The 56,789-nt window shown below is 75.6% G+C and carries 54 protein-coding genes and 1 tRNA gene (2 of these 55 only partly in view); 19 read left to right on the forward strand and 36 right to left on the reverse strand.

The window, feature by feature from the left end:
- The 5 genes from FHX36_RS21905 to FHX36_RS21925 form a co-directional block, all read right to left on the reverse strand.
- A protein-coding gene (locus tag FHX36_RS21905; protein ID WP_258372753.1) for an arsinothricin resistance N-acetyltransferase ArsN1 family B crosses the window boundary here: on the reverse strand, positions 1-220 show its start. 323 nt of this gene lie to the left of the window's left edge; only the first 220 of its 543 coding nucleotides appear in the window; the start codon lies at positions 218-220; its stop codon lies beyond the left edge, outside the window.
- A 39-nt stretch (positions 221-259) separates the two neighbouring features.
- Positions 260-2,386 carry a DEAD/DEAH box helicase gene (locus FHX36_RS21910; RefSeq protein WP_110552427.1) on the reverse strand — a complete coding sequence of 709 codons (2,127 nt, stop codon included), beginning with the start codon at positions 2,384-2,386 and terminating at the stop codon, positions 260-262.
- A gap of 256 nt (positions 2,387-2,642) precedes the next feature.
- Positions 2,643-2,719, reverse strand: a tRNA-Met gene (locus FHX36_RS21915).
- A 77-nt stretch (positions 2,720-2,796) separates the two neighbouring features.
- Positions 2,797-5,829 (reverse strand): UPF0182 family membrane protein, encoded by a 3,033-nt coding sequence (locus tag FHX36_RS21920; RefSeq protein WP_221204147.1) that lies wholly within the window; start codon positions 5,827-5,829, stop codon positions 2,797-2,799.
- Positions 5,830-6,028: 199 nt separating this feature from the next.
- Positions 6,029-7,051, reverse strand: a complete 1,023-nt coding sequence (locus tag FHX36_RS21925; protein WP_110552423.1) for a YlbL family protein — start codon at positions 7,049-7,051, stop codon at positions 6,029-6,031.
- 221 nt (positions 7,052-7,272) lie between these two features.
- On the opposite strand from FHX36_RS21925, the gene FHX36_RS21930 reads away from it, so the two are divergent.
- Complete coding sequence (locus FHX36_RS21930; RefSeq protein WP_110552422.1) at positions 7,273-8,652, forward strand: zinc-dependent metalloprotease; 1,380 nt, start codon at positions 7,273-7,275, stop codon at positions 8,650-8,652.
- 53 nt (positions 8,653-8,705) lie between these two features.
- Here the strand turns inward: FHX36_RS21930 and FHX36_RS21935 are convergent, their stop codons facing one another.
- Positions 8,706-9,329 carry a M48 metallopeptidase family protein gene (locus FHX36_RS21935; RefSeq protein ID WP_110552421.1) on the reverse strand — a complete coding sequence of 208 codons (624 nt, stop codon included), beginning with the start codon at positions 9,327-9,329 and terminating at the stop codon, positions 8,706-8,708.
- Between the two features lie 464 nt (positions 9,330-9,793).
- Here FHX36_RS21935 and FHX36_RS21940 point away from each other — a divergent pair, with 464 nt between their 5' ends.
- Together FHX36_RS21940 and FHX36_RS21945 are read left to right on the forward strand one after the other, a co-directional pair.
- The gene (locus tag FHX36_RS21940; protein WP_183514369.1) at positions 9,794-10,882 is read left to right on the forward strand and encodes a ThiF family adenylyltransferase; all 1,089 of its coding nucleotides are present in this window, start codon (positions 9,794-9,796) and stop codon (positions 10,880-10,882) included.
- A complete protein-coding gene (locus tag FHX36_RS21945) occupies positions 10,875-12,197 on the forward strand; it encodes an ABC1 kinase family protein (RefSeq protein ID WP_110553648.1) in 1,323 nt (440 codons plus the stop codon). The genes FHX36_RS21940 and FHX36_RS21945 overlap by 8 nt, the downstream gene beginning before the upstream one ends.
- 85 nt (positions 12,198-12,282) lie before the next feature.
- Here the strand turns inward: FHX36_RS21945 and FHX36_RS21950 are convergent, their stop codons facing one another.
- The 4 genes from FHX36_RS21950 to FHX36_RS21965 all read right to left on the reverse strand — a co-directional run bounded on the left by FHX36_RS21950 (position 12,283) and on the right by FHX36_RS21965 (position 15,610).
- On the reverse strand, positions 12,283-12,447 hold the full coding sequence (locus FHX36_RS21950) for a hypothetical protein (RefSeq protein ID WP_181428892.1): 165 nt from the start codon (positions 12,445-12,447) through the stop codon (positions 12,283-12,285).
- 118 nt (positions 12,448-12,565) lie between these two features.
- Positions 12,566-12,913 (reverse strand): WhiB family transcriptional regulator, encoded by a 348-nt coding sequence (locus FHX36_RS21955; RefSeq protein ID WP_425487831.1) that lies wholly within the window; start codon positions 12,911-12,913, stop codon positions 12,566-12,568.
- A 159-nt stretch (positions 12,914-13,072) separates the two neighbouring features.
- Positions 13,073-13,396 carry a hypothetical protein gene (locus FHX36_RS21960; RefSeq protein WP_110553649.1) on the reverse strand — a complete coding sequence of 108 codons (324 nt, stop codon included), beginning with the start codon at positions 13,394-13,396 and terminating at the stop codon, positions 13,073-13,075.
- A 195-nt stretch (positions 13,397-13,591) separates the two neighbouring features.
- Positions 13,592-15,610 carry an ATP-dependent DNA helicase UvrD2 gene (locus FHX36_RS21965; RefSeq protein ID WP_110553651.1) on the reverse strand — a complete coding sequence of 673 codons (2,019 nt, stop codon included), beginning with the start codon at positions 15,608-15,610 and terminating at the stop codon, positions 13,592-13,594.
- Positions 15,611-15,757: 147 nt separating this feature from the next.
- Between FHX36_RS21965 and FHX36_RS21970 the strand changes: the two genes are divergently transcribed.
- From FHX36_RS21970 to FHX36_RS21980, 3 genes are all read left to right on the forward strand, one after another.
- Complete coding sequence (locus FHX36_RS21970; RefSeq protein ID WP_110553652.1) at positions 15,758-16,021, forward strand: mycoredoxin; 264 nt, start codon at positions 15,758-15,760, stop codon at positions 16,019-16,021.
- A 95-nt stretch (positions 16,022-16,116) separates the two neighbouring features.
- Positions 16,117-16,833: an ANTAR domain-containing protein gene (locus FHX36_RS21975; protein WP_183514371.1), complete on the forward strand. Its 717-nt coding sequence runs from the start codon at positions 16,117-16,119 to the stop codon at positions 16,831-16,833.
- A gap of 95 nt (positions 16,834-16,928) precedes the next feature.
- On the forward strand, positions 16,929-17,498 hold the full coding sequence (locus FHX36_RS21980) for a nucleoside/nucleotide kinase family protein (RefSeq protein WP_343056701.1): 570 nt from the start codon (positions 16,929-16,931) through the stop codon (positions 17,496-17,498).
- Here the strand turns inward: FHX36_RS21980 and nudC are convergent.
- From nudC to FHX36_RS22010, 6 genes are all read right to left on the reverse strand, one after another.
- Positions 17,491-18,453 (reverse strand): NAD(+) diphosphatase, encoded by a 963-nt coding sequence (gene nudC, locus FHX36_RS21985; RefSeq protein ID WP_110553659.1) that lies wholly within the window; start codon positions 18,451-18,453, stop codon positions 17,491-17,493. The genes FHX36_RS21980 and nudC overlap by 8 nt on opposite strands.
- The gene (locus FHX36_RS21990) at positions 18,450-19,820 is read right to left on the reverse strand and encodes a M16 family metallopeptidase (RefSeq protein WP_110553660.1); all 1,371 of its coding nucleotides are present in this window, start codon (positions 19,818-19,820) and stop codon (positions 18,450-18,452) included. The genes nudC and FHX36_RS21990 overlap by 4 nt, the downstream gene beginning before the upstream one ends.
- A complete protein-coding gene (locus tag FHX36_RS21995; protein ID WP_110553662.1) occupies positions 19,817-21,130 on the reverse strand; it encodes a M16 family metallopeptidase in 1,314 nt (437 codons plus the stop codon). Before FHX36_RS21995 ends, FHX36_RS21990 begins: the two co-directional genes overlap by 4 nt.
- A 70-nt stretch (positions 21,131-21,200) precedes the next feature.
- Complete coding sequence (locus FHX36_RS22000) at positions 21,201-22,124, reverse strand: DUF2510 domain-containing protein (protein WP_258372978.1); 924 nt, start codon at positions 22,122-22,124, stop codon at positions 21,201-21,203.
- 19 nt (positions 22,125-22,143) lie between these two features.
- Positions 22,144-23,880 carry a protein kinase domain-containing protein gene (locus FHX36_RS22005; RefSeq protein WP_221204035.1) on the reverse strand — a complete coding sequence of 579 codons (1,737 nt, stop codon included), beginning with the start codon at positions 23,878-23,880 and terminating at the stop codon, positions 22,144-22,146.
- Positions 23,881-23,899: 19 nt separating this feature from the next.
- Positions 23,900-25,321, reverse strand: a complete 1,422-nt coding sequence (locus tag FHX36_RS22010; protein ID WP_110553742.1) for a dipeptidase — start codon at positions 25,319-25,321, stop codon at positions 23,900-23,902.
- Between the two features lie 60 nt (positions 25,322-25,381).
- On the opposite strand from FHX36_RS22010, the gene FHX36_RS22015 reads away from it, so the two are divergent.
- Positions 25,382-26,263 (forward strand): alpha/beta fold hydrolase, encoded by an 882-nt coding sequence (locus FHX36_RS22015; RefSeq protein ID WP_110553740.1) that lies wholly within the window; start codon positions 25,382-25,384, stop codon positions 26,261-26,263.
- 23 nt (positions 26,264-26,286) lie between these two features.
- Here FHX36_RS22015 and FHX36_RS22020 read toward each other — a convergent pair whose 3' ends face one another.
- The gene (locus FHX36_RS22020) at positions 26,287-26,880 is read right to left on the reverse strand and encodes a TetR/AcrR family transcriptional regulator (RefSeq protein WP_110553738.1); all 594 of its coding nucleotides are present in this window, start codon (positions 26,878-26,880) and stop codon (positions 26,287-26,289) included.
- 76 nt (positions 26,881-26,956) lie between these two features.
- Here FHX36_RS22020 and FHX36_RS22025 point away from each other — a divergent pair, with 76 nt between their 5' ends.
- A complete protein-coding gene (locus FHX36_RS22025) occupies positions 26,957-27,682 on the forward strand; it encodes an SDR family oxidoreductase (RefSeq protein WP_110553737.1) in 726 nt (241 codons plus the stop codon).
- 42 nt (positions 27,683-27,724) lie between these two features.
- Here FHX36_RS22025 and FHX36_RS22030 read toward each other — a convergent pair whose 3' ends face one another.
- The 9 genes from FHX36_RS22030 to FHX36_RS22070 form a co-directional block, all read right to left on the reverse strand.
- Positions 27,725-28,177 (reverse strand): GNAT family N-acetyltransferase, encoded by a 453-nt coding sequence (locus tag FHX36_RS22030; RefSeq protein ID WP_110553735.1) that lies wholly within the window; start codon positions 28,175-28,177, stop codon positions 27,725-27,727.
- Entirely contained in the window at positions 28,174-31,503 is a 3,330-nt protein-coding gene (locus tag FHX36_RS22035) for an ATP-dependent helicase (RefSeq protein ID WP_343056703.1), read from the reverse strand. Before FHX36_RS22035 ends, FHX36_RS22030 begins: the two co-directional genes overlap by 4 nt.
- Entirely contained in the window at positions 31,500-34,772 is a 3,273-nt protein-coding gene (locus tag FHX36_RS24095; RefSeq protein WP_343056704.1) for an ATP-dependent helicase, read from the reverse strand. Before FHX36_RS24095 ends, FHX36_RS22035 begins: the two co-directional genes overlap by 4 nt.
- A gap of 58 nt (positions 34,773-34,830) precedes the next feature.
- Positions 34,831-35,157 (reverse strand): MGMT family protein, encoded by a 327-nt coding sequence (locus FHX36_RS22045; protein WP_110554329.1) that lies wholly within the window; start codon positions 35,155-35,157, stop codon positions 34,831-34,833.
- 17 nt (positions 35,158-35,174) lie between these two features.
- On the reverse strand, positions 35,175-36,362 hold the full coding sequence (locus FHX36_RS22050) for a hypothetical protein (RefSeq protein WP_183514373.1): 1,188 nt from the start codon (positions 36,360-36,362) through the stop codon (positions 35,175-35,177).
- Between the two features lie 116 nt (positions 36,363-36,478).
- Entirely contained in the window at positions 36,479-37,066 is a 588-nt protein-coding gene (locus tag FHX36_RS22055; RefSeq protein WP_110554238.1) for a TIGR03086 family metal-binding protein, read from the reverse strand.
- Positions 37,067-37,197: 131 nt separating this feature from the next.
- Positions 37,198-38,358, reverse strand: coding sequence for an adenylyltransferase/sulfurtransferase MoeZ (moeZ, locus tag FHX36_RS22060; RefSeq protein WP_110554239.1), 1,161 nt, complete (start codon positions 38,356-38,358; stop codon positions 37,198-37,200).
- Between the two features lie 130 nt (positions 38,359-38,488).
- Positions 38,489-39,541 (reverse strand): DUF3152 domain-containing protein, encoded by a 1,053-nt coding sequence (locus FHX36_RS22065; RefSeq protein WP_343056705.1) that lies wholly within the window; start codon positions 39,539-39,541, stop codon positions 38,489-38,491.
- A gap of 74 nt (positions 39,542-39,615) precedes the next feature.
- The gene (locus tag FHX36_RS22070; RefSeq protein ID WP_183514375.1) at positions 39,616-40,644 is read right to left on the reverse strand and encodes an alpha/beta fold hydrolase; all 1,029 of its coding nucleotides are present in this window, start codon (positions 40,642-40,644) and stop codon (positions 39,616-39,618) included.
- A gap of 83 nt (positions 40,645-40,727) precedes the next feature.
- Between FHX36_RS22070 and FHX36_RS22075 the strand changes: the two genes are divergently transcribed.
- Together FHX36_RS22075 and FHX36_RS22080 are read left to right on the forward strand one after the other, a co-directional pair.
- Entirely contained in the window at positions 40,728-41,372 is a 645-nt protein-coding gene (locus tag FHX36_RS22075) for a TetR/AcrR family transcriptional regulator (RefSeq protein ID WP_110551620.1), read from the forward strand.
- Positions 41,373-41,493: 121 nt separating this feature from the next.
- Positions 41,494-41,724 carry a DUF3107 domain-containing protein gene (locus FHX36_RS22080; protein ID WP_110551621.1) on the forward strand — a complete coding sequence of 77 codons (231 nt, stop codon included), beginning with the start codon at positions 41,494-41,496 and terminating at the stop codon, positions 41,722-41,724.
- A 61-nt stretch (positions 41,725-41,785) separates the two neighbouring features.
- On the opposite strand, the gene FHX36_RS22085 is transcribed toward FHX36_RS22080, so the two are convergent.
- Entirely contained in the window at positions 41,786-42,448 is a 663-nt protein-coding gene (locus tag FHX36_RS22085) for a ferritin-like fold-containing protein (RefSeq protein ID WP_110551622.1), read from the reverse strand.
- A 538-nt stretch (positions 42,449-42,986) separates the two neighbouring features.
- Here FHX36_RS22085 and FHX36_RS22090 point away from each other — a divergent pair.
- The 4 genes from FHX36_RS22090 (at position 42,987) to FHX36_RS22105 (ending at position 47,641) form a co-directional block, all read left to right on the forward strand.
- Positions 42,987-44,555 carry a DEAD/DEAH box helicase gene (locus FHX36_RS22090; protein WP_258372646.1) on the forward strand — a complete coding sequence of 523 codons (1,569 nt, stop codon included), beginning with the start codon at positions 42,987-42,989 and terminating at the stop codon, positions 44,553-44,555.
- A gap of 125 nt (positions 44,556-44,680) precedes the next feature.
- Positions 44,681-45,790, forward strand: coding sequence for an outer membrane protein assembly factor BamB family protein (locus FHX36_RS22095; RefSeq protein WP_343056706.1), 1,110 nt, complete (start codon positions 44,681-44,683; stop codon positions 45,788-45,790).
- Positions 45,791-45,836: 46 nt separating this feature from the next.
- On the forward strand, positions 45,837-46,769 hold the full coding sequence (locus FHX36_RS22100) for an alpha/beta fold hydrolase (RefSeq protein WP_110551625.1): 933 nt from the start codon (positions 45,837-45,839) through the stop codon (positions 46,767-46,769).
- The gene (locus FHX36_RS22105) at positions 46,766-47,641 is read left to right on the forward strand and encodes an oxygenase MpaB family protein (protein WP_110551626.1); all 876 of its coding nucleotides are present in this window, start codon (positions 46,766-46,768) and stop codon (positions 47,639-47,641) included. Before FHX36_RS22100 ends, FHX36_RS22105 begins: the two co-directional genes overlap by 4 nt.
- Positions 47,642-47,701: 60 nt before the next feature.
- On the opposite strand, the gene FHX36_RS22110 is transcribed toward FHX36_RS22105, so the two are convergent.
- Positions 47,702-48,577, reverse strand: coding sequence for a LysR family transcriptional regulator ArgP (locus FHX36_RS22110; RefSeq protein WP_110551638.1), 876 nt, complete (start codon positions 48,575-48,577; stop codon positions 47,702-47,704).
- Positions 48,578-48,655: 78 nt separating this feature from the next.
- Here FHX36_RS22110 and FHX36_RS22115 point away from each other — a divergent pair, with 78 nt between their 5' ends.
- Both FHX36_RS22115 and FHX36_RS22120 read left to right on the forward strand, forming a co-directional pair.
- The gene (locus FHX36_RS22115) at positions 48,656-49,282 is read left to right on the forward strand and encodes a LysE/ArgO family amino acid transporter (RefSeq protein ID WP_110551627.1); all 627 of its coding nucleotides are present in this window, start codon (positions 48,656-48,658) and stop codon (positions 49,280-49,282) included.
- A gap of 171 nt (positions 49,283-49,453) precedes the next feature.
- Positions 49,454-49,858: a VOC family protein gene (locus FHX36_RS22120; protein ID WP_110551628.1), complete on the forward strand. Its 405-nt coding sequence runs from the start codon at positions 49,454-49,456 to the stop codon at positions 49,856-49,858.
- A gap of 4 nt (positions 49,859-49,862) precedes the next feature.
- Here the strand turns inward: FHX36_RS22120 and FHX36_RS22125 are convergent, their stop codons facing one another.
- From FHX36_RS22125 to FHX36_RS22155, 7 genes are all read right to left on the reverse strand, one after another.
- Positions 49,863-50,843 carry an aldo/keto reductase gene (locus FHX36_RS22125; protein ID WP_110551629.1) on the reverse strand — a complete coding sequence of 327 codons (981 nt, stop codon included), beginning with the start codon at positions 50,841-50,843 and terminating at the stop codon, positions 49,863-49,865.
- Entirely contained in the window at positions 50,830-51,267 is a 438-nt protein-coding gene (locus FHX36_RS22130; RefSeq protein WP_110551630.1) for a MerR family transcriptional regulator, read from the reverse strand. The genes FHX36_RS22125 and FHX36_RS22130 overlap by 14 nt, the downstream gene beginning before the upstream one ends.
- Before the next feature lie 50 nt (positions 51,268-51,317).
- Positions 51,318-52,169 carry a RecB family exonuclease gene (locus FHX36_RS22135; protein WP_258372647.1) on the reverse strand — a complete coding sequence of 284 codons (852 nt, stop codon included), beginning with the start codon at positions 52,167-52,169 and terminating at the stop codon, positions 51,318-51,320.
- Between the two features lie 80 nt (positions 52,170-52,249).
- Positions 52,250-53,107 (reverse strand): PHP domain-containing protein, encoded by an 858-nt coding sequence (locus FHX36_RS22140; protein WP_110551631.1) that lies wholly within the window; start codon positions 53,105-53,107, stop codon positions 52,250-52,252.
- A 52-nt stretch (positions 53,108-53,159) separates the two neighbouring features.
- Complete coding sequence (locus tag FHX36_RS22145) at positions 53,160-53,825, reverse strand: PH domain-containing protein (protein ID WP_110551632.1); 666 nt, start codon at positions 53,823-53,825, stop codon at positions 53,160-53,162.
- Between the two features lie 8 nt (positions 53,826-53,833).
- Positions 53,834-53,989, reverse strand: a complete 156-nt coding sequence (locus tag FHX36_RS22150) for a hypothetical protein (protein WP_014742606.1) — start codon at positions 53,987-53,989, stop codon at positions 53,834-53,836.
- 153 nt (positions 53,990-54,142) lie between these two features.
- On the reverse strand, positions 54,143-54,766 hold the full coding sequence (locus FHX36_RS22155) for a DUF6758 family protein (protein WP_110551633.1): 624 nt from the start codon (positions 54,764-54,766) through the stop codon (positions 54,143-54,145).
- Positions 54,767-54,876: 110 nt separating this feature from the next.
- Between FHX36_RS22155 and FHX36_RS22160 the strand changes: the two genes are divergently transcribed.
- Positions 54,877-55,290, forward strand: a complete 414-nt coding sequence (locus FHX36_RS22160; RefSeq protein WP_110551634.1) for an NUDIX hydrolase — start codon at positions 54,877-54,879, stop codon at positions 55,288-55,290.
- Positions 55,291-55,328: 38 nt separating this feature from the next.
- On the opposite strand, the gene FHX36_RS22165 is transcribed toward FHX36_RS22160, so the two are convergent.
- Positions 55,329-55,859, reverse strand: a complete 531-nt coding sequence (locus FHX36_RS22165; protein WP_246407250.1) for a MaoC family dehydratase — start codon at positions 55,857-55,859, stop codon at positions 55,329-55,331.
- 125 nt (positions 55,860-55,984) lie between these two features.
- Here FHX36_RS22165 and FHX36_RS22170 point away from each other — a divergent pair, with 125 nt between their 5' ends.
- Complete coding sequence (locus FHX36_RS22170; RefSeq protein WP_110551635.1) at positions 55,985-56,476, forward strand: hypothetical protein; 492 nt, start codon at positions 55,985-55,987, stop codon at positions 56,474-56,476.
- Positions 56,473-56,789, forward strand: the beginning of a protein-coding gene (locus FHX36_RS22175; protein WP_110551636.1) for an MFS transporter permease. 619 nt of this gene lie beyond the right edge of the window; only the first 317 of its 936 coding nucleotides appear in the window; its start codon is at positions 56,473-56,475; the stop codon falls past the right edge of the window. The genes FHX36_RS22170 and FHX36_RS22175 overlap by 4 nt, the downstream gene beginning before the upstream one ends.

Raw genomic sequence — 56,789 nt, forward strand, 5'->3', positions numbered from 1 at the left:
GGTGCTGTCCGCCGTAGGCGTAGCCCACGACCCCGCCGTCCCGGCAGGCGACGAACCACGGCAGCCGTGGCTCGGCCGTCATCCGGCGGGCGAACTCCGCGGCGTCCGGCGGGACCGTCTCGAACGAGGCGACCGAGTCGGTGACGTAGGGGCGGTAGACGGCGGCGATCCCGGCGGCGTCGTCGACGTCGGCCGGGCGGATCTCGGCGGGGACGGGCACGGGCGGCAGGTTAGCGACCCGCCGCCCGTGCCCGAGCCCTCACGCCGCCGCCAGCGCCTCGGTCAGCAGCGTCACGAGCGCCTCGAGCTGGACGTCGGCCGAGGGGGTCAGCTCCTCGTCGGAGCCGTCCAGCGCCCGGGCCGCCAGCCCCGCCTTGGTGTCGATCAGCTCGGCGATCCGGGCGTCGATGGTCTGCGCGGCGATGATCCGCCACGCGGTGACCGGTTCGGTCTGCCCGATGCGGTGGCTCCGGTCGATCGCCTGGGTCTGCTCGGCCGCGGTCCAGGACAGCTCGGCGAGCACCAGGTTGGAGGCCACCTGCAGGTTGAGCCCGACGCCGGCCGCGGTCAGCGAGCACACCGCCACCGCGACGTCCGGGTCGTTGGTGAAGGCGTCGATGTTCCGCTGCCGCGCCCCGGGGGTCTGCTCACCGCGGATGGAGGCGAACTTCACCCCCTGCTTGGTGAACGTCTCCTCGGCCGTGTCCATCACGTCGATGTGCTTGGCGAAGAAGACCACCTTGCCGGCGCTGCGAGCCAGCTGCGCTGCGTAGTCGGCGGCCAGCGACGCCTTGGCCTCCCCGATGCGGCGCATCATGCTGAAGACGTTCTCGCCGGCCTTGGTCGACGTCGCGTCCTTGAGCTCCCACCGCGCCACCTGGCGCACCAGGTCGGCGTCGATGCCCTCGACCTCGGTGGCCGACGAGCGGGCGGCCAGCGCGGACTCGTAGCGGGACACCAGCCGCCGGGCGAGGCTGCGCTCCGCCGCCCGGATCGAGCGGCCGGCGGCACCCTCGAGCTCGACCGGCAGGTCGGCGATGCGGCGGGCGGGGATGTCCGACGCCACGTCGACCTTGCGGCGCCGGACGATGCCCTGGTCGATGACGCACTGGCGGGCGGCGGCGTAGAAGCCCGGGTCGGCCGGGGTCAGACCGGCGTCCTCCAGGCACTCCATGAGGCGGCCGAGCGGCTTGCCGTCGTCGATCCAGCCGAGGAACTGCCAGATGGCCCGGAAGTCCTCGATGTCGTTGATCAGCGGCGTGCCGGTGAGCGCCATGAGCAGCGGGCTGGTGCGCCGGGCCCGGATGCGCTCGGAGAGCTCCAGCACGTGCTGCGAGCGCTGCGAGGACCGGTTCTTGATGAAGTGGGCCTCGTCGACGACCATCCCACCGAAGCCGAAGTCGCCGATCCAGCCCACGTGCCGGTCGAGCACCTCGTAGTTGACGACGACGATGTCGGCGAAGGCGTCGATCGTCTCCCCGTCGCCCTGGATCACCGTGGTCCGGCGGTGCGGGGTCCAGCGGGCCGCCTCGCGGGCCCAGTTGGTCTTGACGACGTTCGGCACGACCACCAGCAGCGGGTACGCGCTCGCCGCCTCGGCCGACAGCAGCGCCTGGGCCGTCTTGCCCAGCCCCGGCTCGTCGGCCAGCAGGAACGTGCGGTGGCCGGCGGCGGCCGCGGCGACGAGCTGGCCCTGGTGCTGCATCAGCTCCTGGCCGGCCGGGGTGAAGCGGGTGGTCGGGAAGGGCAGGTCCATGCAGGCCTTGGCGCCGCCGCCGGCGCGCTCGAAGGAGCTCAGCAGCGGCCCGAGCAGCTCCCAGCCGGCCAGCCGGCGCGGGCGGGCCGTGCTGGGCCGGGCGGCGGAGAAGTCGGGGGCGAGGAAGGGGTTGGCCAGCTGCCGGGAGACGACCGACTGCGGCACGACCCGGTGCTCGGGAGCGGCCGGGGCGGCCGCGGGCTGCACCGGCGCGACCTCCTCGGGCGGCGCCTCGTTGCCGACCGCGCGCAGCATGTCCTGCTTGAGCGCCCGGGCGGCGTCGGAGACGACGGCGTCCTCGGCCAGCAGCGCGAGCAGCGCGGGGTCGCGGACGGCGGTCTTGGCCAGGATGGTCGCGATGCCGTCCAGGCGCTTGAGCTGCTCGGTGCGGTGGGTCTCGCTGCTGCTGGCGTCGGCGCGGACCCGGGCGTGCTCCTCGCGCAGCAGCAGGGCCACGACCTGGAACTTGGTGCGGGCCGAGGGCGTCACCGGCCCGCGCTGGGCGGCCGCCTCGACCTCGCGGACGGTGCGGGCGAGCACCGAGATGGTGTCGCCTCGTTCCCGGCCGCGCCGCTGGTCCTTCGGCGCGGTGCGGCGGGTGCCCGTCGCGGGCTGGCCTCGTCGGGCCACGGACTCCTCCTCCTTGACGCGCGGCACGGGTGCCGCGCGGGGTGCCGCACACGGTCGTGCGGTCGGGCCGGTGGACGGCGCGGGACGCGGCCGGGCGGCTGCTCCGCGGCGCGACCCGGCCCCTCCGGGTCTGCGAACGGTCGACGCCCGGGGCCGGACGGCCCGCCGCCCACGCGATCCGCGGCCCGGACGGTGCCGGTGCGATGGTCGCACGAACGGGAACGGCCCTCACAGTGACTGTGAGGGCCGTTCCAGGTGGTAGCGGGGGCAGGATTTGAACCTGCGACCTCTGGGTTATGAGCCCAGCGAGCTACCGAGCTGCTCCACCCCGCGTCGGTAGACCAACCATACCCCACCTCCGCGCGGTGCTGCCGAGGGGGCGGTCACGGACCCGCGGCCGCCCCCTCGGCTCACCCGGTCGGGCTCGCCGGCGCGCTCTGCCCCGACGCGGCCTGGTAGGCCTCGATCGCGGCCTGCAGGTCGGCCTGGGCCCGCCCGATGCCCTCGAAGTCACCGCTGCGCTGGGCCTCCGCCAGGGCGGACAGCGCGTCGTTGATGTCGGTGACGGCGGCGTCCAGCGACGGGCTCTCGCCCGCCCCGCCCTCGTCGGCCGGGGCCTCGGTGCTCGGGCCGGCCGGGTCCGACGGCGGTGTGGTCGTCGGGTCGGGCACCGGCGCCGGAGTGCCGCCGGTCCCGCTGTCGGCCGCCGCGTCCCCGGCCCCGTCGCCGAAGACCTGGTCGAGCGCCTCGGCGAAGGTGTCGCCGTAGCCCACCCGGTCGCCGTAGTTGACCAGCACCTTCTGCAGCAGCGGGAACGAGTTCTCCGCGGTGCCCTGCACGTACAGCGGCTCGACGTACAGCAGGCCGCTGGTGCCGATCGGCAACGTGAGGAGGTTGCCGAACACCGCCTGCGAGCTGGAGCTGTCGAACAGGGTCAGGTCGGGTCTGACCTCGCTGTTGGTGTTGAACGACTGGAACACCTGCCGCGGCCCGCGGAACTGGGTGTTCCCGGGCAGCTGCAGCACCTGCATCTCGCCGTAGGTCTCCGGGTCGCTGGAGACCGAGACGTAGGCCGACAGGTTCTCCCGGTTCAGCGCGTTGAGCGCACTGGTCAGCTGGAAGGTGGAGTTGGGCTCCCCCACCCGCTGGGACAGCACGTAGTACGGCGGCTGGTTGTCGGCGGTGTTCTCCGTCGGGTCGCTGGGGACCTGCCAGAAGTCGTTGGCGTTGTAGAAGTCCGACGGGTTGTCCACGTGGTACTGGGTGAGGACGTCCCGCTGCAGCTTGAACAGGTCCTCCGGGTACCGGAAGTGGCTGCGCAGCTCGTCGCTGATCTCGCTCGCCGGCTCGATGGTGCCCGGGAACGCCTTCATGAACGTCTGCAGGACCGGGTCGTCGTCCTCGAAGGCGTACAGCGTCACCGTGCCGTCGCCGGCGTCGACCGTGGCCTTGACCGAGTTGCGGACGTAGTTGACCTGGTCGTTGGGCAGCGCGGACGTGCCGGCACCGGTCAGGGAGTCGGTGGTCGCCTCGCCCAGGCTCTGCAGCGCGGAGTAGGGGTAGGCGTCCGAGGTCGTGTAGGCGTCGACGATCCAGACCACCCGCCCGTCGACCACGGCCGGGTACGGGTCGCCGTCGACCTGCAGGTACGGCGCGACCTTCTCCACCCGGTCCCGGGGGTCGCGGACGTAGAGCACCTTGGAGTTGTCGTTGACCGCACCGGAGAGCAGGAAGTTCCGCTCGCGGTAGTAGATGGCGTAGGTCAGCTGCCGGAAGAAGCTGCCGATCGACACCCCGCCCTCACCGTCGTAGGTGTTGTTGACCTGGCCCTCGGAACCGCTCTGCGGCCGGTCGAACTCCCGCGGCGAGGCGCCCTCGGGCGCGCCGACCACCGAGTACTCGTCGGTGCCGTTCACGTTGAGCAGCTCGCCGTAGTAGATGCGCGACTGCTCGACGTCGATGTTGCCGCTGGTGGGCAGGTCACCGGTGGTGAAGTTCGGCTCGCCGCCGCCCTCGCCGGAGACGACCTGGTTGGCCGGCGCGGCGACGAAGCCGTTGCCGTGGGTGTAGACGGTGTGCTGGTTGATCCAGTTCGTCTGGTTGCCCGACAGCGCGGAGGAGTCGAGCTCGCGGACGGCGACGACGTAGTCCTGGGTCACGCCGTTCGCGTCGGTGTAGCGGTCGATGTCCAGCGTCTCCGGGAAGCCGTAGACGTTGCGGATCTGCTGCCGGGCCAGGAACGTCGGCTGGAGCACGTTGGGGTCCAGCAGCCGGGCGTTGGAGATGGTGCCGGCGTCCCCGGCCAGGTCGGCCGGGCTGGGGGTGGCGGTGCTCTCGCCCGCGTCGGTGCCGGTGTCGTCGCCGGCCTCGCCCGAGTCGTCGTCCGCGGCGCCGTCGTCACCGGAGTCGGTGCCGTAGTCGACGAACTGGACGTCGGAGAGGTCGTAGGCGTCGCGGGTCGACTGGATCGCCCGCTCGATGTACGCCGCCTCCCGCTGGTCGGCGGAGGGCCGGACGACGAACTGCTGCATGATCGCCGGGAAGGCGACGCCGATGACCAGGCTGGAGAACAGCAGCAGCACGAGCGCGGCGGCCGGGAGCACGGTGTTGCGGAAGAAGATGTTGGCGAAGAACGCGATCGCGCAGATCGCCGCGACGAACACGAGGATGTTCTTCGCCGGCAGCAGCGCGTTGACGTCGGTGTAGGACGCCCCGGTGAAGACGTTGCCCCGGCCGGAGTAGACGGTGCCGTACCGGTCCAGCCAGTAGGCGACCGACTTCAGCGCGAGGAAGACGCCCAGCAGCACCGACAGCTGGACCCGGGCGGCCCCGCTGAGCTTCTGACCCGGGGTCTGCAGCCGCAGGCCGCCGAAGACGTAGTGGGTGAGCAGCGACCCGATCAGCGCGAGCAGCACGATCGCGAAGCCGAAGCCCAGCACCAGCCGGTAGAAGGGGTAGTCGAAGACGAAGAAGGAGATGTCCAGGCCGAACTCGGGGTCGGTCCGGCCGAAGTCCGTGGAGTTGCGGAAGGTCAGCCAGGTCTGCCAGCTGCCCTGCGCGGTGAAGCCGGCGAACAGGCCCAGCACCACCCCGACGGCGGTGAGCACCAGCTTGCGGCGGGGCTCGAGGGACTGGCGGTAGCGCTCGAGGTTCTGCTGCTCCAGCGACATCGGCCGGAACGTGGGGCGGAACCGGTAGGCGAGGTGGATCGCCAGGGCCACGAGCCCGCCGGTGGCCAGCCCGGCCACGGCGAACAGCAGGGCCCGGGTCTGGATCTCGGTCCAGAAGACCTCGGTGTAGTTGGTCTCGTCGAACCAGAGGTAGTCGACGTAGACGTTGGTCAGCGTGCCGACGACGGTGAACAGCACGAGCAGCACGGCGACGACGCCGATGACCAGCTTGGCGCGCCGGGACAGCGTCGGCACCGGCACGGGGGGCCGCATGGCCACGGTCGGTCTCCTGTCTTTCCTTCGACCTACGAGGTGGCCGGCCCGGTGAACCGGCCACGTGAGCACGACCGCGGGGGCTCGGACACCCCCGGAGACGGAGGGGCCGGACCACGGGTCCGTTCCCTCAACTGTTCCCGGCGGCGGCGGGTTCCCGGCCGTGCCACAAGCAGACCACGGCTCGCTGACAGGGAGGTCAGCAGGAGGCCGGGGTCCTCCCGGCACGCAGGTCCGCGAGCGCGGTCAGCGCGTCGTCGAGCGTCGCGACCCGGGCCATCGGCAGCCCCGGCTGGGGGTTCTGCGACGCCTCGGCGCAGTTGTCGGCGGGCACCAGGAAGAGCTCCGCGCCGATCTCCCGGGCGGCGACCATCTTCAGCGGGATGCCGCCGATCGGGCCGACCGCACCCTCGGCGTCGATGGTGCCGGTGCCGGCGACGACGGCGCCCTCGGTCAGGTCGGTGTCGCCGACGAGGTCGATGATGCCCAGGGTCAGCATGAGGCCGGCCGACGGGCCGCCGACGTCGTCGACCTCGATGTCCACGTCGAACGGGGCGTACGGCGTCTGCAGCACCAGCACCCCGAGCGCGGACCCGCCGCCCTGCGCCGCGGCGCCGGTGGTCACGGTGCCCGAGCCCGGCTGGCCCCGCCGGGTGTAGGTGACCGGCACCGTCGACCCGGCCGGGACCCCGGCGAGTGCGGCGGTCAGCGCGTCCTGGTCCGGCGTCGGGACGCCGTTGACCGACTCGATCGCGTCGCCGGCCGCCAGCTGCCCCTCCGAGGGCGAGTCGTCGGTGAGGTCCTGGACCACGACCCGCTCCGGGTACCCGAGCTCGGCCAGCGCCGCACCGCGGGCGGACTGCTCGGAGGTGAGGAAGGCCTCCCGGTTCTGCTGCTGGGTCTCCTCCACCGACTGGTCGGAGGGGTACACCTGCTCGCGCGGGACGACGGTGACCTCGCTGTCGAACCAGCCCTGCACCGCCCCGACCAGGGTCAGCGGCCGCTGCGGGATGCCCACCGTGGTCAGGTTCAGGTTGCCCGAGGTGTCGTTGGGCTCGCGCCCGGAGACCGAGATGATCGGGGTGCCGTCGATGTCGCCCAGCGTGTTGTAGGTCGGCCCGGGCACCTGCGCGACGTAGGGCACCGGCAGCAGCGCGCCGAGCACGCCGAAGAGCACCAGCAGCACCGTCCCGGTGACCAGGACGGTGGTCCGACGACTCACGACTCCTCCTCGCGGGGTCGGCCCCCCGCGACCGGCCGCCCGGCGTCGGCGGCTGGAGATCGGCGGCGGGTGGCCGCGACGGGCGCACCCGTCGAACGGCGAGCGTAGGTGACCCACCCGTGGAACTCCCTGGCACCGGGTTCGCCGAGGGCGGACGCGTCCTGCCCGGACCGGCCGCTCAGCGGGCGGTCAGCGGGGTCGCGCGCGTCTACGGTGGGTGCATGAGCGATCTTCCCTTCGGCTTCGGGCTCCCCGACCGCGACCCCGAGAAGCGGGGCGAGCCCGGGCAGGGCGGCGGGCCCGCCGGCAACGACCCGTTCGGCCTCGGCGCGCTGTTCGGGTCGATGGGCGGGGTGGGCCCCGGCGGCGGTGACCCGGCCGACCTGCTGGGCAAGATGCCGCTGTTCGCCGAGCTGCAGAAGCTGATGAGCTGGTCGGGCGGTCCGGTCAACTGGGACCTCGCCCGGCAGGGCGCGATCAGCCAGCTCGCGCCGGGCCACCAGCCGACGTCGGCCGCCGAGCAGGCCGCCGTCTCCGAGGCGCTGCGGCTGGCCGACCTGTGGCTGGACCAGGTCACCGAGCTGCCCTCGGGCATCGACCGCGGCCTGGCGTGGTCGCGGGTGGAGTGGGTCGAGCAGACGCTGCCCGCCTGGACCGCGCTGATCGACCCGCTGGCCGAGCGGGTGGTCGCCGCGATGACCAGCGCGCTGCCCGCCGAGGCCGCCCAGGTGGCCGGGCCGCTGGCCGGGATCATGAGCCAGATGGGCGGCGTGATGTTCGGCGCCCAGGTCGGCCAGGCGCTGGCCAAGCTCGCCGACGAGGTCACCACCAGCACCGACGTCGGCCTGCCCCTGGGGCCCAAGGGCGCCGGCGTGCTCGTGCCGCAGAACGTGACCGCCTTCGGCGAGGGCCTGGACCGCCCCGAGGACGAGGTCCGGCTGTTCCTCGCCCTGCGCGAGGCCGCCCACCAGCGCCTGTTCGCGCACGTGCCGTGGCTGCGCCAGCAGCTGACCGACGCCGTGCACGCCTACGCCCGCGGCATCCACGTCGACCGCGAGGCGATCCAGCGCGGCCTCGACGAGGCGATGGGCGGCATGGAGGGCGGGCTGGACCCCAACGACCCGGAGAGCATCCAGCGGTTGCTGGGCAGCGGGGTCCTGGAGCCCGAGGAGACCCCCGAGCAGCAGATGGCGCTGCGCCGGCTGGAGACCCTGCTGGCCCTGGTCGAGGGCTGGGTGGACAGCGTGGTGTCGGCCGCGGCCGGTGAGCGCCTGCCGGGCCACTCCGCGCTGGCCGAGACGATGCGCCGCCGCCGCGCCTCCGGTGGGCCGGCCGAGCAGACCTTCGCCACGCTGGTCGGCCTGGAGCTGCGCCCGCGCCGGCTGCGCGACGCCAGCACGGTGTGGGGCGCGATGGCCCAGCAGCACGGTGCCGCCGAGCGCGACCGGCTCTGGTCGCACCCGGACCTGCTGCCGACCTCCGAGGACCTCGACGAGCCGCTGGACTTCGTCGCACGCCAGGGCGCGGCGGACGCGTTCGGCGAGCTCACCGACGGCATGGACGGCACCCCGGACGGCGACGAGCCCACACCTCAGGGCTGAGCGAGGGCCCCTTCCTCCCCGCCACGCGCTGCGCTCGCGGGTGGAAGGGGCCGCTAGGCGAGGGTGCCGGGCTCCAGCTCGTCGTCGTCGGCCTGCCCGGCCTCGCCGCGGCCGTGCTCGACGCCCTCGAGGAAGCCCAGCGCCCGCTCGGCGCGCGGGTAGGCGTGCACCAGCGACCAGAAGTGCGCGTTGTGCGTCGGCTCCAGCAGGTGCGCGAGCTCGTGCACCAGCACGTAGTCGACGACGAACTCGGGCATGCCGCGCAGCCGGCCGGACAGCCGGATGGTCCGGTCCGCCGGGGTGCACGAGCCCCAGCGGCGGTTCTGGTTCTCCACCCACCGGACGCTGGCGGGCACCGCCTGGCCGTCGAGGTGGGCGGCCGACAGCTCCCGGGCGCGGGCCATCAGGTCGTCGTCCGAGGCGAGGGTGCGCTTGCGGCGCTCCTCGCGGGTCTGCAGCTTGGCGACCATCTGGTCGACCCAGCGGCGCTCCTCGGCGGCGCTGAAGGCGGCCGGGATGAGCACGACCGTGCGACCGTGCTCGCGGTAGGCGGTCACGGTGCGGCGGCGCCGGGCGCTGCGCCGCACCTCCACGTCCGCGGCCCGGCCCACGGCCGTGCGCACGGCGGGGACGGCGGTCGCCGCGGCCGGCGTCCGGCGGTCAGGTCGGTTCTCCACACACGCACGGTAACCGGCGGCACCGGCCCCGCCCAGCGTGGGGACACCCGGACGTGGAGAGGTGCACACGGAGGGTGGACACCGGGCTCACCCGCGTCCCCCGAACGGTGGAACGACTTTCTCCGCTCCACAGCCTCGGGACGACGTCCGTGCAGGTGAGCGGGCCGATCCGACCGTCGCGGCGGCGGTTCCCACCGGCCGTTCCCCCGGCGGTGCACAGCGACACCCCGAGCGGTCCCCACCGTGTCCACAGTGTCGTCCACAGGCTGTGGGAGACCGGCGTTGACGGTGCCCCGGGCGGACCCTAACGTCGCTGGCGACGAGACCCCTGGGCGCCACGCCGGTCTGCAAGGGGAAGGCAGACCGGGGTGACCCCGGGGGTCTCGTGTCGTCCGGGGCCCCTGCTCCGCCCCGCCTGTGGACGACGGATCCCGGGCGCGCCGGGCGCTGGCACCCTGCCAACGGTGACCGAGAGCCCCCACCCGCTGCTGCCCGCCGCCACCCCGGTGCTCCGCCTCGGCGCCGAGCTGCTGCAGGTCGGGGGCGTCGACGGCCGCCCGGGGCTGCGGGTCTCCCCCGCCGGCGCCGACCTCGCCGCGCTGCTCCGCCGGCTGGACGGGCGGCGCAGCCAGCGGGCCGTGCGCAGCGACGCGGTCGCCGGCGGGCTCCCGGCCGAGGTCGTCGACGACCTGCTCGACGGGCTGCGGGCGGCCGGGCTGCTGCACGACCTGGCCGCCGCCGACCTGCTGGCCACCGACCCGGGACCGGCGGCCGCCGCCCGCGCGGCGGCCGAGCTGCCCGCGGCCGTGCCCGGTGCGGCGGCCGGTGGCCGGTGGCGGGCCCGCCGGCAGAGCGCCGTGGTCGTCGAGGGGGCCAACCGGGTGGGCACCCCGCTGGCCGCGGTGCTGGCCGCCAGCGGGGTGGGCCGGGTGCACGTCCGCGACCGCGGGCCCACCCGCGCCGGCGACGCGGTGGTCGGGGGCGCGACCGCCGCCGACGAGGGGCGCCCCCGGGGGCTGGTGGCGGCCGACGCCGTCCGGCGGGCCAGCCCGCTGACCGACCTGCGGCCGCTGCCCGACGGGCAGCCGCCGGACCTGGTCGTGCTGTGCCGGCCCTGGGCCGCCGTCGACCCGCTGTCCGCGGCGTGGCAGCGGGCAGGCACCCCGCACCTGGTCGCGACGGTCCGGGAGGAGACCGGGGTCGTCGGCCCGCTCGTCGTCCCCGGCGAGACCAGCTGCCTGCGCTGCGCCGAGGCCTGGCGCCGGGACGACGACCCGGCCTGGCCGCGCCTGGCCGCCCAGCTCGCCGCCGGCGACCCGGCACCCGCCGGTGCGACGATCACCTGCCTGTTCACCGCGCTGACCGCGGCGGTCCAGGTGCTCGCCCACCTGGACGGCGAGGATGCCCCGGTGACCGTCGACGCCGCCCTGGAACTGCGCCCGCCGACCTTCCTGCCGCGGCTGCGGCGGTGGCCCGCGCACCCCGGGTGCGGCTGCACCGGGGCGGCTCGGCGCGCCGCCGACCGGAACAGGGGACAATGGGCTGGTGAGTGACACCGGACGGGACATCCCGCGGGGGGCGGTGTCCCGAACGGCACGGCTGGCAGCTCTCCCGCTGGGCGCCGCCGGGCGGGCCACCCTGGGCATCGGCAAGAAGCTGTCCGGGCGCCCGGCCGAGGAGGTCGACGCCGAGCTGCAGCAGCGCACCGCCGAGCAGCTGTTCGCCGTCCTCGGCCAGCTCAAGGGCGGGGCGATGAAGCTGGGCCAGCAGCTGTCCATCTTCGAGGCCGCCGTGCCCGAGGAGGTGGCCGGCCCGTACCGCGAGGCGCTGGTCAAGCTGCAGGAGGCGGCGCCCCCGATGCCGGTGCGCACCGTGCACGCGGTGCTCGCCCAGCAGCTCGGCGGCCGGTGGCGCGAGCGCTTCCGCGACTTCGACGACACCCCGGCGGCCGCCGCGAGCATCGGCCAGGTGCACCGGGCGACCTGGCGGGACGGCCGGGACGTCGCGGTCAAGATCCAGTACCCCGGTGCGGGCACGGCGCTGATGGCCGACCTCAACCAGCTCGCCCGGTTCGCCCGGCTGTTCGCCACGCTGTTCCCCGGCATGGAGGTCAAGCCGCTCATCGCCGAGCTGAAGGCCCGGGCCGAGGAGGAGCTGGACTACGGGCTGGAGGCCGACGCCCAGCGGGGGTTCGCCGCGGCCTACGCCGACGACGAGCAGATCGTCGTCCCGCGGGTGGTGGCCAGCGCGCCCAAGGTGATCGTCTCCGAGTGGCTCGAGGGCACCCCGCTGTCGCGGATCATCGCCGACGGCACCAAGGCGCAGCGCGACCGCGCCGGCTTCCTGATGGCCGAGCTGCACTTCTCCGGCCCGCAGCGCGCCGGGCTGCTGCACGCCGACCCGCACCCGGGCAACTTCCGGCTGCTCCCCGACGGCCGGCTGGGGGTCATCGACTTCGGCGCCACGGCCCGGCTGCCCGACGGGCACCCCGAGCCGATCGGCCGGCTGGTGCGCTGGGCGCTGGAGGGCCGCGCAGAGGACGTGCTGGCCGACCTGCGGGTCGAGGGCTTCGTGCGGCCGTCGGTCGAGGTCGACGCGCAGGGGGTGCTGGACTTCCTGCTGCCGTTCCTCGCGCCGGTGGCCGCGCCGTCCTTCCAGTTCACCCGCGCCTGGATGCAGGAGCAGGCCGGCCGGATCGGCGACCCGCGCAGCGACGCCAGCCGGCTGGGCCGGCAGCTCAACCTGCCGCCGGCCTACCTGCTCATCCACCGGGTGACGATCGGGTCGATCGGCGTGCTGTGCCAGCTGGACGCCGAGGCGCCCTACCGCGGTGTCTGCGAGGAGTGGCTGCCCGGCTTCGCCGGCTGAGCCACGCCGACGCGAGCCGAGCCCGGACGCGGGCTGCATCCGGGCTCGGCCGGGTGGTGCGGTCGGGGGCCTGCGGTCACCACCGTCACCAGACGGCGGAGTTGGCCCGGGCGGCGCGCTGCGACGCCCTGGCGGCCCGGCGGTTCCAGCGCCGGGCCGTGGCCAGCCGGCGGGCCCGGGAGGCCCGGTCCGCCTCGGCGATCCGCTGGTCCATGTAGCTGCGGGCCAGGTCCTGGTCGATCAGGTACATCTCGTGTCCTCGGGGTGTGACGGCGCCGCGCGGCGCCGGGTGGACGTGCATCGGGTGACGGGGCGCCCGGTCGAGGGGCGCCGCAGTGCTGCTGGGCGGGTGCTCCGGTGGTGGTCGCTCACGCAGCGGCCTCCGTCCGGACCTTCCGGGGCCGGCCACGGGGCCGCTTGCGGGCGATGACGACCCCCCGGTCGAAGATCTCCCCGCCCCAGACGCCCCAGGGCTCGGCCCGGTCGAGCGCACCGGCCAGGCAGGCCGCCCGGACGGGGCACTCGGCGCACAGGCTCTTGGCCTGCTCGAGCAGGGCCGGGCTCTCGGCGAACCACAGCTCGGGGTCCTGGACCCGGCAGGGCAGCGCCCGCCGGTTCCCGGCCGGTCGCGCACCCGCCGGCCCGTCGGTGGACACGTGCGTGCGGTCGAACCCGAGCCGGTGATGGGACGGCGCTGGGTCGATCGTGGTCTGCACGGCCGCTCCTCCTCTTCCTTCGTCTCTGCGGCCGGACGGCGGTGGCCCCGCCGACCGGTGGTCGGTGTGGGGGTCCGCGGCTCAGGTCGCAGAAACGACTGAGGCCGCGGTTCCCGGTGTTCCGGGTTCCGCGGCCTCGAGGAGGACCAGCTGACGGTGCTAGCTCAGATGGTCTTCCGGGGGCAGGTCACCCGGGGTGCTGCTGGTGTGCTCGGCGGTGGGGGCGCCGACGACGGCGAACTCCCGCTGAGCGGTCGTGACGGACGGACGGGCGGCGGCGGTGAACGCGCCGGTGGCGGTGCCGGTGGTGCCGGCGGCGGCGATCAGGCCGCGGAGACGGACGGCGGTGGCGGACCCGGCGACGGGCAGACCGGTGGCGGTCCACGGGGCAACGGAGCCCGGCATCAGGACGGCCGAGCACAGCCCGACGGCCGGCGGGGTCGCGTCGCCTGCGCCGGTGTAGATGGGATCGGTGCCGATCACGGGGCCCCTCCTTCCGGGGTCCGGGGCCCGGCCTGTCGGCCGGTCCCGCTGCGGTCTGGTGCTCGTGCGGTGCGGTGCTGCGGTGCGTCCTGGATCACTCCCAGGTGCTGCAGCGAAGGCTAGGGGACCCCGCGGAGACGGGTCAAACGAATTAACCGAGATTCCCCAGAAAGGTCGTACTGGCTGGTAGGAGGCCTACTCCGCCGACAGCGCGGCCAGCACGTCGGCGCCGTAGAGCTCCAGCTTCCGGGCGCCGATCCCGGGCAGCGCGGAGAGCTCCCGGACGCTCGACGGCCGGGTCTCGGCGATCGCCTGCAGGGTGGCGTCGGTGAAGACCACGTAGGCCGGCACCGAGGCCTCCTGCGCGGTGCTGCTCCGCCAGGCCCGCAGCTTCTCGAACAGCTCCCCGGCCTCGCCCTCGAGCACGACCTTCGGGCGCTTGGCCGGGCGCCGCGGGGCGACCGCGGCGTCGGGGGCGAGCCCGTCGAGGAAGCGGCTGCGCGGCCGGGACCGCCGGCCCCCGGGGTTGCGCGCCAGCGACCAGGACAGGGTGAGCTGCTCGCGGGCCCGGGTGACGGCGACGTAGAGCAGCCGGCGCTCCTCCTCCACGGCCTCCGGGCGCGACTGGGACTGGGCGATCGGCACGACGCCGTCGACCAGGCCGACGACGAACACGGCGTCCCACTCCAGGCCCTTGGCCGCGTGCATCGAGGCGAGCGTCACCCCCTGGACGGTGGGCGCGTGCTGGGCGTTGGCCCGCTCGGCCAGGTGCGCCACGAAGCCGGCCAGGTCCAGCGTGGGCTGCTCGGCCACCAGGTCGACGGCGAGGTCGACGAGCGCGGCCAGGGACTGCCAGCGGTCGCGCGCGGTGCCGCCCGGCGGCGGCCGGTGCTCGACCCAGCCGGTGGAGGCCAGCACGTCGCGGACCGCGGGCACCAGGGCGCCGGGCTCGTTGCCGCCGGCGGCAGCCCCGCGCAGCAGCAGCACCGCCTCGCGGATCTCCGGCCGCTCGAAGAACCGCTCGCCGCCCTTGAGCACGTACGGGACGCCGACGTCGGCCAGCGCGGACTCGTAGACCTGGGACTGCGCGTTGATCCGGAACAGCACGGCGATCTCGCTGGCCGGCAGACCGGAGTCGATCAGCTCGCGGCACGCCCTGGCCACCGCGGCCGCCTCGGCCGGCTCGTCGGGGTGCTCGACGAAGCGCGGCGCGGGGCCCTCGGCCCGCTGGCCCAGCAGCCGCAGGCCGGGCAGGCCCTTGCGCGGCGGCGCCTGCCCGATCAGCTTGTTCGCCAGGCCGACCACCTGCGGGGTGGAGCGGTAGTCGCGCTCGAGCTTGACCACCTCGGCGTCGCCGTAGCGGTCGGCGAAGCCCAGCAGGTACTCGGGGTCGGCGCCGGTGAAGGAGTAGATGGTCTGGTTGGGGTCACCGACGACGCACACCTCGGCGCGGCCACCCAGCCAGGCGTCCAGCAGCCGCTGCTGCAGCGGGTTGACGTCCTGGTACTCGTCGACGACGAAGTGCCGGTACTGCGCGCGCACCTCGCGGGCGACGTCGGGGTGCTCCTCGATCGCGTAGGCGGTGACCAGCAGCAGGTCCTCGAAGTCCAGCGAGCCGTCGCGGCTCTTGGCCTCCTCGTAGCTGCGGTAGACCGCGGCCACCGCGGCGGCGTCGAAGGGCAGGTCGCGGCCGGCGGCGACGGCCCGGGCCGGGTAGTCCTCCGGCGTCGCCAGGGTGGTCTTGGCCCACTCGATCTCGCTGGCCAGGTCGCGGAGGCTGGTGCGGTCGGTGGTCAGCCGGTTGCGCGTGGCGGCACCGGCGACCACCCGCAGCTTGTTCTCGATCAGCTCGGGCATCGGGCCGCCGAGCACCCGGGGCGCGAAGTAGCGCAGCTGGCGCATCGCCGCGGCGTGGAAGGTGCGCGCCTGGACCCCGCCCACCCCGAGCGCGGAGAGCCGGCCGCGCAGCTCCCCCGCCGCCCGGGCGGTGAAGGTCACGGCGAGGACCTGCTCGGGCACGTACTCCCCGACGTGGACGCCGTAGGCGATCCGGTGGGTGATCGTGCGGGTCTTGCCGGTGCCCGCACCGGCGAGGATGCAGACCGGCCCGCGCACCGCCTCCGCCGCGGCCCGCTGCTGCTCGTCCAGCCCGGAGAGCACCGCCTCCGCGCCCGCCGTCCCGCCGGCTCCCTGCACCTGATCGACCCGCGGCATCCCCACGACGAGCAGTCTCCCAGCCGGCACCGACAGGCGGGGGAAGGATCCCCAGGAGCCCGGCGTTGCGCTCGCCGCAGACCCCGACGCACCGGCTCCCCCTCCCCGGGTGGCCCGCGCGGGGACAGACGAGGGAGGATCCACCCGATGAGCGCTCCGACCGCCGCAGTGACGATGTACACCACCAACTGGTGTGGCTACTGCATGCGCCTGAAGAAGGTCATGCAGCGCGAGGGCATCGACTTCGCCGAGGTGAACATCGAGGTCGACGAGAGCGCGGCCGACCTGGTCATGAAGGCCAACGGTGGGAACCGCACCGTCCCCACCCTGGTGTTCGCCGACGGGAGCGCCCTGACCAACCCGAGCATCGACCAGGTGAAGGCCCAGCTCGCGCAGCTCCCCGGCGCGTGATCCCGGGTCCGCGGCCCCCGGCGGGCGATGATCGTCCCCCGGGGAGCTGCGGCTGCTCTCCCTGCGACCTGCCCGCGGCACCGAGGGAAGGTGCGATGAAGCCGACGGTCCAGCCTTCCCCGGCGCTGTCCCCGGCGCTGCTGCCCGAGGACGTCCTGCGCGCCCCGTCCGGGCGGCCGGCGGTGCTCGTCGTCCGCACCGCCCGCGGCTGGACGGTGCTCGGCGCCGACCCGGGCACCGGCTGGGTGGTCGCCGCCGGGGAGAACGTCGAGGGCGTCGAGGCGCTCAGCCTGGTCGAGGCGATGTCGCTGGCCGACCTGGTCGCCGCCGAGCTCGGCGCCACCCCGGAACCCGGCCGGGAGGCCCGCCGGGCCGCCCGCACGACCACCGCCGCCACGGACCCCGACGAGGACACCGCCCCCGTCGACCCGCGCGACGAGGAGATCGCCGGGCTGCGCCGCACCGTCGGCCAGCTCGAGCACGCCCTCGCCGCCCGGGTCTCGATCGAGCGGGCCATCGGCGTGCTGGCCGAACGGCACGGCACCACACCCCGCGAGGCCTTCGAGGAGCTCCGCCGCCAGGCCCGCTCGCAGGGCCGCCCGGCGCAGGAGCTCGCCGCCGAGGTGCTCGACGAGCTGCCCGCCCGCGCCGCCGTGCCCGGTCAGCGCAGCTCCTCCGGCGCCGGCGGCCCAGCGCCCACGGTGCTGCCGGCACCCGAGCCGCGCCCGTCCGGCAACGGGTCACCCCGGCGGGTGCAGCGCCAGCCGCGGCGCACCGGCGGCGGCGACACCGTGCCCGGGGCTCCGCGCTGAGCGCTCCGCTCCCGCTCTCCCCCACGGCGCTCGCCGACCGGCTCGCCGAGCTGCTCGCCGCCGTCCCGCCGGAGCCCGGCGCCGCCGCGCTGCGGGTGGCCGTCGACGGGCTCGACCTGCCCGGCGGGCCCGGGGTCACCGGTCCGCAGCCGCTCGCCGCCGCGCTGGCCGAACGGCTGCCCGGTCTGAGCCGGCCGGCGGCCGTCGTCCCCGCCGAGGGCTTCTACCGGCCGGCGTCACTACGGCTCGAGCACGGCCGCACCGACCCCGACGCCCGCTACACCGACTGGCTGGACGCCGCCGCGCTGGCCCGCGAGGTGCTCGACCGCTGCGGTCCGGGTGGGCCGGGCGAGTACCTGCCGGCGCTGTGGGACCTGGAACGCGACCGGGCTGCGCGGCTGGCGTACCGGCCGGCCCCCGCGGGGGGCGTCGTGCTGGTGCCCGGGTCGCTGCTGCAGGGGCTGGGGCTGGCGTTCGACCTCGTCGTCCACCTGCGGGTCGGCCCGGCGGCCCGGCGCCGGCGGATCCCGGCTGACCGCGCCTGGGAGCTACCGGCCTTCGACCGCTACGACGACGAGGTGGACCCGGCGTCGCTGGCCGACGCGGTCGTGCTCGCCGACCACGCCGACCGCCCCGCGCTGGTGCGCAGCGGACGCCTCAGCTGAACTCGCCCGCCACCCAGCGGTCGATGATGTGCCGGGCGATCGACACCGTGGGCGGCAGCGCCTGCGGGCCGGTGCCCGAGCGCAGCTCCTCCCGGGTGAACCACCGGGCCTCCTCGATCTCGTCGTGGTCGATCCGCAGCTCCTCGCCGGTGGCGCGGGCGACGAAGCCGAGCATCAGCGACTGCGGGAACGGCCACGGCTGGCTGGAGACGTACCGGACGTCGGTGACGTCGAGGCCGACCTCCTCGGCGACCTCGCGGGCCACCGCCGCCTCGGCGGACTCCCCCGGCTCGACGAAGCCGGCCAGGATGGAGAACCGCCCCGGCGGCCACACGGCCTGCCGGCCCAGCACGCAGCGGTCGCCCCCGTCGTGGACGAGCATGATCACCGCGGGGTCGGTGCGCGGGAAGACCTCGCGGCCGCTCACCGGGTCGCGCTGCACCCAACCGGCGCGCTCGATCGTGGTGGCCGCCCCGGTGATCGGGGAGAACCGGTTGCGCTCGTGCCACTCGACGATGCCGATCGCCTGGGACAGCAGCCCGGCGTCCAGGTCGCCGAGCTCGGCACCGACCTCGCGGAGGCCGGCCCAGGAGTCGACCGGCCGGCCGCCCACGTTCAGCGAGCGGGGCGCCCGCAGCGCGGCGTACGGCACGCCGTCGGCCTCGCCCAGGTAGATCGCGCCCTCCGGCCAGGACGCCTGCTCGTCGTAGACGAGCTCGGGGCCGGCCGCCCCCTCGTGCACGGGCACGGCCCGCTGCTCGTCGACGCGCAGCACCCGGACCGGCCGGCCCTGCGCCGGGTCGGGCAGCGCCCGGGCCAGGTGGCCCCGGTCGTGCGCGGTGCGGGAGAGCAGCGGGACGTCGGTGACCGCGCCGGCGAGCCGGTCCTCCGGCCACTCGCCGCGCGCGGGCGGCGGGTTGTCGGCCGGGGTGCTGCCACCAGGAGGGACGGTCACGACTCCTCGACGGCCGGGGCGGTGACCTCGACCGGGCCCAGGACGCGCAGCTGGTCGGCGGCCTCCTCGGCGTCACCGACGACGACCGCGGTCAACCCGGCCGGCGACAGCCACTGCCGGGACGCCTCGGTCACCTCGTCGATGCCGACGGTGGCCAGCGCCCGTTGGTGGTCGGCCAGCCACTCGGCGGAGAGGCCCGCGCCGAACAGCGCGGACAGCGTGCTGGCCAGGCCGGCGTGGGTCGCGGTCCCGAGGGCCAGGGTGCCCAGCAGGTATCGGCGGGCGGACTCCAGCTCGGCCTCGGTGACCGGGGTCAGCGCCATCCGGCCCAGCTCGTACCAGGTCTCCAGCAGCGCCGGCCCGGTGACCGCGGTCGCGACGTCGGCGTCGACGGTGAACGAGGACCCGGCCATGAGGTGCTCGACCCCGCTGCGCGGGCTGTAGGTGTAGCCCCGCCGCTCGCGGATGTTCTCCACCAGCCGGGAGGAGAAGTACCCGCCGAAGACCATGCTGGCCAGCCGGACGGCGGGCAGCTGCGGGTCGGTGCGGCCGGGCGCGGGCCCGCCGAGCCGGATGTTGGACTGGACCGCGCCGGGGCGGTGCACCAGCTGCAGCGGGGCCGGGGCGACGTCCGGGACGGGGGCCGCGGCGACGGCCTTGCCCTCCGCCACCCAGCCGGCCAGCGCGGTGCCGACGGCGTCGGCCGCGGCGGCCGGGTCGACCTCGCCGACCAGCACGAGCGTGCTGCCCGCGGGCAGCACCCGGTCGCGGTGCAGCTTGCGCAGCGCGGCCGGGGTCACCGAGCCGACCAGGTCGGCCGAGGGCAGCTGCTGGGCGTAGGGGTGCGCGCCGTAGCGCCGCGCGGCCAGGGCGCTGCGGGCGATCACACCGGGCTGCGACCGGGCGATGTGGATCCGCTCGACCACCCGGGAGCGCTCGGCGTCGACCGGACCGGCCGGGTAGGTCGCCGCGGTGAGCAGCTCGGCCAGCACCCCGAGCACCGGTGCCAGGCCGTCGGGCAGCATCGTGGTGGAGAAGAGCAGCCGGTCGGCGTCGGCCGAGACCGACAGCTCCCCGCCGTGCGCCTGCAGCAGCTGGGCGATCTCCAGCTGGTCGTGGCCGGCGGTGCCCAGCAGCACGGCGCCGGTGAGCACGCTGGTGCGCGCGGCGTGGGTGGCGGCCTGGCGGGCGGCGGAGGCGGCGAAGGGCACCCGCAGCCGCAGCTCGACCAGCGGCACACCCGGGCGGGGCACGACGACCAGCCGCAGCCCGCTGGGCAGCGTCGTCTCGTGCACCTCGGGGACCGGGGTGGGGCGGGGCTCGCCCAGCGGCGGGACCAGGGACAGGTCGAGGACGGGCGCACTCATCGGGACTGACCTCCGGTCGCGCGCAGTTCCAGGATCGCGGCGGTGTCGGGCGAGAGCCCGCGGGCCGCCGCCTGCACCTGCTCGGGGGTGACCGCGGCCAGCCGGGCGGCCAGCTCACCGGCGAGCTCGGCCCGCCCGTGGACGAGCTCGGCCGAGGCGAAGCCCAGCGTGCGGCCCAGCACCGAGTCGGCCTGCTGCAGCAGCTGGGCCTCGGTGCGCGCGGTCACCCGGGCCAGCTCGTCGGCGGGGACGCCGTCGGTGGCGACCTTGTCGATCTCCTCGTGCACGGCCTGCAGCACCCGGTCGACGGGGACGTCGGCGGGGTGGTGCACCTGGCTGACCAGCAGCGTCGCGTCCCGGACGTCGAACGGGTCGCCGAACAGGCCGAGGTAGCTGCTCTGCGCGACCGCCAGCCGGTCGGTGTGCAGCAGCCGGCGCTCCAGGCGGGAGGCGTCGCCCTCGCTGAGCAGCTCGGTGAGCAGCACCGTGCCCAGGTAGGTGTCCAGGTCGCCGACCGGGTCGGGCACCCGCCAGCCGATCGCCACCGCGGGCGCCGGGGCCAGGGCGTCCTCGACGACGCCGCGGCGCACCGTGGTCGGCGAGGGCTCCCCCACCACCGGGGCCGGCGGCGCGGGCCGGGCGGGCACCGGGTCGAACCAGCGGCGCACCAGCGCCTCGGTCTCGGTGACGTCCAGGTCGCCGCCGATGCAGAGCACCGCGTTGCTGGGCGCGTAGTACCGGGAGAAGAAGTCGGTGGCGTCGTCGACGGTGGAGGACTCCAGGTCGACGAAGGAGCCGTAGCCGTCGTGGGTGTTGGCGAAGCTCTCGAACGCGATCTCCGGCAGCTGCAGCCACGGGAAGGCGCCGTAGGGCCGGTTGAGCACGTTGACCCGGATCTCCTCCTTCACCACGTCGATCTGGTTGCGGAGGTTCTCCTCGGTGATCGCCGGGGCCGCCATCCGGTCGGCCTCGAGGAAGATCGCCCGCTCCAGCGCCTCGGAGGGCAGCGCCTGGAAGTAGTTCGTGTAGTCCTGGTGCGTCGACCCGTTGAAGGTGCCGCCGGCGGCCTGCACCAGGCGCGCGTGCTCCATCTTCGGGACGTTCGCCGACCCCTGGAACATCATGTGCTCGAAGAGGTGCGCGAACCCGGTGCGGCCCGGCGGCTCGGATCGCATACCGACGTCGTAGAAGACGCTCACGGCGACGACGGGGACACTCCGGTCCGGCGCGAGCACGACCCGCAGCCCGTTGTCGAGCGTGAACCGCTCCACCGGGTGCCGCAGGGTCAGGTCGGCCCCAGCTGCTGTCACGTTCCCGACCCTAACCGCGTCCGCCGGCACGCCGGTGGCCGGTTCCCCCACCCGGGTGGCGGGCGGCGGCTCAGAGCACGTCGACGTCGGCCAGGACCCGGTCGATGACCCCGTACAGCTCGGCGTGCGTGTTGGGGATCGAGAGGTAGAGCAGCGCGGGCGTCGCCCGGCCGACGTCGACCAGCAGCAGCGCCGCCCGCTCGCCCGAGGCGTCGTAGCCGGGCTCGTCCCAGCTGAGGTCGAACTCGTAGAGCCAGGCCGGGGCCCCGTCGACGGTCAACGCCTCGTCGCGGCGGACCTCCTGCTCGTTGGGTCCCGGGTAGTACAGCTGCCGCACGGAGCCGGCCACCGCGGTGACCGTCGCCTGCAGGCTCGAGGCGCCGGTGTAGCCGTACTCGTCGACCAGCGGACCGGACGTGCACTGGGCGATGAAGACGTCGAACCCGCCGGGCAGGTCCTCCTGGGTGACGAAGTACTGGCCCGCGGTCTCGGTGGTCTCGTCCTGGTAGGGCCGGTCCCACTCCAGCCAGCCGTCGCCGAGGAACGGGTAGGAGATGCCGGCGGCCTCGTCGAAGATCCGCACGGTGCCCGGCGGGAAGGTGTTGCCCGGCTGGCTCGTCGGGCCGGCCACCGGCGGTGGGTCACCGTCGGCGTCGGAGCCCCCGCCGTCCAGCAGCACCGCGACGAGCACCAGCAGCAGGACGACGCCCAGCGCGCCGAGCCCGAGCAGCAGCGGACGGCGGCGGGTGCGCAGCGGGGAGGCGGGTCCCTCGTCGTCCTCGTCGGTGCCCCAGGACTCCCAGCTCGACGCGGGCGGCTGCGCGGCCCGGTCGGCGGGCTCGAAGGCCCGGCCGACGTCGACGCCGGGACCGGCGGGGGTGGTGACGTCGGACCAGGTCACGCCGTTCCACCAGCGCACCGTGCCGGGGGCGCCGTCCGGGTCGGGGTACCAGCCGGGGGCGGGCGTCCGCTGTCCGCTGCCCAGGTCGCTCACCGGTCCAGCCTATTGCCGCTCAGTAGCCGCGGTCGGCGGTGGAGTCCCACCAGGAGCGCAGGTCCGAGAGCCCCCCGCCGCCACCGCCGCGCAGCTCGACCACCGACCGGGCGCCGATGTCGGGCCAGGTCCAGCTCAGCACCGAGTCGCCGTCGTCGTCGACCCAGCACGCCAGCCGGCCGACCTCCACCTCGTCGCCGTCGGTGTCGACGTCGGTCACCGACGTCCAGCCCTGCGTGTCCTCGCCCGACCCGCACTCGAAGACGTCGGCCAGCTCGTCGAGCTCCTGGGCGGCGACGTCCGCGGCGAAGGCATCGGCGGCGCCGTCCCCGGCCACCACCGAGTACGTGCCGCTGGTGGGGCCCTCGCCGTCCACGGTCGGGCCGCAGCTCAGCTCGCGCACGACGTCCCCACCGGGCTCGGCCGTCGTGCAGTCGGCGGCGTCGACGTTGCTGGGGACGGAGAAGGCGAGCAGCCGGCTCGCGGCGTCGACCGCCTGGTCGGCGGCGCGGTCGGCGCGGCGGTCGGTGAGCAGGAGCAGCACGCCGAGCGCGATGACCGCGAGCACCGGGACCGCGGCGACCGCGAGCAGCGAGCCGATGCCGAACCGGGCGGCCGGCTGCGGCTGGGCCGGCCGGCCGGCGGCGCCCGGGTCGGACCACGCGGGGGGCGGCACCGGGCCGTTGCCGGGCGCCGGGACGCCGCCCGGCGCAGCGGCGACCGACGCCGGGGCGCCGACGGCCGTGGGCGTGCTGGGCACCAGCGGCCGCGGGCGGGTCGCCGTCCGCCCGTCGCCGCCGGTCGGGGACACCGCGCCGAGCACGGTCGGGACGGCGTCGGGGTGCTCGGCCGGCCGCGGGACCTCGACCCCGTTGACGGCCAGCGCGGCGCGCGCGGCGGCGGCCATGCCCCCGGCCGAGGTCCAGCGCTGCTCGCGGTCCTTGGCCAGCCCGCGCAGCACGACGCCGTCCAGCAGCTCGGGCAGGCCCGGTCGCAGCGCGGACGGTGCGGTCGGCTGCTCGTAGAGGTGGGCGTGCATCAGCCCCGCCGGGTCGGCGGCGGCGAACGGGCGCTGCCCGGTGAGCAGCTCGAACAGCACGCAGGCCAGCGAGTAGACGTCGGCCCGGCCGTCCAGCACCGGCCCGCCGAAGCGCTCGGGGGCCATGTACTCAGTGCTGCCGACGGCGAAGCCGGTGCTGGTCAGCGCCGGCCCGTCGCCGGGGTCGGCGGTGCGGGCGATGCCGAAGTCGACGAGGTAGGCGAAGTCCTCCCCGACCGAGGAGTCGGCCAGGTCGACGCCGTCACCGCGGCCGACGAGGAGCACGTTGGACGGCTTGACGTCGCGGTGCACCAGGCCGTCGGCGTGCGCGGCGTCCAGCGCCCGGGCGACCTGCCCGACCAGGTCGACCGCGCGGGCGGGGTCGAGCGGGCCGGACCGCACCAGCAGCGACGCCAGGTCCTCGCCCTCGACCAGCCGCATGTCCAGGAACAGCCGGCCGTCGATCTCGCCGAACCGGTGGATCGGGATGACGTGCGGCTCGTTGAGGCGGGCGGCGATGCGCGCCTCGCGGCGGAACCGCTCGCGGTACCCCTCGTCCTGCGCCCACTGCGGGTGCAGCACCTTGAGCGCGACGTCGCGCTCGTGCTCGGCGTCGTGCGCGCGGAGCACCCGGCCCATGCCGCCGGTGCCCAGCACCCCGAGCACCCGGTAGCCGCCGAAGCTCTCCCCGGTCAGCTCGCCCTGGTCACCAGACACCGTCGACTCCTCCGGCCGGTCAGCGCGCCGGGGGGCGGACGCCCGCCAGCTCGCGCCACAGGTGCGCGGTCGCCTCCGCACCGCGGTGGAGCATCGGCAGCAGGACGCGCTCGTTCGGCGAGTGGATCCGGTCGGTGGGCAGCCCGGCACCGAGGAAGACCAGCGGCGCGCCGAGCTGCTCGGCGAGGTCGGCCTCGGGACCGCTGCCGCCCTCCTTCATGAACAGCACCTGGTCGGCCTGGGTGTCCCAGGCCTGGGCGATCGCGCTGAGCAGCGCGTCCATGTACGGGGAGTCCAGGTCGCTGGCGCAGGGGGCGACGCCGCCGGCGGGCACGTGGACGTCGGCCTCGATGCCCGCGGGCAGGTGGGCCTCGACCCAGGCCCGGACCATCGGCCCGATCTCCTCGGGGCGCTGGTCGGCGACCAGCCGGAAGGTGATCTTGGCGTGCGCCTCGGCCGGGATGATCGTCTTGTGCCCGGGGCCCTGGTAGCCGCCCCACATGCCGTTGACCTCGGCGGTGGGGCGGGCGCCGATCCGCTCCTGGGTGGAGAAGCCGGCCTCGCCGGTCGTGGTGCGGGAGGCGGCCGGGCCGGCCAGCCAGGCGGCCTCGTCGAAGGGCACCCGGCCCATCAGCTCGCGCTCGCGGTCCGACAGCGGGCGGACCGCGTCGTAGAAGCCGGGCAGCGTCACCTTGCCGTCCGCGTCGTGCAGGCTCGCCACCAGCTCGGCGAGGGCGTGCAGCGGGTTCGGGACGGCGCCGCCGAAGGAACCGGAGTGCAGGTCGACGGCCGGGCCGCGCAGCGTGATCTCGGCATCGGCCAGGCCGCGCATCGAGGTGACAGCGCTGGGCAGGTCGGGGGCGGCCATGCCGGTGTCGCTGACCACCACGACGTCGCAGCGCAGCCGGTCGGCGTGCGACCGCAGCAGGTCGGCGAAGAACGGCGAGCCGGACTCCTCCTCGCCCTCGATGATCATCTTGACCGTGACCGCGGGGGTGTCCCGGCCGGTGGCGGCCAGGTGCGCCCGCATGCCGAGCAGGTGGAAGGCGACGTTGCCCTTGTCGTCGATGGCGCCGCGGGCGTGCAGCTCGGGACCGTCGGGCGTCTCGACCCGGGTGGGCTCGAACGGCGGGTGCTCCCACAGCTCCAGCGGGTCGACCGGCTGGACGTCGTGGTGGCCGTAGACCAGCGCGACCGGCGCGTCCTGGTCGGCCGACGGCCACTCCGCGAAGACGGCCGGGGCACCCTCGGTCTCCCAGATCTCCACGGTCGGGAACCCGGTGCGGCGCAGCGCCTCGGCCAGCCACTCGGCGCTGGCGGCCACGTCGCCGGCGTGCGCCGGGTCCGCGGAGATCGACGGGATGCGCAACCAGGCGTCCAGGTCGGCGTGCAGGTCGTCGAGGTGGGCGGTGACGAAGTCGCGTTCGGCGCTGCTGCTCACGCACGGGACCGTAGCCGGTGGCGCCGACCCGCCCGGACCGCGGCGGGCTAGGTTCCCTGCATGGCCGTGGGGATGCTGCAGGTGGACGTCGGCGACCTGACCTTCGACGTGCGGACCGACGGCCCGGAGGACGGCCCGCCGGTGCTGCTGCTGCACGGGTTCCCGGAGACGTCGCTGAGCTGGTCGTCGGTGACGCCGCTGCTCGCCGGCGCCGGGCTGCGCACCTACGCGCCGGACCAGCTGGGCTACTCCCCCGGCGCGCGGCCCGACGAGGTGGACGCCTACGCGCTGACCAACCTCGTGCAGGTGACCGCGGACCTGATGACCGCGCTCGACGTCCCGGTCGCCGACGTCGTCGGGCACGACTGGGGCGCGAACGTCGCCTGGGGGCTGGCCGCCTGGCACCCGGACCGGGTGCGCACGCTCACCGCGGTGTCGGTGCCGCACCCGACGGCCTACACGCTGGCCTTCCGCGCCGACCCGGAGCAGAAGGAGCGGTCGGCCTACATCAAGCTGTTCTGGCAGGCCGGCAAGGCCGAGGAGGTGCTCCTCGAGGACGGCGCCCGGCGGCTGCGCCGGATGCTCGAGGCGCCCGGGGTGCCGGCCGAGGCGGTCGACGCCTACGTCGAGCAGCTCTCCGCACCGGGCGCGCTCACCGCGGCGCTGAACTGGTACCGGGCGATGAGCTCGAGCACGCCGGTCGACCCGGTGGGGGTGCCGACGACGTACGTGTGGAGCGACGAGGACGTCGCCGTGGGCCGGACCGCCGCCGAGGCGTGCGCGGACCAGGTGACCGGCGACTACCGGTTCGTCGAGCTGGCCGGCATCACGCACTGGGTGCCGGAGCAGGCGCCCGAGCAGCTGGCCCGGGCGGTGCTGGACCGGGTCGCCCGCGGCCCGGAGCTGCACCCGCGGGCCGGCCTGCACGCCCCGCCCAGCTGACGCCGGAGCCCGACCACCGCCGGCTAGCGGACGGGCTCGGTGAACAGGCCCGCGGTGGCGAGCCCGACCCGCCGACGGGCGGCCTGCTCGTCGTCGCCGAACCGGTCGACCCCCCACGACAGGGTGGTGACCAGCTCGAACACCTCCTCGGCCGTCACCGCCCCGCGGGCGTCGCCGGTCCGCTTCGCCTGGTCCAGCAGGACGCCGGTCCGGTCGAGCAGCGGTGAGCGGGTGGCGGTGAGCGGCGAGTCCGGGTCGACGCAGGCGGTGGAGAGGCAGTACGGCAGGTCGTGCCAGATCCGCATCTGCCAGGCCATCCGCACCAGCCACTCGGCCAGCGCCTCCCGGGGCGGGAGCGTGCGAGCCAGCTCCGCCGCCTCCTCCAGAGCCGCGGCGGTGTTGGTCTGCAGCACGGCCGCCAGCAGGTCGTCCCGGGTCGGGAAGTTGCGGTAGAGCGTGGCGTTGCCGACCCCGGCGCGCAGCGCGATGCCGTCGAGCGGGGCGAGCACGCCCTCGGCCTCGAACGTCTCCCGCGCCGCGTCGAGGATCGCGTCCCGGTTCCGCTGGGCGTCGGCGCGCAGCGGGCGCGACGTCCCACTATCGGCCCGAACGGGCACAGCGCCCTCCTCAACAAAGTGGGGAGGCTCCCCACTAAGCTCGTGGGGACAGTCCCCACTTGATCGAGGAGTCTAGATGGACCAGGCACTGAACGGTCGGACGGTGCTCGTCACCGGCGCCAACGGCGGGCTCGGGGAGCAGTTCGTGCACCAGGCGCTGGAGCGCGGTGCCCGCGCGGTGTTCGTGGCGGCGCGCACCCCGAGGGACTGGGACGACCCCCGGGTGCGCCCCCTGACCCTCGACATCACCGACCCCACGAGCGTCGCGGCGGCCGCCGCGACCGCGACCGACGTCGACCTGCTGGTCAACAACGCGGGGATCGCCCCCGCGGGCGACTCCATCTCCGGCCCGGAGGACGAGCTGCGCCGGGTGTTCGAGACGAACTTCTTCGGCACCCTGCGCGTCGCCACGGAATTCGCCCCGGTGCTGGCGGCCAACGGCGGCGGGACGCTGCTGAACGTGCTGTCCCTGGCCGCCTGGATCAACGTGCCGACCGGCTACGCGGCGTCGAAGGCGGCGATGTGGTCGGCGACCAACGCGCTGCGGGTCGAGCTCCGCGGGCAGGGCACCCATGTGGTCGGGCTGCTCGTCGGCATGGTCGACACCCCGATGTCCCAGCGGTGGACGGTGCCCAAGGTGAGCGCCGCCAGCGTCGTCAGCCAGGCCTACGACGGGGTCGCCGCGGGCTCGCTCGAGGTGCTCGCCGACGAGCCGACCCGGGACCTGAAGGCCCGGCTCAGCACCCCCGCCGAGGAGCTCTACCCGTGGCTGGACGAGGCGCTGGCGTCCTTCGTCGCCTGACCCCCGGCGGCGACCGGCGCTGGTGCCGCCGGAGCGCCGGCGTCAGGGCAGCGGGAGCTTCATCCCGACGTGGCTCGCGGTGAAGCCGAGGGACGCGTAGAAGCGACGGGCATCGGCCCGGGTGGCGTCGGTGGTCAGCTGCACCAGCACGCAGCCCCGTTCCCGCGCCTGGTCGACGGCCCACTCCAGCAGCCGGCGACCGAGCCCGCTCCCCCGCTGACCGGCGGCCACCCGGACGGCCTCGACCTGCGCCCGCTCACCGCCGCGGCGGACCAGGTGGGGCACGAAGGACAGCTGCAGCGTGCCGACGACCTCGCCCTCCACCTCGGCCACCACCAGTCGGTGCCGGGGGTCGTCGCGGATCGCGGCGAACGCCCGGAGGTACTCCGCCGGCAGCGGGTCCTCCACCTGCTCCCGGGTCGCCCCGAGTTCGTCGTCGGCGTACAGCGCGACCACGGCCGGCAGGTCGCGCTCCTCGGCGTCCCGGACGATCACCCCGCCGCCCCGGTGACCAGGGCCAGCAGACCGGCCTCGTCGAGCAGGTCGACCGGGCGCAGGGTGACGCCGGCCGCGACGTGGTGGAAGCCCGCGCTGACCCGCTCGACCGGCACCCCGGTCAGGCGCGACCAGCCGAGCCGGTAGGCGGCCAGCTGGACCGCCGCGGCGGTGAGCTCGGCGGGGGTCGGCACCGGCCCGGTCTTCCAGTCGATGACCTCGTAGCCGCCGTCGGGGGTGGCGTAGACGGCATCGATCCGACCGCGCAGGGTCAGCGGCCCGAGCGGGGTCTCGAACGGCGCCTCGACGTCGACCGGCTGGCGGTCGGCCCACTCACCGCGCAGGAACGCCTGCTGCAGCGAGGCCAGCGCCTCGTCCGGTGCCGCGGCGGCGTCACCGCTGCCGGGCAGCTCGTCGAGGTCGATGAGCCGGGAGGTGCCGAAGCGCTCCTCCAGCCAGGCGTGGAAGGCGGTGCCCCGCCGGGCCAGCGGCGCGGGTGCCGCGGGCATCGGCCGGCGCAGCCGGCGGGCCAGCTCGTCGGGGTCGCGGCGCAGCGCCACGAGGGCGGAGACCGACAGGTGCGCGGGCAGCGGCACCTCGACGACCCCGCGAGAGTGCTCGGCGCGCTCGCGCAGCAGCAGGTCGGCGTCGCGCAGCCAGTCGGCCACCAGCGGGTCGTCCTCGGCGCCGAGCGCCCGCTCGGTGAGCGGGTGCGGCTCGGAGGCGGCGACCAGCTCGGCGGCCGCGCTGAGCGCCCGCCGCCGGCCGGAGGAGAGCGGGTCGGCCGGCCAGATGCCCACCGGCCACTCGGCCAGCGCCGGGTTCTCCGCGTCCTCGTCGGGCGGGTCGGCCCAGGTGCCGACCACGCCGGCGCCGTCCTCGCAGGCCGCCTTCACAGCGAGCAGCAGCGACGACGGCCCGCACACCGTCTTGCCGTCGCGCCACCAGCTGCCCGAGCACAGCAGCACGTGCTTGGCCCGGGTCACCGCCACGTAGCCGAGCCGGATCTCCTCGGCCAGCCCGAAGTCCTTCCACTCCGCGACGTAGTCGTCGAGCGCGTCGCGGACGGCGGCCTGGTCGCCGGAGCCGGGCACCGGGAGGTGCAGGCGGGGCAGCTCGGCGCGGTCGGTGGCCCGCAGGTCGACCGGGACGGCGCCCGGGTCGCGGATCCAGGAGTCGGAGGCGTCGCCCTTGGCCGGGAACTGGCCGACGGTCATGCCCGGCACGGCGACGACGTCCCACTCCAGGCCCTTGGCCGAGTGGCCGGTGAGGAGCTGCACCGCCTCGGGGTTCACCGCGACCTCCCCGGGCTCCAGGCCGCGCTCGCGGACCTCGGCGTCGGCGAGGTAGCCGAGGAAGGCCGGCAGCGAGGGCAGCTCGGCCAGCTCGGAGAACTCGGCGGCGACCTCGTGCAGCGCGTCGAGGTGGGTGCGCGCGCCGCCCGGGGTGACGTCGGGGTGGCTGGCCAGCTCGGTCTCCAGGCCGAGGGTGCGCACGACCTCGTCGACGAGGTCGGGCAGCGGCTCGCCGAGCCGGGAGCGCAGCGCCGACAGCTCGTTGGCCAGCCGCCGCAGCCGGCGGTGGCCCTCCGCGGAGTAGGCCTCCGGGCGGCCGAGGTCGTCGAGCGCCTCGATGATGCTGCCCCGCTCGCGCGGCGGGGCCGGGCTCGCCGGGGCGCCGGGCTCGGGCGGGGTGGCGTCCTCGACCGGTGCCGCGGTGCCGCGCTCGCGGACCAGCGCCCGGGAGCGGGCCTCCAGCGTGGCGAGGTCGCGGGGCCCGATCCGCCACCGGGCCCCCGTCAGGAGCCGGCCCAGCGCGTCACCGGCGGTCGGGTCGACGAGCACCCGCAGCGTGGCGACGACGTCGGAGACCTCCGGCACGTCGAGCAGGCCGCCGAGGCCGACGACCTCCACCGGCAGGCCGCGGACCCGCAGCGCGGCGGCGATGCCCGGCAGCTGGGCCCGGCGCCGGGCGAGCACGGCGATGGTGGGGCGCCGCGGGGTGGTCCGGTCCCACTCGGCGGCCAGCCGGTCGGCCAGGGCGTTGGTCTCCTCGTCGACGGTCTCGTACAGCCCGACGTGGACCCCGCCCGCGCCGGCCACCCGCGAGGCGGTGAGGTCGGGCAGCGGCACGGCGGGCTCGGGCAGCATCGCCGACACCGCGTTGGCGATGGCGAGCACCGCCCGGTCGTTGCGCCAGCTGGTCGACAGGGTCAGCCGCTCGGCCGGGCGCTCGGGTGTGCCCGGAAAGGTGCGGGCGAAGCGCTCGATGGTGCCGGCGGAGGCGCCGCGCCAGCCGTAGATCGACTGCCGCGGGTCGCCGACGGCGAGCACCGGGTGCCCGCCCGGGCCGCCGAAGAGCGCCTCCAGCATGCGCAGCTGACCGACGCTGGTGTCCTGGTACTCGTCGAGCAGCACGACCCGCCAGCGGGCCCGCTCGCGCCGCCCCACCTCGGCCGAGGTGACCGCGACCCGGGCGGCGAAGGACACCTGGTCGGCGTAGTCGATGGCGCCGGCGGCGCGCTTGCGGGCCTCGAACGCCTCGACCATCGGCAGCAGCGCCACCCGGGCGCGCTGCCGGACCAGCACCTTGAGGACCTCGGCGTACGGGCCCTTCTTCTTGCCTGCGTCGGGGTAGCCGCGCAGCTGCGCCTCGAACCGGGCGGTCCAGGCGCGCAGCTGGGCGGGGGTGATGTCGTGCTCGCCGAGCTCGGCGGCCAGCTGCAGGACGTCCTCGGTGGTGGTGACCAGGCCGAGCGCGACGTCGCTCATGTCGCCGGTGTGTCCGGCGACGGCGGTGGCGGCCTGCCCCCAGCACATGGCCGGCCCCAGGACCCCGGAGCCGGGCTCGACGCCGATCCGGAGGCCGTGCTCGGCGACGATGCTGGCCGCGTACCCGTGGTACGTGGCGACGGTGGGTGCGGCGACGGCGAGCCGTTCCCGCAGCGCCGGGTCGGTGTCGGGGTGGGTGGCGAGCGCGCCGAGCCGGAGGCGGACCCGGGCGTTGAGCTCGCTGGCGGCCTTGCGGGTGAACGTGAGGCCGAGCACCGCCTCGGGGGCGACGAGCTGGTTGGCGACCAGCCAGGCGACCCGGGCGGCCATCGTCTCGGTCTTGCCCGACCCGGCGCCGGCCACGACGACGAGCGGCCGGTCGACGGGGGCCGAGACGACGCCCGCCTGCTCGTCGGACGGGGCGTGGCCGAGCCCGCAGCGGGCGGCGACCTCGGCCGGGGAGAGCAACCGGGGTGGTTCGGGCGCGACGACCGGCACCATGCCGGGCAGGTCGAAGGCGAGTTGCCCGTCGGCGGCCGCGGACCGGGGCGTCACCGGGTCACCTGCCGGCCAGACTCCTGCATCGGGCAGCTGCGGCGGAACGCGCACCGCTCGCAGTCGGTGTCGGTGCGGGCGAGGAACTCGGCGCCACCCATGCCCTCACCGACCTCGGCGATCAGCTCACCGGCCCAGCTCTGGCGCGGGTCGACGTCGGGCGGCAGCGGCGGCTGCGCGTGCTCCTTGGCTGCCTTCTGCGAGCCACCGACCTGCAGCAGCGCCGCGCCGCCGGTCGCCCGGCCGTGGTCGGCGAAGGCGCCCTCGGTGACGGCGAGCTGGTAGGCGGCGAGCTGGCCGTGCTCCTCGACGGTGCGCGGCGGGGTCTTGCCGGTCTTGAGGTCGACGACCACCAGCCGGCCCTGGCCGTCGCGCTCGAGCCGGTCGACCTGCCCGCGCAGCCGCGCCCGGCCCACGACGACGTCGAAGTCCTCCTCGGCGGCGACCAGCTCGCGGTCGGCGCGGGCGTGCCAGGCCAGGAACTTGGTCAGCATCTCCTGGGCCCGTTCCCGCTGCCGCTGGTCGAACCAGCCTGGGCCGAGGTCCAGGCCGTCGAGCTCGGCGTCGAGCACCGCCGGCGCGTCGGCCGGCGGCAGCCCCTCGGCGACCTGCTGGGCGACGTCGTGCACGGCCGAGCCCACCGTGCGGGTGGCCTCCGGCGCGGCCTCGGCGCCGACCGCCCCGAGCACCCAGCGCAGCGGGCAGCGCTGGAAGGTGTCGATGGCCGACGGGCGGACCGGCACGACCTCGGCCGGGTCGACCAGCGGCGCGTCGTCGGACAGGGGGGCCAGCCCCCACCAGCCGGCCGGGTCGGCGCCGGGCACCCGCTCGGCGGCCAGCCGGCGCAGCACCGCCGCGGCGCTGGACCGCCGGGCCGGCGGGGTGTGCGGGTCGGTGAGGTGCCGGCGCAGCTCGGCCACCAGCGCGGGCAGGGTGAGCTGGCGGGGCAGCGGGGTGTGCGGCCGGACGCCGTCACCCTCGGCGGGCGGCGGGGCGACCAGGTCCAGGAAGCGGGACGCGGTCGCGCCGGCGTCGCCGCCCTCCAGCGCGCCGTCGACGGCGGTGACCAGCAGCCGCCGCCGGGCCCGCGTGCAGGCGACGTAGAACAGCCGGCGCTCCTCGGCCAGCGCCAGGGTGCGCCGGTCGAGGGTGGCCGGGTCGGCGCCGCCGGCGGCGTCCACCAGGTCCTCGGCGCCGAGCAGGCTGGCCCGGCTGCGCAGGTCGGGCCACAGCCCCTCCTGCACCCCGGCGACGCAGACCAGGTCCCACTCCAGCCCCTTGGCGGCGTGCGCGGTGAGCAGCCGCACCGTCTCGCCGGCCGGCGCCCGCGCGGCACCGCTGTCGCCGGGCAGGCTCTGCGCGGCCAGGTGCTCGACGAAGGCCGCCACCCCGGCGTGCGGGAGGCGGTCGACGAAGCCGGCCGCGGCGTCGAACAGCGAGACGACGGCGTCGAGGTCGCGGTCGGCGACCGCCCCGGTGGGCCCGCCGGCGGCGCTGGCCCGAGCCCACCTGGCCGACAGGCCGCTGGCCTGCCACATCGCCCACAGCACGTCCTCGGCGCTGCCGTCGGAGGCCAGGGCCAGCCGACCGGCCGAGAGCACCCGGGCGACCCGCGCCGCGGGGCGGGCCAGGTGCTCGGGCAGCGCGTCGAGCAGCGTCGCGTCGGCGAGCACGGTCGCCAGCGGTGCCCCGCGGACGGCCGCGTCCTCCCCGCGCACCGCCATGGCCCGGCGGGCGGCCCGCCGCAGCCGGCGCAGGTCGAGCACGGTGGCGCCGCCGAGCGGGGAGGCCAGCAGCGCCTCGGCCGCCGTCTCGTCCAGCCCGGCCTCGGTCTCCGCGGCGGCCGGGTCGGGCAGCGCGGCGCCGGACTCGATCTCCGCCTGCTGCGCCGCCGTGCGCCGCGGCGGCAGCAGCGCACCCAGCGCCGCGAGCAGCGGCTGGACGGCCGGCTGCCCGGCGAGCGCGACGTCGTCGGCGGAGACCGCGACCGGCACCCCGGCCTGGGTCAGCGCGCGGCGGACCGGCGCCAGGCTGGCGCTCGCGGACCGGACCACGACCGCCATCTGCGACCACGGCACCCCGTCGAGGAGGTGCGCCCGGCGCATCGTGTCGGCGACGAAGGCCGCCTCCATCGACGGGGAGTCGAAGACGTGCACCTCGGCGCGGCCCGGGTCGGTGCCCTCGGCCGGGACCAGCCGGCGGTGCTCCCAGGGCCCGGGCAGCCCCTCGGCGACCCGGCGGCTGACCGCCAGCAGCTCGGCCCCCGAACGGCGGCAGACCCCGAGGGACAGCCGGTCGGCCGGCCGGCCGTCGCGGTGCCGGAAGCGGTCGGGGAACTCGACGATGCCGCGCGGCTCGGCACCGCGGAAGGCGTAGATGGCCTGGTCCGGGTCGCCGACGACGACCAGGTCGCCACCGCCGCCGGCGAGCAGCTCCACCAGCTCGACCTGGCCCGGGTCGGTGTCCTGGTACTCGTCGACGAACAGCCAGCCGGCGCGCTCGCGCTCGGCGCGCAGCAGCTCGGGGTCGGCGCGCAGCTCGTCGATCGCGGTGCGCACCAGCTCGGCCGGGTCGTAGCCGCTGGCCCCGCCGCGGGCGACCGTGGCGAAGTAGGAGACGTCCTGGTACTGCCGGAGGAAGTCGGCGGCGGCCACCCAGTGCGGCAGCCCCCGCTCCTGCCCCCAGGCCGCCAGCCGGCGGGCGTCGATGCCCCGCTCGGTGGCACGCAGCAGCAGGTCGCGCAGCTCGTCGCGGAACCCGGGCATGGCCAGCGCCTCGGCCAGCTCGTCCGGCCAGCGGACGACGCCCTCCTGGTCGGCGTCACCGCGCAGCAGCTCGGCGACGACGGCGTCCTGCTCGGCGGAGGTGAGCAGCCGCGGCGCGGGCTCGCCGCGGAGGACGGCCGCCCGGCGCAGCACACCGAAGGCGTAGGAGTGGAACGTGCGGGCCACCGGCTCGCGGATGGTGCGGCCGACCCGGGCGGTGATCCGGGTGCGCAGCTCCGCGGCGGCCTTGCGGCTGAAGGTGAGGACCAGTATCCGCTCGGGGTCGGCGCCGGCCTCGATCTGGGCGGCGACCGCCTCGACGATCGTGGTGGTCTTGCCGGTGCCGGGACCGGCGAGCACCAGCAGCGGGCCGGTGCGGTGGTCGACCACCGCCTGCTGGGTCGGGTCGAGCCGGGGCCGCACGAACGGCGTGACCTCGGGCTGCACGAGCCGGTAGACCGGCGCCTGCTGGGCCGTCGCCGCGACCGCTGTCTCCCCCCGCACCCCTCGATGAGACCACGGGGGTACGACAGTCCTGCGGCCCCGCTCCGGAGGAGGCCGGTCAGCCCCGCTCGTCGGGCCAGCCGACCGCGGCGAGGTCGACGCGGGAGCCGCGCAGCGGCACCCCCTCGCCGGCGAGCAGCTCCAGCTGCCGCACCCGGACCGCCTCGGCGGGGGTGCCGTCGGCCCGCAGCACGCGGTACCAGGGCACCGCGGCCCCACCGCCGCCGGACAGCGCACGGGCGACCCGCCGGGGACCCACCCCGACCAGCCGCCCGATCGCCCCGTAGGTGCTCACCCGGCCCGGCGGGATCGCCTCGACCGCGTCGAAGACGGCCTCGTCGACGTCCTCGGCGGTCCGGTCCCCCGGTCCGGGTGAGCGCCCCACGTGCCCTGCTCCGGGGCTCAGCCCTGGTACTCGCTGTTCGCCGAGGTCCACCACTCGTAGAGCGCGCTGACATCGGCCTGGGTGGTGCCCGGAGCGCGGATCAGCCCCTCGGTCAGGAAGTCGTCGTCGGTCCAGGCGATGACGACGTAGCCCTCGGCGAGGATCTGGCAGGCGACCTGCCCACCGGGGGTGCCGTCGGTGTAGGTCCACGGGCCGTAGCCCGTCGCCGTCGAGCAGTCGATCTCACCGGTCGAGGGGAACTCGGTCAGGCCCTCGGTGGTGACGTCGTTGAGGAAGACCTGGTCCAGCGTGGCGACGTCCGGGTAGAGGTAGAACATCGCCTCCGACGGGCCCGGCTGGGTCTGCGCCGGGCCGCAGCTGGCAGCTGCGAGGTCGCCGTCACCGGCGAGCTCCTTCGGCGCGCAGTCGACGAAGTCGGCCGGGAGCTGGGCGAGGAAGCCCGCGGCGTCGGCCTCGCCGGTGGGCGGCGCGGAGGAGAAGCCCCCGGACGAGGAGGAGCTGGAGGACGACGTCGTCGACTCGGTCGGGGACGACGACGTCGTGGTGGTCGTCCCGCCGTCGGCGGTGTTGCTCTCGTCGTCGTCGCCACCGAGGGAGACGGCGAGGACGACCGCGGCCACCACGATCAGCACCAGGGCCGCGACGGCCGTGATGATCAGGTTCTTCTTCTTGTTGCCGTTCCCGCCGCCCTGGGCGCTGGACCCGCCGGGGCCACCCCAGCCGGGACCCCCGGGGCCGCCCGGGCCACCGGGACCGCCGTAGGGCGGCTGACCGGGCACGCCGAAGCCGCCGACCTGGGTGGGCTGGTCGCCGTAGTTCGGGGGCGGCGGCGCCGGCCAGCCACCCTGCGGGGCCGGCGGGCCGTAGCCGGGAGCGGGCTGGGCCGGCTGACCCCAGCCGCCGCCCTGCCCGGGGGGCGGGCCGGGCTGGGGCTGGCCCCAGCCGGGCTGCGGGGACTGGCCGGGCTGCGGGGACTGGCCGGGCTGCGGGGACTGGCCGGGCTGCGGGGACTGGCCGGGCTGGGGCTGACCCCAGCCCTGGCCGGGCTGCTGGCCGGGCTGCTGACCGGGCTGCTGCGGCTGACCGGGCTGCTGCCCCCAGCCGCCGCCCTGGGACGGCCGGTCGCCCGACGGGGGCTGCCCGTCCGGCCCGTACGGGGGCTGCCCCTGGGGTGGCTGACTCATCGTGCGACCTCCGACTCTGCAGTGACGGCACGGAGCCTAGGGGTGGCGACCAGCAGCTGCCCCGCGTGTCGCTCCTCCGGGGTGTCCCGGAGGTCGCACCGCGGGGTCGGACGCGATCAGGCCCGGCGGCCGAAGCGGGCCAGCAGCCGGGTCTGCAGGTCCGCGCCCGGCGGGACCTCGACCGGTGCGGCGATGACCCCGGGCACCCCGTCGTCCCCGAGGTGCTCCTCGGCGTAGCGGAACGCGGCGGCCACCAGCTCGCCGTCCAGCTCGGTCACGCCGCCGACGGCGCGGGCCAGGTCCCAGGCGTGCACCGTCAGGTCCGCGGTCATCTCCACCAGGTAGTCGACCGCGGAGGTGGCGCCACCGGAGAGGTGGACGGTCCGGTCGAGGGCGCCCGGCGCCGCCCACGAGGTCAGCGCCTCGTCCGCGGCGGTCTCCCACGCGGTGAGCGGGTCGCCGCCGAGCAGCTCCTCGGTGCCGGTGGGGATGCGACCGGCGACCGCACCGGGCTCCTCGCCGTCCAGCAGCGGCGGCACCCACAGCTGCTCGCTGGTCAGGTGGGCCACCAGGTCGGCGACGCTCCACTCGGGCAGCGCCGGGGCGTCCCACTCACTGGGCCCGACGGCGTCCACCCGGTCGGTGAACTGCGCCTGCGCCCGCTGGAAGAGCATCAGGAGGTCGGTGGGCGACGGTGCGGGCATGGCCCCAGTAGAACAAGCCCGGGCCCCGGGACGCCGATCGGCGTCCCGGGGCCCGGGTGACGTGCTGGAACGGCCCCCTCGCAGGGTCCCGGCCCGAGCGGAGCGAGGGTCGGGGGCGAGGGGGTCCTTCGTCAGTAGGTGGGCAGCGCCTTGTCGATGCGGGTCGCCCAGGCGGTCACGCCACCCTGGACGTGCACCGCGTCGCGAAAGCCCGCGTTCTTCACCGCGGCGAGGGCCTCGGCGGAGCGGACGCCGGTCTTGCAGTGCAGGACGATCGGCTTGTCGTTCGGCAGCTGGGACAGCGCCCGGCCGGACAGGATCTCGTCCTTGGGGATCAGCTTGGCGCCCGGGATGGAGACGATCTCGTACTCGTTGGGCTCCCGGACGTCGATGAGCTCGAAGTCCTTGCCGGCGTCCATCATGTCCTTGAGCTCGTCGACGGTGATCGTCGAACCCGCGGCGGCCTGCTGGGCCTCGTCGCTGACGACGCCGCAGAACGCCTCGTAGTCGATGAGGCCGGTGATCGGCTCACCCTCGGGGTCCTTGCGCACCTTGATGGTGCGGAAGGTCATCTCCAGGGCGTCGTAGACCATCAGCCGGCCGAGCAGCGTCTCGCCGATGCCGGTGATGAGCTTGACCGCCTCGGTCGCCTGGATGGCGCCGATGGTCGCGCAGAGCACGCCCAGCACGCCGCCCTCGGCGCAGGAGGGGACCATGCCGGGCGGCGGCGGGACCGGGTAGAGGTCGCGGTAGTTGGGCCCGTGCTCGTTCCAGAAGACCGAGACCTGGCCGTCGAAGCGGTAGATGGAGCCCCACACGTACGGCTTGCCCAGCAGCACCGCGGCGTCGTTGACCAGGTAGCGGGTCGCGAAGTTGTCCGTGCCGTCGACGATGAGGTCGTAGTCGGCGAAGATCTCCAGGACGTTCTCGCTGTCCAGCCGGGTCTCGTGCAGCCGGACGTCGACGTAGGGGTTGATCTCCTTGATGGAGTCCCGGGCGCTCTCGGCCTTGGAGCGGCCCACGTCGGACTGGCCGTGGATGATCTGGCGCTGCAGGTTGGACTCGTCGACGGTGTCGAACTCGACGATGCCCAGCGTGCCCACACCGGCTGCGGCGAGGTACATCAGCACCGGGGAGCCGAGGCCACCGGCGCCGACGGCCAGCACCTTGGCGTTCTTGAGCCGCTTCTGCCCGTCCATCCCGACGTCGGGGATGATCAGGTGGCGGCTGTAGCGGCGGACCTCGTCGATCGACAGGTCGTCGGCGGGCTCCACCAGGGGTGGCAACGACACGGGTGCTCCTTCGCGGCTGCGGGATCAGGGCGCGACGGCTACGGAGCCGTCGTCCTGGACTGCGCAACAGCGTGGCACGCAGCCGTAATCCCACGACCCGCCCGCCGTCCCGCACAGCGGGAAACCGCTGCTAGGGGTAGGGCCAGGCGTTCTTGGCGCAGCCCTGCAGGCCGAGCGTCTGCTGCTGCATGACCGGCGCCAGCTCCCCGGGACCGGGGCAGTCCTGGTGGCCGTTGCCCAGCGCGTGGCCGACCTCGTGGTTGACCACGTAGAGCCGGTAGGTGGCGATGTCGCCGGCGTAGTCGGGGACGGCGGTCTCCCAGCGGGCGAGGTTGATGACCGCCCGCTCTCCGTACCGGCACGACGTGTAGCCGCCGGTGCCCACGCCGGGGCAGTAGGTCTCCATGTTGCCGGGGCTCACCAGGCTGACCCGGAAGTCGTAGTCGCCGGCGGCGGTCTCGGCGGCACCGACCCGCTGGAAGGACATCTGCCCGCCGGCCCCCCACGAGCGGGGATCGCCGAGCGTGCTCTCGACGGCGGCGGCGAACTGGGCGCCGTCGACGCCGATGCCGTCCTCCACCTCGACGACGAAGCGCTGGAGCGGGCCGCTGCCGTACACCGGTGAGCTGCCGTCGACCACGGTGAGGGTGCCGGCTCCCTGCTCGACGTAGCTGGTGACGGCGGGCGCCGTCGGCGTCTGCGCGGGCGCGCCCTCGCCCTGGGCCGGGGCGGTGGGCGACGGCTCGGCGGTGGCCAGGGGCGGGGCGGCGACGCTGCTGGACCCGGCCGCGGCGGCCGGCTCGCTGCCGGCCCGGCCGTCGGTGGCGGAGGTGGCGACGTCGACCAGGGTCACCAGGGTCACCACCGTCAGCAGCGGGATCGCGTAGGCCCGCCAGCCGTGCCGGCGGACGAAACGGCGCAGCCAGCTCCCCCGCGGCGCAGCGGAGTGGCGGGCGCGGACCACCGGGTCCCGGCGGGCGACCAGCGGGCCCGAGGACGTCCGCGGCCCCGGCACCTGCCGGGGTGCGACGCCGCCCGCGGCACGCCCGGCAGGCGGCCGGTCGGGCATCGCGGCGCGGTGCAGCCGCTCGTCACCGCGCTGCCCGGGGACACCCGGACGGCGCTGCCCGGGGGCCTCGGGACGCTGGCCCTCGCGCGCGGCGCGCGTCCCCGGACCGGTCACGCGCACGAGGCTCTCACGGGGAGGCCCGGAGGTGGCTGAGCCGCTCCGGGACGGGCCGGTGCCGGACCAGCCCGTCACGCCTGGGCTGCGGGTACCTCGGCGGGGGTCGCCGCGGCGTCCTCGGCGAGCGCCAGCACCGCGCGCGCGGTGGGCTCGGGGGCCTCGAGCATCGCCAGGTGCCCGATGCCCTCCTGCACCTGCAGCCGGGCATCGGGCAGGACGGCGGCCAGCCGCGGCGCCAGCGCCGGGTCGACCAGCTTGTCCCGGTCGCCCCAGACCACCAGCGACGGCACCTTGACCGACCGGGCCATCCGCCAGGCGTTGGCCCGGCCGACCCGGAGGTAGGAGGTCATCAGGCCGCGCAGGCTGCGGGTGAGCGCCTGCCCTGCCCACGGCTGCTCGTCGCGCCGCCGCATCTCGGCGACCGCCTCCTCGACGCGCTCCCGGGGCACCCGCTTCGGGTCGCCGAAGCACATCTGCAGCAGCCCGCGCACCCGCTGCTCGGGAGTGGCACCGGCCAGCCGGCGCTCGGCCAGCGCCGGGACCCCGGGGAGCAGGACGAGCGCGATCGCCCGGTCGAAGGCGGCCGGGACCCGGTAGACCGGCATCGCGGCCGAGATCAGCGTGAGGGTGGCGACCAGGTCGGGACGGCGGGCGGCGACCCACACGCTGACCAGGCCACCGAGGGAGTTGCCGACCAGGTGCACCGGCGCCCCCTGGCCCGGCCCGGGCTGGGCCACGACCCACTCCAGGACGTCGACGACGGCCTGCACGTGCCGGTGGATCGAGTAGCGCGGCGGCGGCGCGGACTCACCGAAACCGGGCAGGTCCAGGGCGTACCCGTCGAACCGGACGGCGAGCAGCGCGGCCAGGTCGGTCCAGTTGGTGGAGGCGCCGCCCAGGCCGTGCACGTAGAGCGCGCGCTCGTGCGGGGCCTCGGCCGACGGGGTGCTCCCGTCGTCCGCGGACGGCAGCGGGCCGCACCACGGGGTGTGCCGGACGAAGACCTCGCCGCCGGTCACCGGCACCATCTGGCCGGGCCACGGCGGGATGAGCGCTCCCGGCCGGGGCAGGGGTGCGTCGGACAGCCGGGCGTCGCTCACCTACCCGACGGTAGAACACCGCTCGCCGACGGCGGGGGCGACACGGTGCCGTCCGGAACCGTCGCGGCTAAGATCGTCGAGCCATGCAGCCCAGCCGACCCGTACCCGTGCCGCCGGCCGCCCGTCGCACGTCACGCCTGCCGCGGGGCGCCCGCCGGGTGCAGCTGCTGCGCGCGGCGCAGGACGTCTTCGTCGCCCAGGGCTTCCACGCCGCCGCGATGGACGACATCGCCGACCGCGCCGGGGTCAGCAAGCCGGTGCTCTACCAGCACTTCCCGGGCAAGCGGGAGCTCTACCTGGCCCTGCTCGAGCAGCAGGTCGACGAGCTCACCGAGCGGGTCCGCCAGGCGATGGCCGGCACCGACGACAACCGGCTCCGGGTGGACGGCGCGGTCGGCGCCTACTTCGACTTCGTCGGTGCCGACGGCGAGGCCTTCCGGCTGGTCTTCGAGTCCGACCTGCGCAACGACCCGGACGTGCGGCGGCTCGCCGACCGGGGCGCCCGGTCCTGCATCGAGGCGATCGCCGAGGTCATCGCCGCCGACACCGGCGCCGACCCCGAGCGCGCCCTGCTGCTGGCCTCCGGCCTGACCGGGCTGTGCGAGACCAGCGCCCGGTGGTGGCTGGCCCGGCAGGGCACCGTGTCCCGCGACGAGGCCGTGTCGCTGCTGTCGGCGCTGGCCTGGCGGGGCATCTCCGGTTTCCCGCGCCGCGACGACGCCGACTGACCCACCCGCACCCGAGCGCCGCCGCCTCGTTCGCTGACGGCGCACCCGCCGGACCGGCTGCCTCCCCCGGGGCTGGACTAGCGTGGGGAGCCAGCAGCCAGACCTGAGGAGGCATCTCCACGTGGAAGTCAAGATCGGTGTCCAACACTCGCCCCGTGAGCTGGTCATCGACAGCCCCAAGACCCCGGACGAGATCGCGGCTGAGGTGTCCAAGGCGATGAGCACGTCCAAGGACGGCCTGCTGACGCTGGTCGACGAGCGGGGCCGGCGCGTCGTCGTCCCCGTCGACCGGATCGCCTACGTCGAGATCGCCGAGGCCGACCAGCGCCGGGTGGGCTTCATCGCCGGCTGACGAAGGACCGCACGAACAGCGACAGGGCGCCACCGCACCGCGGTGGCGCCCTGTCGGCGTCCTAGGGGTTGAGGCCGAGGGCCCGCATCCGCGCGGAGTGGGCGGTGGTGATCCGGGTGAGCAGCTCGCCCACCCCGGCCAGGTCGCCGGTGCCGGTGATGATCAGGTCGGCCAGCTCGTCGTGCTCGGCGATGACCGCCTGCGACTGGGTGAGCGCCTCACCGACCAGCCGGCGGGCCCACAGCGCGAGCCGGCCGGCGACCTTGGGGTCGGCGGCGATCGCGGCCCGCACCTCGCGCAGCGCGAAGTCCGAGTGCCCGGTGTCGGCGAGCACCTCCTCGACCAGCGCCCGGTCCGGCTGGGGCAGGAACGCGGCGACCTCGCGGTAGAAGTCCGCGGCCAGCCCGTCGCCGACGTAGGCCTTGACCAGCCCCTCCAGCCAGGTGCTCGCCCGGGTGCCGTCGTGGAAGGCGTCCAGCGCGGCGACGAAGGGCGTCATCGCGGCGTCGGCGTCGGCACCCAGCTCGCGCAGCCGCGCGGTCAGCCGCTCGTGGTGGGCGATCTCGGCGGCCGCCATCCGGGACAGCGCGGCGCGGCCGTCCAGCGTCGGGGCCAGCCGGGCGTCCTCGGCCAGCCGGTCGAACGCGGTGAGCTCGGCGTAGGCCAGCACCCCCAGCAGGTCGATGACGGCCTGGCGTCCGGCTCCTTCGTCGACCGCGGTCACGCGCTCCCCCTCCTGGTGCTCGCACCGTGCCGGCGCCGGGACGGCGGTGCCCCCGCGCCCGTGTTGCACGGCCGAAGGGCGAGGCTAACGGCCAGGTCAGGCTAGGATGGAATCGGCGGGCCGCGAGGTCCGTTCACAGCAAGGCAATCCCCTGTGCGCTGATGACCGCTGGATCTCCTCCTCGAGACCGTCCTCCTGAGGGCCGTCTCCCGGGCAGTCTGCACTCGACGCCCGGTCTGCTGGCCGCGTCGGCGCTTGGACCGAACATCCCGGAACCGACCCCGGGACCGGCAGACCGTCGACGGGGAACGCCCGGGCCACGCGGCCCGAGCACCGACGACGCGGCCCGGTCCCCCACCAGACCGAGGCGAGAGCACTGACCTCCACCGAGAACACGCCCACCGAGAACACCCCCGCCGCTCCCGAGCTCGAGCACGCCGAGACCGGCGCCCCCGCTCCCGAGGAGCTCGAGCAGCAGGTCGAGGAGCTCGGCGGCGCACCCGTCGCCCCCGACAGCCCGCTGTTCAGCGACTTCGACGTGCACCCCGACATCGTGGCCGCGCTGGCCGAGGTCGGGATCACCCGCACGTTCGCCATCCAGGAGCTCACGCTCCCGCTCGCCCTGGCCGGCAACGACCTCATCGGCCAGGCCCGCACCGGCACCGGCAAGACGCTGGGCTTCGGCATCCCGATGCTGCAGCGCGTGCAGCCCCCGGCCGAGGGCGGCGACGGCGTCCCCCAGGCGCTGGTCGTCGTCCCCACCCGCGAGCTGTGCGTGCAGGTCTCGCGCGACCTCGCCGCCGCCGGCGCCAAGCGCGGGATCCGGGTGCAGGCCATCTACGGTGGCCGCGCCTTCGAGCCGCAGGTGGCCGCGCTGCAGGCCGGCGTGGAGATCGTCGTCGGCACCCCCGGCCGGCTCCTGGACCTCGCGCAGCGGGGCGACCTGATCCTGGGCAAGGTGCGGGTCCTCGTCCTGGACGAGGCCGACGAGATGCTCGACCTGGGCTTCCTCCCCGACATCGAGCGGGTCCTGGCGATGGTCCCGGACAAGCGGCAGACGATGCTGTTCTCCGCGACGATGCCGGGCCCGATCGTCACGCTGTCCCGGTCGTTCATGACCCAGCCCACGCACATCCGGGCGCACGGCAACGACGAGGGCTCGACGGTCCCGCAGACCACGCAGTTCATCTACCGGGCGCACAACCTGGACAAGCCCGAGCTGCTGTCCCGGGTGCTGCAGTCCCGCGACCGCGGCCTGGTCATGGTCTTCTGCCGCACCAAGCGCACCGCGCAGAAGGTCGCCGACGACCTGGTCGAGCGCGGCTTCGCCGCCGCGGCCGTGCACGGTGACCTCGGCCAGGGCGCCCGCGAGCAGGCACTGCGCGCCTTCCGCGCCGGCAAGGTCGACGTGCTGGTCGCCACCGACGTCGCCGCCCGCGGCATCGACGTCACCGGGGTCAGCCACGTCGTGAACTACCAGTGCCCGGAGGACGAGAAGACCTACGTGCACCGGATCGGCCGCACCGGCCGGGCCGGCAGCACCGGGGTCGCGGTCACCCTGGTCGACTGGGACGACATCCCGCGCTGGCAGCTGATCAACAAGGCGCTGGACCTGCCGTTCGCCGACCCGCCGGAGACCTACTCGACCTCGCCGTGGGTCTACACCGACCTCGACGTGCCGACGACGGCCACCGGCCGCCTGCCGCGGTCCCAGCGGACCCGCGAGGGCCTGGGCGCCGAGACCCTCGAGGACCTCGGCGAGACCGGCAAGCGGCAGCGCACCGGCGGCGGCCGGTCCGGCGGCGGTGACCACTCCGGCCCGGGTCGCGACAGCGGTCGCGGCGGCCGGGACGGCGCGCGCAGCGAGGACGAGACCGCTCCCGGCCCGCGCAAGAGCCGGCCGCGCCAGCGCACCCGCGGCAGCGGTGCGGCGGCTGCCGGTGCCGCCGCGGCGACCGACGGCGGCGCCCCGGAGTCGTCCGAGGCCCCGGCCATGGCCGGCTCCGGCGAGCCGACCGGTGACGGCAGCAGCCGGCCGCGGCGCCGGCGTCGCCGGGGCGGGCGCGACGGCAACGGCGGTGGCGGCGGCTCCGAGTCCGCCGCCTGATGGAGGACCAGCCTCCACCCCACCCCTCGCTCCGCTCGGGGCGGGCCCCTGGAGGCTGGCCGTTCCAGCACGTCACGGGGCGCCCGCCGCTGCGGGTCTGGGTCTGGACGGCGGCCACCCTCGTGGTGGCCGCCGTCGCCGTGCTGCTGTGGCGCACCTCCGACGCCGCGGCGACCTCCAGCACGACCACGACCGCCGCCACCGTCCCGGACGAGTCGCCGGCCGCCGAGGTCGCGGAGGCCTGGGCGGCGGCCACCGGCCCCGCTCCGCGGCGGGTGGTGGAGAGCGGCCGGGTGCTGGTCACCGACCGGCGCGGGCTGGCCATGGTCGACGCCGCCAGCGGCGAGGAGGCCTGGCACTACCGCCGGGACAACGCCACGCTCTGCGACGCCACCGCCGTCAACGGCGTCGTCATCGCGGTCTTCCGCACCACCAGCCGGTGCAACGAGATGGTCGCCCTCACCGCCGCCACCGGCGTGCGGGCCTGGTACCGCAACGTCCGGTTCCGCACCGACGTCGACCTGGCCAGCACCGACCGCATCCTGCTGGCCCGCAGCCCCACCGGCGTCGTCACGATCGACCCGACGGGCAACAACACCCGCTGGCGGTACGCGCCCCCCGGCGGGTGCCGGCTGGTCGACTCCGACGTCGGCAGCTCCGGCGTCGTCGTGCTGCAGCGCTGCACCGACTCGGTGGCGCTGCAGGTGACGCTGCTCGACGGCTTCAGCGGCGAGCCGGTCTGGACCCGCGACGTCGACACCGCCGGCGCCACCGCCCGGCTCGCCGGGGTCGACCGGCTGGTGGACGTCGTGGTCGGCGACCGGGTGCAGGTGCTCTCCCCCACCGACGGCGGGCTGCTCACCGAGCTCGCCCTGCCGGCGCTGGACCCGGGGCAGGACGTGCGCACGGAGCCGCTGCAGCAGGCCGGCATCGGGGACGCCGCGCTGCTCTGGGCCCGCGGCACCGTCTACGCCCTCGACCAGACCACCGGCCTGCCCCGCTGGTCGCTGCCCGCGCTGGGGCTGCCCTCGGTGGGCACCGACAAGGCCAGCGCCACCGGCGCCCTCGCGGTCACCGTGCCCGAGGAGGGCGCCTTCGTCGTGCGCTCGATGGCCGACGGGAGCGAGCTGGGCCGGTCGGTCGCCGAGGACGCCGTGCCCCCGGGTGGCCGGGTGTCGGTGCTGGGTCCGGTCGTCGTCTACGCGACCGCCGACGAGGTCTCCGGCCACCGCTAGGGGGCGATCAGCGGCACACGACCGAACGGCAGGGCACACTCGGGGCATGGTCCTGCCTGGTGGCTCCGAGCACACCGCCCCCGACGACCTCCGCCAGCTCGCGGCCCACGACGCCGCCCGGGTCGCCTTCCCCGGCCGCACCGGCCCGCTGGCCGCCCTGGACACCGGCGAGGTCGAGAGCGGGACGGTGCTGCTGGTCGCCGGCTACACCGGCAGCAAGGAGGACTTCGCGCCGCTGCTGACCCCGATCGCCGACGCCGGGCTCCGCGCGGTCGCGATCGACCAGCGCGGCCAGTTCGAGTCCCCCGGCCCTGAGGACCCCGCGCCGTACTCCGTCGCCGAGCTGGCCGCCGACGTCCTGGCGGTCGGCCGGCAGCTCCGGGAGCAGTCCCCCGGCCCGCTGCACCTGCTCGGGCACAGCTTCGGCGGCATCGTGAGCCGGGCCGCCGTGCTGGCCGAGCCCGGGCTGTTCGACACCCTCACCCTGCTGGGCAGCGGCCCGGCCGCGCTGACCGGGCCCCGCGCCGAGCTGCTCGAGCACCTCTCGCCCCTGCTGGACGCCGGCGGGGTGCAGCTGGTCAACGACACCCTCGAGCAGCTCGCGATGACCGACCCGCGCGCCCAGGCGGTGCCCGCGCCGACCCAGGAGTTCCTCCGCCGGCGCTTCCTGGCCAACAGCGCTGCGGGCCTGCGCGGCATGGCCGACGCGATGCTCGGCGAGCCCGACCGGGTCGCCGAGCTCGCCGCCAGCGGCGTCCCGGTGCTGGTCGCGCACGGCATCGCCGACGACGCCTGGAGCCCGGCCGCGCAGGCGGACATGGCGCAGCGGCTGGGCGCCCGGCACGAGGTGATCGTGCACGCGGTGCACTCCCCCGCGATCGAGAACCCGGAACGCACGCTGCAGGTGCTGCTGTCGTTCTGGTCCGACCCGGTGGCGGCGGCCGCCGCGGACGACGACCAGACGGAGGCCGCCCGATGAGGCCCACCCCCTCGATCAAGGACTTCACCGCGGAGGAGGACCTGCTCGGCTTCTTCGGCCCGGGCAGCGTCACCTGGCGGGTGCACAGCGACCCGGCCTTCTCCGTCGGCGGCATCCGGGCGCTGCTGCTGCAGGCGCTGCACCCGATCGCGATGGACGGCGTCCACCAGTTCTCCACCGGGTTCACCACCGACCCGTGGGCCCGGCTGACCCGCACCGCCGAGTACGTCGCGACGCTCACCTACGGCACCCGCCGCGACGCGCTGCGCGTGGTGCGCCGGGTGCGCGGCCTGCACCGCGACAAGTCCGCCGTCGAGGGGACCACCGGCCGCCGGTACAACGTGGACGACGCCGACCTGCTGCTGTGGGTGCACAACTGCGAGGTCGACTCGCTGCTGTCCACAGCCCGGCGGGCCGGCGTGCCGCTCACCGACGCCGACGCCGACCGCTACGTCGAGGAGCAGGTCACCGCGGCCGTGCTGATCGGCGCGGAGGAGGACGACGTGCCGCGGACGGTCGCCGAGCTCGAGGCCTACTTCGACGGCGTCCGGGCCCGGCTGGCGGTCACCCCGGCGGCCCGCGCGGCGTCCCGGTTCATCCTGCTGCCGCCGATGCCGGGCTGGGTGCAGCTGCTCACCCCGGCCCGGCCGGCCTGGAGCACGCTCGCCTCGCTGGGCGCGGCGACCCTGCCGAGATGGGCCCGGCAGCTGTACGGGCTGCCCGGCTTCGGGCTCACCGACGCGGCGGCGACGGCCGGCCTGCGGGCGTTCCGGCAGACGGCGCTCGCGGTGCCGGTGCGGGTGAGGGAGTCACCGATCGTCCGGGCAGCGCGGGTGCGGGTGGCCGCGGCGGAGCCGATCAGCGCCTGCTGAAGGACCCCGTCCTCCTCATCCCTCGCGGGCTCGGGACGAGCCTCTGGACGGGGCCGGGGGTCAGTGCTGGTCCAGCTCCCGGCGGGCGGCGGCGAGCACCGCGTCGGCCACCCGGTCCAGCGACGGCGAGCGCAGCCGCCACTGCTGCCAGTGCAGCACGACGTCCACCGCGCCGCCGTCGTCGAGCTCGACCAGCTCACCCGGCGGTTCCTGCTGGCGGGGCACCATCCCCCAGCCGAACCCCAGCCGCACGGCGGTGATGTAGTCGGCCGAGGCCGGCACGTGGTGCAGCGGCGGGGCCGCCGGGTCGACGCCGCGCGAGCGCAGGTAGCCGTGCTGCAGGTCGTCCCGGCGGTCGAAGACGACGACCGGCGCCCGGGCCAGCGCTGCGGGCTGGACGCCGTCGGGGAGCCAGCGGGCGGCGAACGCCGCCGTGGCCATCGGCCGGTAGCGCATGCCGCCGAGCCGGGTCACCGAGCAGCCGGGCACCGGGTCGGCGGCCGCGGTCACCGCCGCCATGACCCGGCCCTCCCGGAGCAGCGCGGCGGTGTGCTCCTGGTCCTCCCGGTGCAGGTCGAAGGCGAGCTCACCGGCCAGCGGCGCCAGTGCGGGCAGCACCCAGGTGGCCATCGAGTCGGCGTTGAGCGCGATCGGCAGGGTCACCGGGCGGTCGCCGTCCTCGGGGCTGAGCTCGCGGGTCGCGTCGGCGGCCAGCAGCGCCACCTGCCGGGCCAGCCGCAGCACCGACTGCCCGGACCCGGTGACCTGCACCGGCTTGCTGCGCACCAGCAGGACGCGACCGGTCGCGGCCTCCAGGGCCTTGAGCCGCTGGCTGATCGCGCTGGGCGTCACGTGCAGCGCCCGAGCCGCCCCGTCGAGGGTGCCGGCGGTGACGGTCGCGTCGAACGCACGCAGCTGGGCCAGGTCGAGGTCCACGCACACCATTAGAGCTGCTTCAGGCGCGTCAGGAAAGACAGCTGGAGTGACGGCCCCTCCGCTCCTAGCGTCGACCTCGTGGACCCCGCCCTGCTCGCCGCTGCCGCCGGCCTCGGCCTCGGCCTCTCCCTGATCGTCGCCATCGGCGCGCAAAACGCCTTCGTGCTGCGGCAGGGGCTGCGGATGGAGCACGTGGTCGCCGTGGTGCTCGTGTGCGCGCTGTCCGACGCGGTGCTCATCGTCGCCGGGGTGGGCGGGGCCGGGGCGGTGGTGACCCGGGCGCCCGAGGTGGTGCAGGTCGTCTGCTTCGCGGGCGCGGCGTTCCTGCTGGTCTACGGCCTGATGGCGGCCCGTCGCGTCTTCCGCCCCGCCGCGCTGCTGCCCGAGTCCGGCGGCGCCCGGGCCGGCCTGGCGGTCACCATCACCACCTGCCTGGCCCTGACCTGGCTGAACCCGCACGTCTACCTGGACACCGTGGTGCTGCTCGGCTCGCTGGCCAGCACCTACGACGACCAGCGGTGGTGGTTCGCCGCCGGCGCGACGCTGGGCAGCGTCCTCTGGTTCACCGGGCTCGGCTTCGGGGCGCGGCTGCTCCGGCCGGTGTTCGCCCGGCCGACCGCCTGGCGGGTGCTCGACGCCGTCATCGCCGTCGTGATGGTCTCGCTGGCGGCGTCCCTCGCCGTGCGCGGCCTGCACGGCGGCTGACCCTTGCCACCCGCCGCCCTGCCCGCCAAACTCCCCGCCATGACTGCCGGGTCGGCCACGCGCCGTGCACGGAACGGGTACCCGGCGCACCGGTGACCCCCGGGTGGCCGCGCGGGCCACCCCCTCGGAGAGAGCCCCGCCCCCTCCCCTCTCCCCGACCTGGAGTCACCCGTGCCCATCGCCCTGCACCACATGATCGTCCCGGTGGCCGACCGGGACGCGGCCGTCGCCTGGTTCGTCGACCTGCTCGAACTGCGCGAGCCGTACACCGACGGCTTCTTCCGCTCCGTCCAGCTCGACGACTCGATCGTGCTGAACTTCGCGCCCGCACCGGTCCCCGAACCGGTGCACCTGGCCTTCCTCGTCGACGACGACCACTTCGACCGGGTGCAGGCCCGCTTCGACGCCGACGGGACGCCGTACACCGCCGACCCACCCGGTCGCCGTCCCGGTGAGGTCGGCGCGGTCAACCCCGACGGCAGCGGGCGGCGGTTGTACTTCCGCGGCCACGGCCACCTGCTCGAGGTGCTGACCCGGCGCTACACCGACGTGCCGGCCGGGTCGCGGTCGAGCTGAGGCGTCAGCGGTCGGCGCCCTCGCGGACCGGGAGACCGTCGCGGCTGCCGGCGATCTCGTCGTCCGGGAGGGCGTCGGCCAGCCGCTGCAGGTCCTCCGGTGACAGCTCGACGTCCACCGCGCCGGCGTTCTCCGCGAGCCGCGCCCGGTGCCGGGTGCCCGGGATCGGGACGACGCCCTGCCCGACCAGCCAGGCCAGCGCGACCTGGGCGACGGTGGCCCCCTTCTCCGCCGCGAGCGCCTCGACCCGGTCGACCAGCCGGCGGTTGGCGGCGAACGCCTCGGGCTGGAAGCGGGGCAGGCCGCGGCGGGCGTCGTCGGGCGCGAGGTCGTCGAGGCTGCGGACGCCGCTGGACAGCACCCCGCGACCCAGCGGCGAGAACGCGACGAAGCCGATGCCGAGCTCGTCCAGCACCGCCTTCTCGCCGTTGCGCAGCACGTCGCGGGAGAACAGCGACAGCTCCGACTGGACGGCGGCGAGCGGGTGGACGGCATGCGCCCGGCGGATGGTGGCCGCCGACACCTCGGACAGCCCGATGTGCCGCACCTTGCCGGCGGCGACGAGCTCGGCCATGGCGCCGACCGTCTCCTCGATCGGCACGGCCGGGTCCACGCGGTGCAGGTAGTAGAGGTCGATCACGTCGGTGCCCAGGTGGCGCAGCGAGCGGTCGGCGGCCCGGCGCACGTAGGCCGGGCTGCCGTCGCGGCCGTGCGAGGTGCCGTCGTCGTCGAAGCCGGCCGACGCCTTGGTCGCCAGGGTCACCTGGTCGCGCCGGTCGCCGAGCGCCCGGGCGATCAGCTGCTCGTTCGCGAAGGGCCCGTACGCCTCGGCGGTGTCGATGAAGGTGACGCCGAGGTCGACGGCGTGCCGCAGGGTGGCGACGGACTCCGCCTCGTCGCTGGCGCCGTAGAAGGCGCTCATGCCCATGGCCCCCAGGCCGATGGCGGAGACGGTCAGCCCGTCGCCCAGGTCAGTGGTCCTCATGCCGGTCCTCCCCTGCCGCCACCTCGCGGTAGGCGGCGATCTTGTCCTCGATGGCGGCGAGGTGCCGCTGGGTGCGGGCCAGCTGCTCGAGCACCCGCTCCCGGTGCCGCTCCAGCTCGACCAGCCGCTCTGCCTCGGTGCCGGGTCGGCGGCTGAGCTCGGCGATCACCCGGATGTCGGCGATCGGCATGCCGGTCTCCCGGAGCATCACCAGGCCGGCGAGCCAGGCCAGGTCGCGCGCGCGGTAGCGGCGCCGCCCGCCGGCGGTGCGCGGGGTGGGGTCGAGCAGCAGGCCCTCGCGCTCGTAGTAGCGCAGCGCCTCGGTGCTGATGCCGGTCGCCTCGGCGGCCTGGCCGATGGACAGCCCCTCGGCGGGGACGTCGACGTCGACGTCGGGCAGCAGCAGCGGGGTCACGAGATCCATGCTGCGATCTGTAGCGCGCTCCAGGTCAAGCCGTCCAGCGGTGTGCCCGGTCACCCGGCCGGCGCGGTCTCCTCGGCCAGGAAGCTCCACGTCTCGCGCGCCGGGACGGCGGCCTGCCCGGCGGGGCAGCTGGGCCGGAAGTCGCACCAGCTGCACTGCTGCCCGGTGACCGGCGGGAACGCCTCGTCGACGTCGGCACCGGCGTCCAGCGCGGCGGTCGCCGTCTCGATGTCGGCGGCGATGTCCTCGGCGCGGCGCACGTGGTTGGCCAGCGACCGCTCGGTGTGCTCGAAGGAGGCCACCGTGCCCGAGGGCAGGTGGTGCAGCTCGACCCGGCTGCACGCCCTCCGCAGGGTCCGCCGCACGCCGAGCACGTAGATGGCCAGCGCCGGTGACCCGCGCGCCTCGTCCTCGGTGCTGGGGACCCGCCCGGTCTTGTAGTCGACGACGACCAGCTCGTCGCCGCGCTGGTCGATCCGGTCGATGCGCCCGGACAGCGCCAGCCGCCCGGTGGTCGCCCCGACGGTGCGCTCGGTACCGACCGGCTCGTCGTCGGGATCGAGGTCGGTGACGTAGTCGGTGAGCCAGCTCGCCGCCCGGCTGCGCCAGCGGTCGGCCTGGTCGTCGTCGCGGAACCCGGTGCGCGACCAGACGCCGTAGAGCAGCTGGCGGGCGGCGGCCGGGGTCCGCTTCTCCCGGGACAGCTCCCACCACGACCGCAGCGCGGCGTGCACCGCGGAGCCGACGGTGTTGTGCGCCCACGGCGGGCCCTTGGGCGGCGTGGGCCGGGTCAGGTAGGCGAACCGGTAGCGGCGCGGGCAGTCGGCGAAGGTGGCCAGCTTGCTGGGGGTGGCGGAGAACAGCCGCCGGGGCATGCCCGGCATCTCCAGCTGGTCGCCCACGCCCGTCACGGTAGCCCGGGGTGGTGACGGTCTCAGCCGTGAGCAGCAGTAGGTGCTGAGCCGTGAGGAGCAGTAGGTGCTCAGTCGGCGATGACCGGGACGCCGGTGCCGGCGGCGAGCAGTGCCTCGAACTGGTCGGGCTCGGTGGTGCAGGCCGCGATCGGGGTGCGCTTGTTGGTGCCGTGGTAGTCGCTGGAGCCGGTGCGGATCAGCCCCAGCCCGGCGGCCAGCGCGCGCAGGTAGGCCCGCTGGTCGGGGGTGTGGTCGGGGTGCTCGACCTCCAGGCCGAGCAGCCCGGCGGCGGTCATCTCGGCGATGGCGTCGTCCCCGACGACCCGGCCGCGGGAGGTGGCCAGGCCGTGGGCGAACACCGGCACCCCGCCGGCGGCGCGGACCAGCCGGATGCCGTCGAGCACGTCGGTGTCGGCCTTGGCGGCGTAGTACGGGCTGCGGTGGTGCAGCACGGAGGCGAACGCCGCGTCGACCGACTCGACGACGCCGGCCTCGACCAGCGCCCGGGCGATGTGCGGCCGGCCGACCACGCCCCCCTCGCTGCGGGCGACGATCTGCGCCCACTCGACGGGGTAGCCGTCGGCGGCCAGCGCGGTGACGATCCGCTCGCCGCGGGACAGCCGCTCCTCCCGCAGCCGCACCCGCTCCGCCACGAAGGCCGGGTGCAGCGGGTCGAAGAGGTAGGCGAGCAGGTGGACGCTGATCGGCGGCTCGTCGGCCGGGAAGTACCGGCAGGAGAGCTCCAGGCCGGGCACCAGGGTCAGCCCGGGCGGGCGGGCGGCCTCGGCGGCGGCCCAGCCGGCGGTGGTGTCGTGGTCGGTCAGCGCGACGACGTCCAGCCCGGCCGCGGCCGCGGTGGCGACGAGGGCGGCAGGGCTGTCGGTCCCGTCGGAGACCGAGGAGTGGGTGTGCAGGTCGATGCGCACGGGGGTCAGCCTGCCGCACCGGGATCCCGGCCCGGACGCCGGTCGGCGGCGGTCAGCCCGGCGGGCGGGTGCGCGGGATCGGCGCGGTGTCGTGCCGCCGTCCGGAGGTCAGCGGCGGGGAGGGCGGCGCGGGCGCGTCGGCGCGGTCGGCCGGCCCGTCCGGCGAGCCGGTGCCGTCGTCGTCGTCCCCGACCCGGTTGGTCGAGAAGTCCGTGCCGAACATCAGCTGGCTCAACGTCTTGTAGAGGGTGTCGGCGTGCGGGACGTAGGTGATCTCGTCCAGGCCCTGCTGCTGGCCGGCCGACTCGAACCGGAAGGTGCCGTAGCCGAGCAGCTGCCCCCAGAAGGTCTCCTTCCAGGTCAGGTCGGTGATCCGGCGCAGCGGCATGACCGCCACGGTGCGGATGATCACCCCGGAGGTGAGCAGCACCCGGCGTCGGGTGACCAGGAAGTGCCGCACCCACCACTCGCCGACGTGCAGCCCGAGGTAGCCCAGTGCGCCGAGGGCCACCACCAGGCCCAGGGTGGTGCTGACCCGGTTGCCCGGGTCGAGCTGCAGCAGGAAGACGCCGACGACCAGCACCGGCACACCGCGCAGGGCCGGCCGCGCCAGGACGGCGGGGTGCCGGCGGGTGGCGATGACCGGCGGCTCGTCGGCCAGCAGGTACTTCTCGGCGTCCTTGCCCCAGCGGGGCGGCCGGGCGCGGGGGCCGGACACGACCGGGGTCAGACGAGCGAGCCCACGAAGGTGGACAGCGACTGCGCCGCGTCACCCAGGGCCGCACCGGCGCTGCGGACGATGCCGGCGGCGTCGTCGGGACGCTGGATCACGTAGAAGACCACGAACGCGACGGCCAACCAGGTGAGCACCTTCTTCAGCACAGGTCGCGCTCCTCTCCTCAGGTGCGTGGGGCACACCGCGGGGCTGACGGCGCATGCGCCACCACGGCCGGGGAGGACCGCAGGCACATGCGTAACAGCTGCCCCAGGCGCAGCACCAGCCGCCACGCCGGGCGGCCGGTGGATCGAGACCGGTCAGCGGCCGGGCAGCAACCGCTCGGTCGGCGGCCCCAGCGGCAGGTCGGGGTAGACCCGGTCGCGCAGGTCGATGAGCTCCAGGTCCTCGGCGAGCAGCCACGCTGCCGACGCCGGCCAGGTGACCAGCCACAGCCAGACGCCGTGGGCCTCCCCCACGTAGGCGGCCCGGTCGTCGCCGGTGGGCACCAGCCACAGCGGCGCGCGCTGGCCGGCGGCCTGGATCTCCGCGGTGGACGGGCCGGACACCAGCTCGCCGGGGTCGACGCCGGGCAGCCCGGCGTAACCGCAGCCGAGCCCGGTGCCGGGTTCCTCGGCGACCAGCACCAGCTCGGCGGCGCCGCCCAGCGGGGCCGGCCCGGCGCAGGCGACGACGATCGCCCGCGCGCCCGGCTCGCCGCCCCAGGCCAGCCCGGTCACCGCCCAGTCGCCGGGCATCGGGTCGGGCACCCAGGCCGGCACCTGGGCGTCGGCGCAGATGGCCCGGATCTCGTCGTGGGCCACGACGGCCGTGTGGTGCAGCGGCGTGACCAGCGCGTGTGTGTGGCACCACCCCTCGGCGGTGGACCCTCGCTTCACCACCAGCGTCTCGCCGCAACGAGGGCACACCGGGGAGACGCTCATGGCCGCACACCGTCCATTTCTGGGAGGGGTTCGTCAAGCTTCCGGGAGGTGCGGGTCGCGCGCGCGGTGGGACCCGGACCGGCTGCCCGGGGCGACGTAGCCTCGGCAGCGTGGCTGGACCCGTGCCGGAGGTGCCGTGCGTCGGCGCCGTGGTGCACGACGCGGCGGGCCGACTGCTGCTGATCCGCCGGGGTCACGCGCCCAGCGCCGGCCTGTGGTCGGTGCCCGGCGGCCGGCTGGAGCCCGGGGAGTCCGAGGTCGAGGCCGTCGTCCGGGAGGTGGCCGAGGAGACCGGGCTGACCGTGCGCCCGGACCGGGTGGTGGGCCGGGTGCGGGTCGACGGGGACGGCGTGGTCTTCACCGTCACCGACTGGGCGTGCACGCTGCTCGACCCGGGTGAGCAGCCGGTTGCCGGGGACGACGCCGACGACGTGGTGTTCGTCGACGCGGCGGGGCTGACCGCGCTGGACATGGCACCGGGCGTGGTGGCGGCGCTGTCGGGCTGGGGCGTGCTGCCCCGCTGAGCGCGCGGGTGCCGTGCTGGACGACCACCCGCGCGGGCTCACCGGCGGACCGGCTCGGGGCGACCGGGCTGCTCGCCGCCGCGGCTCTCCCCGTAGGAGCGCTTGGGCACCATGACCTTGCGGCGGAAGGTGCAGACGACGGTGCCGTCCTGCTTGTAGCCGATCGTCTCCACGTGCACGACGCCGCGGTCGTCCTTGGACCTCGACTCGGTCTTGTCCAGCACGGTGGTCTCGCCGTAGATCGTGTCGCCGTGGAAGGTCGGGGCCACGTGCTTGAGCGACTCGACCTCGAGGTTGGCGATCGCCTTGCCGGAGACGTCGGGGACGCTCATGCCGAGCAGCAGCGAGTAGACGTAGTTCCCGACCACGACGTTCCTGCCGAAGTCGGTGGTCTCCGCGGCGTAGTGGGCGTCCAGGTGCAGCGGGTGGTGGTTCATGGTGATCAGGCAGAACAGGTGGTCGTCGTACTCGGTGACGGTCTTGCCGGGCCAGTGCTTGTAGGTGGCCCCGACCTCGAACTCCTCGTAGTACCGGCCGAACTGCATCTGGCTGCTCCCGCGGGTCGACATCAGGCGCGGGCCACCGGCGCAGGTGGGAGTACCCGGACAGGCCGCCCCGCGGTGGCGGAGCAGCAGCTGTCCGCCACGGAGCGACGATGACCCGTCTGGACGGGCGCCGATCCTACGATGAGGCGGTGCCGCTCCAGCCCGCCCCTGACCTGCCGGCCGTGGCCGAGGTGGTGCGGCTGAGCCCGGCCGCCCGCCTCGTCCGGTTGGTCGCCGCCGCCGCCGTGCTCGTGGTGGTCCTCGCCGGGACCGTGTGGGGTGACGACGACGCCTTCCCGTTCGGGCCGTTCCGGATGTACTCGACCCGCGCCGACCCGGACCAGCCGGTGATCTCCACCCGGGTCGTGGGGCTGACCGCCGCGGGTGAGGAGGTCCGGCTCTCCGGCGGGCAGGTGGGGCTGCGCCGGGCGGAGTTCGAGGGCCAGCTGCCGCGGATCGAGGCCGACCCCGAGCTGCTCGGCCTGCTGGCGGAGTCCTACGCCGAGGCCAACCCCGACGCCGAGGAGCTGGTCGAGGTGCAGGTGGTGCAGCGCCGCTTCGAGCTCTCCGCGGGCCGGCCCACCGACACCTTCACCGACCGGGTGATCGTCGAGTACGACCTCGAGGAGGACGGGCAGTGAGCACCGCCGCCCCGACGCCGTCCACCGGGCCGGCAGAGACGCCGGCGACCTCTCCGGAGACGGCCGCCGCGACCCCGGGCACCCCGGGCTGGTGGTTCCGGCCGGTGCCGCTGGCCCGGGTCGCGGTGTTCCGGGTGATCGCGTACCTGTTCATCCCCATCGACGTCTTCGTCACCACCTCCTGGGTGCGCGCGCACGCCGACGTGCCCACCGAGTGGTACGCCCCGCTGCTGGTCGGGCGGGTGCTCAACCTGCCGACACCCACCCACACCGTGGTGCTGGTCGTGCAGTGGGCGCTGGTCGTCGCCGCCGT

The organism is Modestobacter versicolor, from assembly GCF_014195485.1.
In the GTDB taxonomy this organism is placed as follows: domain Bacteria; phylum Actinomycetota; class Actinomycetes; order Mycobacteriales; family Geodermatophilaceae; genus Modestobacter; species Modestobacter versicolor.

Bases quoted from the DNA above. Each gene is read 5' to 3' on its own strand.
- FHX36_RS21920 (WP_221204147.1), bottom strand. From the start codon at position 5,829: ATGCGGCCCCCCGTGCCGGTGCCGACGCTGTCCCGGCGCGCCAAGCTG.
- FHX36_RS21930 (WP_110552422.1), top strand. From the start codon at position 7,273: ATGAGCGATCTTCCCTTCGGCTTCGGGCTCCCCGACCGCGACCCCGAG.
- FHX36_RS21950 (WP_181428892.1), bottom strand. From the start codon at position 12,447: ATGTACCTGATCGACCAGGACCTGGCCCGCAGCTACATGGACCAGCGG.
- FHX36_RS21965 (WP_110553651.1), bottom strand. From the start codon at position 15,610: ATGCCGCGGGTCGATCAGGTGCAGGGAGCCGGCGGGACGGCGGGCGCG.
- FHX36_RS21970 (WP_110553652.1), top strand. From the start codon at position 15,758: ATGAGCGCTCCGACCGCCGCAGTGACGATGTACACCACCAACTGGTGT.
- FHX36_RS21975 (WP_183514371.1), top strand. From the start codon at position 16,117: ATGAAGCCGACGGTCCAGCCTTCCCCGGCGCTGTCCCCGGCGCTGCTG.
- FHX36_RS21990 (WP_110553660.1), bottom strand. From the start codon at position 19,820: ATGAGTGCGCCCGTCCTCGACCTGTCCCTGGTCCCGCCGCTGGGCGAG.
- FHX36_RS22015 (WP_110553740.1), top strand. From the start codon at position 25,382: ATGGCCGTGGGGATGCTGCAGGTGGACGTCGGCGACCTGACCTTCGAC.
- FHX36_RS22025 (WP_110553737.1), top strand. From the start codon at position 26,957: ATGGACCAGGCACTGAACGGTCGGACGGTGCTCGTCACCGGCGCCAAC.
- FHX36_RS22050 (WP_183514373.1), bottom strand. From the start codon at position 36,362: ATGAGTCAGCCACCCCAGGGGCAGCCCCCGTACGGGCCGGACGGGCAG.
- FHX36_RS22055 (WP_110554238.1), bottom strand. From the start codon at position 37,066: ATGCCCGCACCGTCGCCCACCGACCTCCTGATGCTCTTCCAGCGGGCG.
- FHX36_RS22075 (WP_110551620.1), top strand. From the start codon at position 40,728: ATGCAGCCCAGCCGACCCGTACCCGTGCCGCCGGCCGCCCGTCGCACG.
- FHX36_RS22100 (WP_110551625.1), top strand. From the start codon at position 45,837: ATGGTCCTGCCTGGTGGCTCCGAGCACACCGCCCCCGACGACCTCCGC.
- FHX36_RS22105 (WP_110551626.1), top strand. From the start codon at position 46,766: ATGAGGCCCACCCCCTCGATCAAGGACTTCACCGCGGAGGAGGACCTG.
- FHX36_RS22125 (WP_110551629.1), bottom strand. From the start codon at position 50,843: ATGAGGACCACTGACCTGGGCGACGGGCTGACCGTCTCCGCCATCGGC.
- FHX36_RS22130 (WP_110551630.1), bottom strand. From the start codon at position 51,267: ATGGATCTCGTGACCCCGCTGCTGCTGCCCGACGTCGACGTCGACGTC.
- FHX36_RS22155 (WP_110551633.1), bottom strand. From the start codon at position 54,766: ATGAGCGTCTCCCCGGTGTGCCCTCGTTGCGGCGAGACGCTGGTGGTG.
- FHX36_RS22165 (WP_246407250.1), bottom strand. From the start codon at position 55,859: ATGTCGACCCGCGGGAGCAGCCAGATGCAGTTCGGCCGGTACTACGAG.